The 54483-nt window shown below is 71.6% G+C and carries 55 protein-coding genes and 3 pseudogenes (2 of these 58 only partly in view); 26 read left to right on the plus strand and 32 right to left on the minus strand.

The genetic code is table 11. From position 1 onward, the window contains the following. Nucleotides 1-842 carry the 3' portion of a cutinase family protein gene (locus tag ACFO0B_RS02850; protein ID WP_378610690.1) on the plus strand. It extends 814 nt beyond the left edge of the window, so the window shows 842 of its 1656 coding nt (coding positions 815-1656); its start codon lies beyond the left edge, outside the window; it ends in the stop codon at nt 840-842. 151 nt (nt 843-993) lie between these two features. On the opposite strand, the gene ACFO0B_RS02855 is transcribed toward ACFO0B_RS02850, so the two are convergent. From ACFO0B_RS02855 to ACFO0B_RS02865, 3 genes are all read right to left on the minus strand, one after another. Further along, nucleotides 994-1938: a hypothetical protein gene (locus ACFO0B_RS02855; protein WP_378610691.1), complete on the minus strand. Its 945-nt coding sequence runs from the start codon at nt 1936-1938 to the stop codon at nt 994-996. A 116-nt stretch (nt 1939-2054) separates the two neighbouring features. Further along, nucleotides 2055-2846, minus strand: coding sequence for a thioesterase family protein (locus tag ACFO0B_RS02860; protein WP_378610692.1), 792 nt, complete (start codon nt 2844-2846; stop codon nt 2055-2057). 107 nt (nt 2847-2953) lie between these two features. Continuing rightward, the gene (locus tag ACFO0B_RS02865; protein WP_378610693.1) at nt 2954-4060 is read right to left on the minus strand and encodes a GDSL-type esterase/lipase family protein; all 1107 of its coding nucleotides are present in this window, start codon (nt 4058-4060) and stop codon (nt 2954-2956) included. Nucleotides 4061-4132: 72 nt separating this feature from the next. On the opposite strand from ACFO0B_RS02865, the gene ACFO0B_RS02870 reads away from it, so the two are divergent. The 3 genes from ACFO0B_RS02870 to ACFO0B_RS02880 all read left to right on the plus strand — a co-directional run bounded on the left by ACFO0B_RS02870 (nt 4133) and on the right by ACFO0B_RS02880 (nt 6172). Next, the gene (locus ACFO0B_RS02870; protein ID WP_378610694.1) at nt 4133-4600 is read left to right on the plus strand and encodes a MarR family winged helix-turn-helix transcriptional regulator; all 468 of its coding nucleotides are present in this window, start codon (nt 4133-4135) and stop codon (nt 4598-4600) included. Nucleotides 4601-4755: 155 nt separating this feature from the next. Beyond that, complete coding sequence (locus tag ACFO0B_RS02875) at nt 4756-5283, plus strand: hypothetical protein (protein WP_378610695.1); 528 nt, start codon at nt 4756-4758, stop codon at nt 5281-5283. A 70-nt stretch (nt 5284-5353) separates the two neighbouring features. Continuing rightward, a complete protein-coding gene (locus ACFO0B_RS02880) occupies nt 5354-6172 on the plus strand; it encodes a class I SAM-dependent methyltransferase (RefSeq protein ID WP_378610696.1) in 819 nt (272 codons plus the stop codon). On the opposite strand, the gene ACFO0B_RS02885 is transcribed toward ACFO0B_RS02880, so the two are convergent. Further along, the gene (locus ACFO0B_RS02885) at nt 6162-6665 is read right to left on the minus strand and encodes a hypothetical protein (protein WP_378610697.1); all 504 of its coding nucleotides are present in this window, start codon (nt 6663-6665) and stop codon (nt 6162-6164) included. The genes ACFO0B_RS02880 and ACFO0B_RS02885 overlap by 11 nt on opposite strands. A gap of 305 nt (nt 6666-6970) precedes the next feature. On the opposite strand from ACFO0B_RS02885, the gene ACFO0B_RS02890 reads away from it, so the two are divergent. Next, nucleotides 6971-8566, plus strand: coding sequence for a TROVE domain-containing protein (locus ACFO0B_RS02890; RefSeq protein WP_378610698.1), 1596 nt, complete (start codon nt 6971-6973; stop codon nt 8564-8566). A 113-nt stretch (nt 8567-8679) separates the two neighbouring features. On the opposite strand, the gene ACFO0B_RS02895 is transcribed toward ACFO0B_RS02890, so the two are convergent. Beyond that, complete coding sequence (locus ACFO0B_RS02895) at nt 8680-9492, minus strand: SAM-dependent methyltransferase (RefSeq protein WP_378610699.1); 813 nt, start codon at nt 9490-9492, stop codon at nt 8680-8682. A gap of 87 nt (nt 9493-9579) precedes the next feature. On the opposite strand from ACFO0B_RS02895, the gene ACFO0B_RS02900 reads away from it, so the two are divergent. Continuing rightward, the gene (locus ACFO0B_RS02900; RefSeq protein ID WP_378610700.1) at nt 9580-10134 is read left to right on the plus strand and encodes a TetR/AcrR family transcriptional regulator; all 555 of its coding nucleotides are present in this window, start codon (nt 9580-9582) and stop codon (nt 10132-10134) included. A gap of 7 nt (nt 10135-10141) precedes the next feature. On the opposite strand, the gene ACFO0B_RS02905 is transcribed toward ACFO0B_RS02900, so the two are convergent. The 3 genes from ACFO0B_RS02905 to ACFO0B_RS02915 all read right to left on the minus strand — a co-directional run bounded on the left by ACFO0B_RS02905 (nt 10142) and on the right by ACFO0B_RS02915 (nt 12774). After that, on the minus strand, nt 10142-11101 hold the full coding sequence (locus ACFO0B_RS02905; RefSeq protein WP_378610863.1) for an undecaprenyl-diphosphate phosphatase: 960 nt from the start codon (nt 11099-11101) through the stop codon (nt 10142-10144). 85 nt (nt 11102-11186) lie between these two features. Further along, the gene (locus tag ACFO0B_RS02910; RefSeq protein ID WP_378610701.1) at nt 11187-11774 is read right to left on the minus strand and encodes a DUF4126 domain-containing protein; all 588 of its coding nucleotides are present in this window, start codon (nt 11772-11774) and stop codon (nt 11187-11189) included. A 43-nt stretch (nt 11775-11817) separates the two neighbouring features. Continuing rightward, entirely contained in the window at nt 11818-12774 is a 957-nt protein-coding gene (locus tag ACFO0B_RS02915; RefSeq protein WP_378610702.1) for a DNA polymerase domain-containing protein, read from the minus strand. 187 nt (nt 12775-12961) lie between these two features. Between ACFO0B_RS02915 and ACFO0B_RS02920 the strand changes: the two genes are divergently transcribed. From ACFO0B_RS02920 to ACFO0B_RS02945, 6 genes are all read left to right on the plus strand, one after another. Further along, nucleotides 12962-13582: a YdcF family protein gene (locus ACFO0B_RS02920; RefSeq protein ID WP_378610703.1), complete on the plus strand. Its 621-nt coding sequence runs from the start codon at nt 12962-12964 to the stop codon at nt 13580-13582. Between the two features lie 194 nt (nt 13583-13776). After that, entirely contained in the window at nt 13777-13974 is a 198-nt protein-coding gene (locus tag ACFO0B_RS02925; protein WP_378610704.1) for a hypothetical protein, read from the plus strand. Nucleotides 13975-13979: 5 nt separating this feature from the next. After that, nucleotides 13980-14723 (plus strand): HAD family hydrolase, encoded by a 744-nt coding sequence (locus ACFO0B_RS02930; protein WP_378610705.1) that lies wholly within the window; start codon nt 13980-13982, stop codon nt 14721-14723. 40 nt (nt 14724-14763) lie between these two features. Then, nucleotides 14764-15348: a DUF4291 domain-containing protein gene (locus tag ACFO0B_RS02935; protein WP_378610706.1), complete on the plus strand. Its 585-nt coding sequence runs from the start codon at nt 14764-14766 to the stop codon at nt 15346-15348. Between the two features lie 84 nt (nt 15349-15432). After that, complete coding sequence (locus ACFO0B_RS02940) at nt 15433-15636, plus strand: zinc-ribbon domain-containing protein (protein ID WP_378610707.1); 204 nt, start codon at nt 15433-15435, stop codon at nt 15634-15636. A 238-nt stretch (nt 15637-15874) separates the two neighbouring features. Further along, nucleotides 15875-16426: a hypothetical protein gene (locus ACFO0B_RS02945; RefSeq protein ID WP_378610708.1), complete on the plus strand. Its 552-nt coding sequence runs from the start codon at nt 15875-15877 to the stop codon at nt 16424-16426. On the opposite strand, the gene ACFO0B_RS02950 is transcribed toward ACFO0B_RS02945, so the two are convergent. From ACFO0B_RS02950 to ACFO0B_RS02960, 3 genes are read right to left on the minus strand one after another with little or no spacing between them, the layout of a single operon-like run. Further along, nucleotides 16410-17351, minus strand: coding sequence for an AraC family transcriptional regulator (locus ACFO0B_RS02950; protein WP_378610709.1), 942 nt, complete (start codon nt 17349-17351; stop codon nt 16410-16412). The two genes, ACFO0B_RS02945 and ACFO0B_RS02950, sit on opposite strands and share 17 nt — an antisense overlap. A 55-nt stretch (nt 17352-17406) precedes the next feature. Then, entirely contained in the window at nt 17407-18234 is an 828-nt protein-coding gene (locus tag ACFO0B_RS02955) for an alpha/beta hydrolase (protein ID WP_378610710.1), read from the minus strand. Nucleotides 18235-18272: 38 nt separating this feature from the next. Beyond that, a complete protein-coding gene (locus ACFO0B_RS02960; RefSeq protein WP_378610711.1) occupies nt 18273-19271 on the minus strand; it encodes a helix-turn-helix domain-containing protein in 999 nt (332 codons plus the stop codon). Between the two features lie 382 nt (nt 19272-19653). Here ACFO0B_RS02960 and ACFO0B_RS02965 point away from each other — a divergent pair, with 382 nt between their 5' ends. Next, nucleotides 19654-20199 carry a DUF3592 domain-containing protein gene (locus ACFO0B_RS02965; RefSeq protein WP_378610712.1) on the plus strand — a complete coding sequence of 182 codons (546 nt, stop codon included), beginning with the start codon at nt 19654-19656 and terminating at the stop codon, nt 20197-20199. Between the two features lie 231 nt (nt 20200-20430). On the opposite strand, the gene ACFO0B_RS02970 is transcribed toward ACFO0B_RS02965, so the two are convergent. Then, nucleotides 20431-21540, minus strand: coding sequence for an alpha/beta hydrolase family protein (locus tag ACFO0B_RS02970; protein WP_378610713.1), 1110 nt, complete (start codon nt 21538-21540; stop codon nt 20431-20433). 448 nt (nt 21541-21988) lie between these two features. Then, on the minus strand, nt 21989-22573 hold the full coding sequence (locus ACFO0B_RS02975) for a winged helix-turn-helix transcriptional regulator (RefSeq protein ID WP_378610714.1): 585 nt from the start codon (nt 22571-22573) through the stop codon (nt 21989-21991). Nucleotides 22574-22664: 91 nt separating this feature from the next. Between ACFO0B_RS02975 and ACFO0B_RS02980 the strand changes: the two genes are divergently transcribed. Further along, the gene (locus tag ACFO0B_RS02980) at nt 22665-23876 is read left to right on the plus strand and encodes a pyridoxal phosphate-dependent aminotransferase (protein ID WP_378610715.1); all 1212 of its coding nucleotides are present in this window, start codon (nt 22665-22667) and stop codon (nt 23874-23876) included. 116 nt (nt 23877-23992) lie between these two features. Here the strand turns inward: ACFO0B_RS02980 and ACFO0B_RS02985 are convergent, their stop codons facing one another. The 3 genes from ACFO0B_RS02985 to ACFO0B_RS02995 form a co-directional block, all read right to left on the minus strand. Continuing rightward, nucleotides 23993-24259, minus strand: a complete 267-nt coding sequence (locus tag ACFO0B_RS02985; RefSeq protein WP_378610716.1) for a helix-turn-helix domain-containing protein — start codon at nt 24257-24259, stop codon at nt 23993-23995. A gap of 132 nt (nt 24260-24391) precedes the next feature. Beyond that, nucleotides 24392-24592, minus strand: coding sequence for a hypothetical protein (locus ACFO0B_RS02990; RefSeq protein WP_378610717.1), 201 nt, complete (start codon nt 24590-24592; stop codon nt 24392-24394). 9 nt (nt 24593-24601) lie between these two features. After that, entirely contained in the window at nt 24602-25549 is a 948-nt protein-coding gene (locus tag ACFO0B_RS02995; RefSeq protein WP_378610718.1) for a DMT family transporter, read from the minus strand. A 58-nt stretch (nt 25550-25607) separates the two neighbouring features. On the opposite strand from ACFO0B_RS02995, the gene pdxR reads away from it, so the two are divergent. Continuing rightward, nucleotides 25608-27062 (plus strand): MocR-like pyridoxine biosynthesis transcription factor PdxR, encoded by a 1455-nt coding sequence (gene pdxR, locus ACFO0B_RS03000; protein ID WP_378610719.1) that lies wholly within the window; start codon nt 25608-25610, stop codon nt 27060-27062. Between the two features lie 41 nt (nt 27063-27103). Here pdxR and ACFO0B_RS03005 read toward each other — a convergent pair whose 3' ends face one another. Beyond that, nucleotides 27104-27706, minus strand: a complete 603-nt coding sequence (locus tag ACFO0B_RS03005) for a TetR/AcrR family transcriptional regulator (RefSeq protein ID WP_378610720.1) — start codon at nt 27704-27706, stop codon at nt 27104-27106. 54 nt (nt 27707-27760) lie between these two features. On the opposite strand from ACFO0B_RS03005, the gene ACFO0B_RS03010 reads away from it, so the two are divergent. Further along, a complete protein-coding gene (locus ACFO0B_RS03010; protein WP_378610721.1) occupies nt 27761-29131 on the plus strand; it encodes an MFS transporter in 1371 nt (456 codons plus the stop codon). A 115-nt stretch (nt 29132-29246) separates the two neighbouring features. On the opposite strand, the gene ACFO0B_RS03015 is transcribed toward ACFO0B_RS03010, so the two are convergent. Further along, entirely contained in the window at nt 29247-29672 is a 426-nt protein-coding gene (locus ACFO0B_RS03015; RefSeq protein WP_378610722.1) for a MarR family winged helix-turn-helix transcriptional regulator, read from the minus strand. A gap of 183 nt (nt 29673-29855) precedes the next feature. On the opposite strand from ACFO0B_RS03015, the pseudogene ACFO0B_RS03020 reads away from it, so the two are divergent. Further along, a pseudogene (locus ACFO0B_RS03020) lies at nt 29856-30239 on the plus strand (thioredoxin reductase); the annotation flags it as partial. Nucleotides 30240-30302: 63 nt separating this feature from the next. On the opposite strand, the pseudogene ACFO0B_RS03025 reads toward ACFO0B_RS03020, so the two are convergent. Then, nucleotides 30303-30788 (minus strand): annotated as a pseudogene (locus tag ACFO0B_RS03025) (MFS transporter); the annotation flags it as partial. Nucleotides 30789-31117: 329 nt separating this feature from the next. Beyond that, nucleotides 31118-33355, minus strand: coding sequence for a copper-translocating P-type ATPase (locus ACFO0B_RS03030; RefSeq protein ID WP_378610723.1), 2238 nt, complete (start codon nt 33353-33355; stop codon nt 31118-31120). A gap of 122 nt (nt 33356-33477) precedes the next feature. Between ACFO0B_RS03030 and ACFO0B_RS03035 the strand changes: the two are divergent. Continuing rightward, nucleotides 33478-34002, plus strand: a pseudogene (locus tag ACFO0B_RS03035) (multicopper oxidase domain-containing protein); the annotation flags it as partial. Between the two features lie 255 nt (nt 34003-34257). On the opposite strand, the gene ACFO0B_RS03040 reads toward ACFO0B_RS03035, so the two are convergent. Beyond that, a complete protein-coding gene (locus ACFO0B_RS03040) occupies nt 34258-35688 on the minus strand; it encodes an MFS transporter (protein WP_378610724.1) in 1431 nt (476 codons plus the stop codon). 96 nt (nt 35689-35784) lie between these two features. Here ACFO0B_RS03040 and ACFO0B_RS03045 point away from each other — a divergent pair, with 96 nt between their 5' ends. Beyond that, nucleotides 35785-36366, plus strand: coding sequence for a TetR/AcrR family transcriptional regulator (locus tag ACFO0B_RS03045; protein WP_378610725.1), 582 nt, complete (start codon nt 35785-35787; stop codon nt 36364-36366). Nucleotides 36367-36455: 89 nt separating this feature from the next. On the opposite strand, the gene ACFO0B_RS03050 is transcribed toward ACFO0B_RS03045, so the two are convergent. Then, a complete protein-coding gene (locus tag ACFO0B_RS03050) occupies nt 36456-37109 on the minus strand; it encodes a DUF305 domain-containing protein (protein ID WP_378610727.1) in 654 nt (217 codons plus the stop codon). A gap of 90 nt (nt 37110-37199) precedes the next feature. Further along, complete coding sequence (locus ACFO0B_RS03055) at nt 37200-37664, minus strand: hypothetical protein (RefSeq protein ID WP_378610728.1); 465 nt, start codon at nt 37662-37664, stop codon at nt 37200-37202. A 575-nt stretch (nt 37665-38239) separates the two neighbouring features. Here ACFO0B_RS03055 and ACFO0B_RS03060 point away from each other — a divergent pair. Then, entirely contained in the window at nt 38240-38611 is a 372-nt protein-coding gene (locus ACFO0B_RS03060; protein WP_378610864.1) for a site-specific integrase, read from the plus strand. 455 nt (nt 38612-39066) lie between these two features. Next, nucleotides 39067-40008 carry a tyrosine-type recombinase/integrase gene (locus tag ACFO0B_RS03065; RefSeq protein ID WP_378610729.1) on the plus strand — a complete coding sequence of 314 codons (942 nt, stop codon included), beginning with the start codon at nt 39067-39069 and terminating at the stop codon, nt 40006-40008. 49 nt (nt 40009-40057) lie between these two features. Here the strand turns inward: ACFO0B_RS03065 and ACFO0B_RS03070 are convergent, their stop codons facing one another. After that, nucleotides 40058-40264 (minus strand): hypothetical protein, encoded by a 207-nt coding sequence (locus ACFO0B_RS03070; RefSeq protein WP_378610730.1) that lies wholly within the window; start codon nt 40262-40264, stop codon nt 40058-40060. After that, entirely contained in the window at nt 40240-40710 is a 471-nt protein-coding gene (locus tag ACFO0B_RS03075) for a class I SAM-dependent methyltransferase (protein ID WP_378610731.1), read from the minus strand. The genes ACFO0B_RS03070 and ACFO0B_RS03075 overlap by 25 nt, the downstream gene beginning before the upstream one ends. A gap of 118 nt (nt 40711-40828) precedes the next feature. On the opposite strand from ACFO0B_RS03075, the gene ACFO0B_RS03080 reads away from it, so the two are divergent. After that, nucleotides 40829-41110 (plus strand): hypothetical protein, encoded by a 282-nt coding sequence (locus ACFO0B_RS03080; RefSeq protein WP_378610732.1) that lies wholly within the window; start codon nt 40829-40831, stop codon nt 41108-41110. Beyond that, complete coding sequence (locus tag ACFO0B_RS03085) at nt 41107-41439, plus strand: ribbon-helix-helix domain-containing protein (protein ID WP_378610733.1); 333 nt, start codon at nt 41107-41109, stop codon at nt 41437-41439. Before ACFO0B_RS03080 ends, ACFO0B_RS03085 begins: the two co-directional genes overlap by 4 nt. Before the next feature lie 543 nt (nt 41440-41982). Here ACFO0B_RS03085 and ACFO0B_RS03090 read toward each other — a convergent pair. Next, nucleotides 41983-42837: a hypothetical protein gene (locus ACFO0B_RS03090; protein WP_378610734.1), complete on the minus strand. Its 855-nt coding sequence runs from the start codon at nt 42835-42837 to the stop codon at nt 41983-41985. A gap of 540 nt (nt 42838-43377) precedes the next feature. Here ACFO0B_RS03090 and ACFO0B_RS03095 point away from each other — a divergent pair. Beyond that, entirely contained in the window at nt 43378-45087 is a 1710-nt protein-coding gene (locus ACFO0B_RS03095; RefSeq protein ID WP_378610735.1) for a DUF3556 domain-containing protein, read from the plus strand. On the opposite strand, the gene ACFO0B_RS03100 is transcribed toward ACFO0B_RS03095, so the two are convergent. Further along, nucleotides 45077-45970, minus strand: a complete 894-nt coding sequence (locus ACFO0B_RS03100; protein WP_378610736.1) for an acetaldehyde dehydrogenase — start codon at nt 45968-45970, stop codon at nt 45077-45079. The genes ACFO0B_RS03095 and ACFO0B_RS03100 overlap by 11 nt on opposite strands. Nucleotides 45971-46105: 135 nt before the next feature. On the opposite strand from ACFO0B_RS03100, the gene ACFO0B_RS03105 reads away from it, so the two are divergent. Further along, nucleotides 46106-47185, plus strand: coding sequence for an AraC family transcriptional regulator (locus ACFO0B_RS03105; protein ID WP_378610737.1), 1080 nt, complete (start codon nt 46106-46108; stop codon nt 47183-47185). A 3-nt stretch (nt 47186-47188) separates the two neighbouring features. On the opposite strand, the gene ACFO0B_RS03110 is transcribed toward ACFO0B_RS03105, so the two are convergent. From ACFO0B_RS03110 to ACFO0B_RS03120, 3 genes are all read right to left on the minus strand, one after another. Continuing rightward, nucleotides 47189-48520: a hypothetical protein gene (locus ACFO0B_RS03110; protein WP_378610738.1), complete on the minus strand. Its 1332-nt coding sequence runs from the start codon at nt 48518-48520 to the stop codon at nt 47189-47191. A gap of 65 nt (nt 48521-48585) precedes the next feature. Beyond that, the gene (locus tag ACFO0B_RS03115; RefSeq protein WP_378610739.1) at nt 48586-49899 is read right to left on the minus strand and encodes a hypothetical protein; all 1314 of its coding nucleotides are present in this window, start codon (nt 49897-49899) and stop codon (nt 48586-48588) included. Next, nucleotides 49896-51167: a glycosyltransferase gene (locus ACFO0B_RS03120; protein ID WP_378610740.1), complete on the minus strand. Its 1272-nt coding sequence runs from the start codon at nt 51165-51167 to the stop codon at nt 49896-49898. Before ACFO0B_RS03120 ends, ACFO0B_RS03115 begins: the two co-directional genes overlap by 4 nt. Before the next feature lie 256 nt (nt 51168-51423). On the opposite strand from ACFO0B_RS03120, the gene ACFO0B_RS03125 reads away from it, so the two are divergent. Continuing rightward, the gene (locus ACFO0B_RS03125; RefSeq protein WP_378610741.1) at nt 51424-53583 is read left to right on the plus strand and encodes a glycosyltransferase; all 2160 of its coding nucleotides are present in this window, start codon (nt 51424-51426) and stop codon (nt 53581-53583) included. On the opposite strand, the gene ACFO0B_RS03130 is transcribed toward ACFO0B_RS03125, so the two are convergent. Both ACFO0B_RS03130 and ACFO0B_RS03135 read right to left on the minus strand, forming a co-directional pair. After that, nucleotides 53584-54309 (minus strand): ABC transporter permease, encoded by a 726-nt coding sequence (locus ACFO0B_RS03130; RefSeq protein WP_378610865.1) that lies wholly within the window; start codon nt 54307-54309, stop codon nt 53584-53586. A 92-nt stretch (nt 54310-54401) separates the two neighbouring features. Further along, nucleotides 54402-54483: the 3' portion of an ATP-binding cassette domain-containing protein gene (locus tag ACFO0B_RS03135; protein WP_378610742.1), read on the minus strand. Its footprint extends 884 nt past the window's final position; the window shows 82 of its 966 coding nt (coding positions 885-966); the start codon falls outside the window, past its right edge — the gene reads right to left on this strand; its stop codon occupies nt 54402-54404.

Below are 54483 nucleotides of genomic sequence, written 5' to 3' on the forward strand. Positions count from 1 at the left end.
CGCTGCTGCAGCTCGTGGTGAACGTGGGCAGGCAGCTCGACGTCGACCGGCTGCAGGCCGAGGGGCTGACCCCGGCCACCGGCGGCGACGTCGCGGTGGCGCTCGGCCGGATCGCGCTGGCCGCCTTCGCCGACATCCAGGCTCAGGGCCTCGGCACCTGGATGCAGAGCGACGAGACCTTCCTCGACGTGCTGCTCCGGGTCTCCGATCCGCAGTACGACCCGGCGGCCGCGCCGCAGAAGCCGGCCAAGGCCGACACCATCGCCGCGGACACGCTGTCACCGCTGGCCTACCTGCCGCAGAAGATCCTGGACGAGATCATCGGGCTGATCGCCACCAACGAGAACACCATCCCGGTGGTCATGAGCGATCCCTACCAGCTCACCCTCGGCCCGGACCACACCGGCCACCACTTCGACTACTGGGACGACGCCGACCCGAACAACGACCGGCCGCTCACCTCGGCCCAGTACGCCGCCGCCTGGCTGACCCACCTGGCCAAGCAGGCCCAGGCCGGGGAGCCGGTGGAGACCAAGGCCAAGCCGCAGCCCGAGGACTTCGCCACCGTGCAGGCCGCCGTCCAGAGCACAACGGCCAAGCCGACGGCGACGACCACCGCCAGGCCGAGCGGGACGACCACGACGCCGAGCACCACCGCGGGCAGCACGACCGCGGGGACGACCACCCCCGGAGCGGGCGCGGTGACCACGACGCCGCCCGCGCCGGTCACCACCCCGCAGGTCGCGGCGCCGCCGACCACGACGCCGCCGGCGGCGACGACGACCGGCTCCGCCGCCACCACGACCGAATCGCCGACGTCGACCACGACCGGCGCGCGCTGAGCGGAACCGAACCGGCGGCCCCGTCCTCGGACGGGGCCGCCGTCGTCGCACCGTGGTAGAAGTACCGTCCGAGCCCGACGGGGGAGGCGAGCACCCCGTGGAGCGAGTGCTCGACGGTGGCCGCGAAGGGCGAGCCGGTGCGTCTTGCGGGTCAGTTCAGCGTGAACGACGCGGTCGGGGCGGAGCCTTCACCCTCGGCGCCGAGTGCGTTGTAGGAAAGGGTGTAGGCGCCGGTGCCGGGGGAGTCGACCACGAAGACCGCGAAGTTGTCCGGTTTGTCGATGGTCTGACCGGCGGCGAGCAGTTCGTTGATCGGGCCCTTGAAGTCGGCGGGCACGGTGCGGCCGTCGGGGGTGCGCACGCTGAAGTACTGGTAGTAGATGTTGGCGCCGCCCGCGGGGATCCCGGCGCCGCCGGTGAGCGTGACGTGCAGCGAGAGGTCGGACCTGCCCCGGTCGCCGGTGCTGTAGCTGGGGTGGAGGGTGGCGCCGGTGATCGTGGCGGTGGTGTCACCCTGGGTGAGCGTGGCCGAGATCGGGAAGCTGCGCGGCTGCACGCTCTGCACCTTCTCGTCGGCCTCCAGCGGGATGATGGTCTGGTTGTCGGTGGCGGTGCCGTAGACGATGGTCAGGGTGTCGATCAGGTGCTCGGCGTCGTCCAGCGACCGCACCGGGGTGGAGGCGCTGCCCTTGCCCTTCCCGCCCGCGGCGACGGTCGGGCTGTCGAAGGTGGCGCCGCCGTCGAGTTCGCCGTTGACCAGCAGGGTCGGGGTGAGGCCGAGCATGCGGTCGGTGAGGCCGGTGTTGGCGTAGGTGAGGTCGACGGTCACCTCGGCGCCGCCGTACTGGTCCGGGACCACGGTGGCCCGGTCCACGGTGATGGTGAAGTCGTCGTACCAGCCGGTCTTGCCGATGGTGCGGACGGTCGACTGCCCCGAGCGGCCGCCCGGCGCAGGCGTGCCCGCCGCGGGAGTGGCGGCGGCCGGCGGGGAGGCCGGGGTCGCGGTGCCGACCTCGTCGTCGCAGGCGGTCAGGGAGAGCACGGCGATGGCGAGGGCCGCCGCGGTTGCGGATATCCGGACGAGGGGAGTTGGCACGGCTGCCTCCAGGGAATGCGAATCCGTCCGGCGGGGTCCGGGTCCGGGCGCGCGGCGGGTTCCGCTCGAAGATATCCCCGCGCGCGCCCGCTGTTAACCGGAGCGCGCAGGCCCGGTCAGCGCCGCGGCGCGGTGTAGTCGATCAGCTTGTCCGCGTTGGACAGCGAGGTCACCACGCAGGTGCCGAGCGGGCCGCTGCGGTCGTACAGGGTCGCGGTGCCGACGGAGACGCCGTCGGTGGCGAGCGAATCCTCCGCGCGCAGCCCGAGCTCGAAGCCGATCGGCAGCCGGGAGAGCGTCAGCGTCATGTCGGCGTTGATGTAGCCGGCGCCTGCCGAACTCCAGTGGCAGATGTGGTTGGCGGTGTCGCCGACCATGGCGGCGTGCTGGAACGGGGTCAGCTTCTCCCCGGCGACCAGCGCGGGCATGGCGTGCCAGGAGATCTTGCGGTCGGCGTTCTGGTGGTCGCCGTACTCGCGGGACCAGTCCCGCTCGCCGCTGCGGAACAGCGGGCGCCCGCCCTCCGGCGGCACGATGCCGACCGGAGGCACCGGCAGTTCGCGCCGCGGGCGCCAGAGCTGCCCCGGCGGCTCGGCGCCGGTGCTCAGGAAGACCACGGTCGAGCGGGCGCGGACCTCGCCGTCCTGCACGATGCTCGCGTCCGCGACGGTGATCCGTCTGCCCGAGCGCACCACCTCGCTCCGCACGGTGATCGGCCGGTCCCGCACCGGGCGGAACAGATCGGCGGTCATCCGGGCGGGCACGAACCCCTCCGGGCAGTACCGCTCGACCTCCCGCGCCATCAGCCCGCACACGCCGGGGCCGCCGAGGTGCCCGCCGCCCCAGCCGCTGCGCGCGATCGGCTCCGGGATCACCGCGTCACCGTCCGGTGTGAAGAAGCTGACCATCGATCCTCCTGTGCTGGGATGATCGACATTACCCAGTCTCGGACAGGCGTCCATCACCGTCCCCGCGCCGGTCGTCGCCGCAGGGCGAGGTGCGCTTCGGCACGGGTTCAGTGCACCACGGCGGGGAGGGCGGCCAGCAATTCGACGGCCATGAGGTGGGCGCCCGCATCGTTGAGGTGCATGCAGTCGCCGCTGTCGAGCTCGGGGGCGAGGTGGTCGGGGCGCGCGGGATCCTCGACGGCCCGCGCGATGTCGGCGACCGAGTCGAAGACCGTCGTGGTGCGGAGCCATTCGTTGACTTCGCGGCGGATCGGGATGCCCTCGTCCACGGTGAGGTTCGGGTACTCGCAGCCGGCGAAGGGGCCGATGGTGGCGGCATGGATCGGCAGCCCGGCGTCGTGCGCGCGGCGCGCGAGTTCGGTGTAACCGGCGATCATCGCGGCGGCGGTGGGCGGCCGCTCCCCGGTGTAGCCGCCGAGGACGAGGTCGTTGATGCCGAAGTTCACCAGCACCAGGGAGATGCCGGGGACGGCGAGCACGTCGTGCTCGAAGCGGTCGAGCGCGCTCGGCCCGACCTCGGTGCGCAGCAGGCGATTTCCGGCGATGCCGAGGTTCACCGCCCAGCCGCGGCCGAGCTCCCGGTTGAGCACGTCGACGCTGCGCAGGTGCGCGTCGGGCGTGGTGCCGACGCCCTCGAACCAGGAGTCGCCGAAGGCGGCGAGTACCGGCCGCGGCTCGGCGAAGACGTCGACGGCGTCGAGGAACACCCGGTACGGCAGCCGTTCGGCGTCCGGGAGGTCGGCGTCGGCCGTCCGGTCACCGGGCACGACCAGCGCGGTCTGCCCCGGCTGGGAGGCCGCCGTCGCGGGGCCGGTCGGCTCCGGCAGGTACAGGCTCACGACCAGGTCGGCGCCTGGCTCGACCGCGACATCGACCGCATCGCTGAAGATTTCGGCTCCGGCGGGAACGGTGACCGGCTCGGCGCCGTCGAAGAGCAGCGCGTGCTCGCCGGCCCGGGCCGCGCCGACGGTGAGCGCCGTGCGGCCGAACCGGTTGCTGATCCGCACCCGGAACCGGCTGCCGCCACCGGCGAGCCGGAGGCTCTGGCGCACCGTGGCGTCGGCGAAGGTGATCGGCTCGGCCAGCCGGATCCGCTCGTGCGGACTGATCAGGCCGCCGCGGAATCCGGCGAGCCATACTGCGGAAGTGTTCACCGCTCCAGGTGTACGCCAGTATATTACGCACGTCAACTTTCCGCATGGCAAGTATCTGATAGGTTCGGGAGCATGTCGCTGTTCGATGATCCCCGGCTCACCACCATGGGCCTGCTGTTCGAGGCGCACGACGGGCTGGTGGCGCGGCTGGAGCCGACCTGGAAGGCGGCCGGGCTCTCCGGACTCGACCTGAACGCGCTCATGCGGCTCAGCCGGTCGCCGCAGCGGCGGCTGCGGATGACCGACCTGGCGATCCAGGTCTCGCTCTCCACCAGCGGCGCCACCCGGCTCGTCGACCGGCTGGCCCGCAACGGCCTGGTCGAGCGGGTGCTCGATCCCGCCGACCGCCGCGCCGCGCACGCCGTCCTCACCGACGCCGGCGCCCGCACCCTCACCGAGGTGCTTCCGGAGTACCTGGCCGCCGTCGAGCGGTGGTTCACCGGCCTGCTCACCCCGGAGCAACTGGACGGCCTCGTGCAGGCATTGCGCATCGTCCGCGATGCCGCCAATCCGGACGCCGTCGCCGGCGTCGACCCGTGATCAGGCGCCGACCGAGGCGAGGAACATCGGCAGCGCATTACACCTTGCCGGATGGCCTTCCGTCGAGCGGTGCCGGCACGGTATCCAAGAACGGCACTGTTCGTATGCCCCGGGAATTACCGTGGTGGTAACCCGGCGCCGCTAGCGTGGCCGGCGTGGCGAAGCACGGGATCGAGTACACCCCGGACGCGCGGGACCCGCGGCGGGTCAGGCTGTACGACGGACTGCCGAGGGGAGTCTCGCGCGCCGAGGTCACCTTCCGGGCCGAGGGCGGATTCCGGGGCAGCCGGGTGGTGCCCGCCTCGGCGGCCGATTTCGCGCACCTGCGCACCGCGCCGGAGACCGGGTACGAGGGGCCGTGGAGCGAGCCGAGCCGGATCACCGTCTCCGAGGGGCAGTACTACGTGCGGCAGGCCGTGCGGCGGATCGCCGAGCGCGCGGCCGAGATCGAGCGCCGGGTGGCCCGGATCGACCTGGACTGCCCGTGGTGCGAACGGCCGCGCAGCTACCTCGGGCGGATCGGCTTCCTCACCGGCCACACCGGGTTCATGACCGATGCCCCGAGTGAGCTCGGCCAGCTGGTGGACCAGCAGCATGCCTACCGCTGCGACGACTGCGGCTCGCTGCTCCACTTCGCCGACGGCTTCCTGCCGCACCCGCTCCCCGGCCGGAAGAAGCCGTGATCAGGGCCCGCTGATTCCGATTCCGGCGGCCGGACCGGATCTTGACCGGGCCGGGTCGTAGGGTGGCGGTGTGGAGACCGGGCAACCGAGCCGGACCGCGCTGGCCGTCGCCGCGGCTCGGGCCGAGCACCAGACACTGGACGATCCGCGCATCTTCACCGACCCCTTCGCGAGCCGCATCATCGGCGACGGCGCGCCCGCCGGCGAGTTCGACGGCGGCGACCCCGAGGTGGCCCGGGTGCGCCGCCTCGTCATCGCCGCCCGCAGCCGCTTCGCCGACGACCGGGTGGCCGCCGCGATCGCCCGCGGCACCCGCCAGGTGGTGATCCTCGGCGCCGGGCTGGACACGAGCGCCTACCGCAACCCGCACCCCGAGGTCCGCTACTTCGAGGTGGACCACCCCGACACCCAGTCCTGGAAGCGAAACCGACTGCGCGAGGCCGGAATCGAGCCGCCACCGGCCCTCACCTTCGCCCCGGTCGACTTCGAACGGTCGACCCTCGCGGCCGGGCTCGCCGCCGCCGGGCTCGACCGGACGGCCGAGGCGATCTTCGTCTGGCTCGGCGTCGTCGTCTACCTCACCCGCGGCTCGATCGACGACACCATCGGCTACATCGCGGGCCAGCGCGCGGACCTCGTCTTCGACTACCCGGCGCCGCCCGCACCGGAGACCGCCACCGAGCAGCGCGCCCGCGCGGACCGGGTCGCCGCCGCGGGCGAGCCCTGGCTCAGCTACTTCACCGCCGACGAGGCGCGCACCCTGCTCCAGGGCTCCGGCTTCGCCCTGCTCGAGGATCGCGCAGCCGGAGATGTGTTGGTCGAGTACGGAACACGCACGATGCACCCGATCGGGTCCGGCATCCGCATGGTGCCTGCCGCTACCCGCTGACCAGCAGCGACACCACTACCTCCCGCTCGGCGGAGGGCAGGTAGTGCACCCGCACCGCGCACCCGACCCCGACCTCGCCGAGCGCGGCGGCGGGCAGGTACTGCTCGGTGCGGGTGTGGAAGGCGCTCCCGTCCGGCCGGATCACCAGCAGCCCGAGCAGCACCAGCGGCCTGCCCGCCCGCACCTCGCCCGGCACGGCGAACCAGCGCACCACCGCCTCCGCGGCGACCCCCGTCTCGGTGCGGTCCCGGTCGATCCGGACCTCCCGGCCGGTGCAGTGCACCGGGAGGACGACGCCCGGGCGCAGCAGCGACATCTCGCTCAGCGGTACCACCAGCAGGGTGTCGGCGTCGAAGCGGCGCCCGCCTGCCTCGACGGCGAGCGCGAGCCGCAGCTGCGGCCTGCCCCGCACGCCGACCCCGGTGTGCCGGACCGCACGGACGGTGGCGCGGCCGGGCGTCGGCGCGGGTGCGGGGCGAGCGCGAAATCTCATGGTCGGTTCTCCGGAGGCGCGGTGGCGGGGTCCGGACGACCGTAGGACCCGCCGCCACCCTACCGATCCCGGGTCGCGCCGAAAATGGTTGGCGGCCGCCGGTGCTCGTTCTCTACAGTTCGTTCCAGGCAATCCGAGGTGGGCGGGCCGGAGTTGATCGGTTACCACTTTCACTGGAGCGGTCGCAGGTTCGAGTCCTGCCGGGAGCGCGTGCTCCCGTAGCTCAGCTGGTAGAGCACTTTGTCGGTCGGCACACCACGACCGCCCACCCGGATCGCCGTGACCGCACGGGAGGAGGAACCACAATGGACGTGCTGTCGAAGATCAATCGCCGGAAGACCCCGCAGGGCGAGCGGGCGCGTCCGGACCAGGTGCCGAACTCCGCGGGCGGCTTCGTCTTCGCGGTGACGCCCGAGGTGCGGCTGCGCCGCTTCCTGACCCTCGGCACCGATGGCGGCACCTTCTACGTGCACGCTCAGGAGCTGACCGCGGACAATGCCGAGGTCGTGCTGAGCTTCGCGCGGGAGCGCACCGACGACCTGGTGCGCGAGATCGTCGCGATCTCCACCGCGGGCCGGGCGCCGAAGCAGAACCCGGCGCTCTTCGCGCTCGCCGCGGCGGCCTCGCTCGGTGACGCCGCCGGGCGGCGCACCGCGCTGGACGCGCTGCCGCTGGTGGCGCGGACGGGCACGCACCTGTTCCTGTTCGCGCGCTACATCGAGCAGTTCCGCGGCTGGGGTCGCGGCCTGCGCCGCGGCGTCGCGAACTGGTACACCGCCACGTCCGTCGACGACCTCGCGTTCCAGACGGTCAAGTACCGGCAGCGCGAGGGCTGGTCGCACCGCGACCTGCTGCGGCTGGCGCACCCGCGGACCACCGAGGACGACCGCAAGCGGCTCTTCGACTGGATCTGCGGGCGCGGGCCCGCGCTGGACGGACTGCGGATCGTCGAGGGGTTCGAGCGGGCGCGGACGGCTCCGGTCGCCGCGCTGCCCGGCCTCGTCAGCGAGTACCGGCTGTCCTGGGAGATGCTGCCCGACCACGCGCTCGGCGAGCGCGCGGTCTGGGAGGCGCTGCTGGACAACGGGATTCCGCAGACGGCGCTGCTGCGGCAGCTGCCGCGGCTGACCGGGCTCGGCCTGCTCGACCCGCTCGGTGACCGCACGGCGGCGGTGTGCGCGCAGCTCACCGACGGTGAGCGGCTGCGGCGCGGCCGGGTGCACCCGATCTCGGTGCTGGTCGCGCTGCGCACCTACGCCGCCGGGCGCGGGGTGCGCGGTGGCGGCAGCTGGCAGCCGTCGCGGCCGGTGATCGACGCGCTGGACGCCGCGTTCTACGCGGCATTCGACGGCGTCCGGCCGACCGGGAAGCGGCACCTGCTCGCGCTCGACGTCTCCGGGTCGATGGGGGCGACGATCGCGGGGCTGCCGATCACCGCGCGGGAGGCATCGGCCGCCCTCGCGATGGTCACCGCGGCCACCGAGCGGCGGCACACCATCGTCGGCTTCACGGCCGCAGGGAAGCGCTGGCAGGACGGCTCCGCGCTGCGGCCGCTGCGGATCGGACCGCGGCAGCGGCTGGACGACGTGCTCGCCGGCACGGCGAACCTGCCGTTCGGCGCGACCGACTGCTCGCTGCCCATGTTGCACGCGCTGCGCACCGGCCTCGAGGTCGACGTGTTCTCGGTGTACACCGACAACGAGACCTGGGCCGGGAAGGTGCACCCCTTCCAGGCGCTGAAGCAGTATCGGCGCGAGGTGAATCCGGCCGCGAAGCTGGTGGTGGTCGGGATGACCGCGACCGGTTTCAGCATCGCGGACCCGTCCGACGCCGGCATGCTCGACGTCGCCGGTTTCGACGCGGCGGTGCCCACGCTGCTGGCCGACTTCGCCCGCGGGTGATCGAATCCCGCTCCCTCGGCACGGGGGAGCGGGATTCGTCGTCGGTCAGTGCCGACGGTCCAGCCGATCAGCGTCAGCGGGCCGTTGTCGCCGGCGTCCATGAGGTCCGGCAGTCAGCACCGGACGGCGTGGACGGTGCCGACCTGGGGGTCCGGAACCGCGACCGCGCGGCCGAACGGCGCCGCCGCCGCGTTCCAGCCGCGGAACTCGGTATCCCAGCCGAGGTCGCGCAGCCACCGCTCGGCGTCGAAGGCGGTGTCCGGGGCACGGCCGGGGGCGCCGACGAGGTCGCGCAGCTCGCGGTAGCGGAGGGCGCCCTGGTCGGCGGTGACGCGGGCGGTCGCGAACCAGCTGCCCGGTGCGGAGAGCGCCGTCAGCGTGCGCACCACCCCCTGGTTCCACTCCTCGGTGAGGTAGCCGAGCGAGCCCTCGTCGATCCAGTGCGTGGGCAGCTCGGGGCGGAATCCGCGCTCCAGCAGCGCCGCGTCCCAGTCCGCGCGCAGATCGGCGGCCACGACCTCGCGCCGGCAGCTCGGCACCGCGTCGCCCAGCACCGGCTCCTTGAAGGCGAACGTCTCGGGTAGGTCGATCTCGAAGATCACGGCATCGCCGGGTAATCCCATCCGGTAGGCGCGGGTGTCCAGCCCGGCGCCGAGCAGCACGATCTGCCGCAAGCCGGCCGCGAGCCCGGCGCGGATCCGATCGTCCACCAGCCGCACCCCGACCGTCCGCCACGCGGCGAACTCTCCGGCCAGCGCGGTGAGCCGCGCCCACCGCTCCGCCGGGAATCCCGCCCGCGCCGCCGCCACGAAGGCCGCGGCCAGCGGATCGTCGTACAGCCGATCCGCCCGCTCGCTCTCCCGCGCGCGAATCACCGCGACCCCGATCGCGGTGATCGCCACCCCCGTCGTCGGTACCGATCCCATGCCACCCTCCTGATACTAACTTGCCGTCCGGCTAGGTATCTCGCACGGTAGGCTGCCACCTCGCCGATCGTCAAGTGAAGGAGCGCGATGGACAAGCGCCGCAGCGACACCCGCGAGCGGATCCGCACCGTCGCCATGGAGCTGTTCGGCGAGCGCGGCTACGACAAGACCTCGCTGCGCGAGATCGCCGACCGGCTCGGCGTCACCAAGGCGGCGCTCTACTACCACTTCCGCACCAAGGAAGACATCGTGGTGAGCCTCTCCGAGGATCTGCGCCGCGGGGTCGACGACATCGTGGAGTGGGCGCGGGGGGAGCCGCCCGGCCGCGAGCGCGGGGAGCAGATCGTGCTGCGCTACGGCGCGCTGCTGCACGGCCTCGGCCGCAGCATGATCCGCTTCTGGAGCGAGAACCAGCCCGCCTTCCGCGATCTCGGCATCGGCACCGGGCTGCGCTACGAGTTCCGCGAGCTCGCCGACCTGGTCGCCGGGCCGGACCCGGCGCCGCTGGCGGTCTTCCACGCGCGGCAGGCGCTGCTCACCATCAGCTGGAGCCTGTCCATGATGGGCGACCTCGAGCTGGACGACGCGCAGAGCAACGCCGCGGCCACCCGGCTCGCCCTCGATATCCTCGCGCGGCTCTGAGCCGGGCTCAGGTGGCCGCGACGACCCCGGTGGCCAGCAACCCGATGACGACGAAGCCGAGGATGATGCGGTAGCCGACGAACCAGTAGAACGAGTGGTCGGCCACGAACTTGAGCAGCCAGGCGATCGAGGCGTAGCCGACGAAGAAGGCCAGGATCGTGGCGACGAGCAGCTGGGAGCCGGAGGCGTTGAGCCCCTCGCCCGCCGGTTCGAAGGCATCCGGGAGGCTGAAGAGCCCGGAGGCGGTGACCGCGGGGATGGCGAGCAGGAAGGAGAAGCGCACGGCGGCGGCGCGCTCCAGGCCGAGGAAGAGGCCGGCGGTGGAGGTGGCGCCGGAGCGGGAGACACCGGGGACGAGCGCGAGGCACTGGGCCAGCCCCATGGCGATGCCGTCCCTGGTGCTGAGCTGTTCGAGCGGCCGTTCCTTGCGCCCGTAGTGTTCACCGGCGGCGATCACCAGCGCGAAGACGATGAGCATGATCGCCACCACCCACAGGTTCCTGGCGCCGGTGCGGATCTCGTCCTTGAAGAGGAACCCGAGCAGCCCGATCGGGATGGTGCCGATGATGACGTACCAGCCCATGCGGTAGTCGAGGTCGCGCTGCGCGTCGGCGGTGTCGGTGACCACCGGCAGCTTCATGGTCGCCGGGTCGCCCGGGTTGTAGACCGGCAGCTTCGTGGTCACCTGGTCGGTGAGCGGCACCGGCTGCTCGGCGGGCTCACGCTTCCCGCGCAGCCGCTCGCCGACCCCGGCGAACCAGGCCACGACGATCCGCGCGATGTCCTTGGCGAAGTAGACCAGCACCGCGGCCTCGGTGCCGAGCTGGGTCACGGCGGTGAACGAGGCGCCCGCGTCCTCGCCGAAGAAGACCGACGAGACGATCCGCAGATGCCCCGAGGAGGAGACCGGCAGGAACTCCGTGAGCCCCTGCACCAGCCCGAGTACCAAAGCCTGGACCCAGGTCATCGACTCGCCCACGCACCCTCCACACTCTCTCGCCCGCGATGTCCTCAGCGACGGTACAGGGCGGGCGGCGAATGGCGAATTGCCGTCAGGCGGCCGCGACCACCGCCGCGCGGCGCTGCCTGAACCGGCGGGTGACCCGCCACATGAGGTAGAGCAGCCCGGCGAGCAGAACCGGGATGAGCACCGGCAGCACCATGGCCAGCAGCGCCGTGCAGAAGGTCAGGATGTTCTCCACGATCGAGACGACCGGATTGGCCAGACCGCCGGTGCCCGCGGTGCTGGCCGCGCGCACCCCGGTCTGGGTGGCGCTGAAGGCGAGCGCGGTCGGGGCGCCGACGATGATCCCCGCGATCGCGGCCGTGCTCGGATCGGCGGTCTGGAACACCGAGCCCGCGGCGATGGCGCCCGCGATCGGCCCGGTGACATTGCCCACGACGGAGAGCAGGTTGTCCACGTAGGGGATGAGGTCGGCGAGCAGCTCGGTGCCCGCCGCGACGGCCAGCGCCAGCAGCGCGCCGGTCGAGCCGATCCAGGCGAAGGATTCGTTGAGGTCGAGGCCGAACAGGTCGAAGCGGGCGGCGACGCTGAGCATGAGCAGCGGCAGGAAGGCACGGAACCCGCAGGCGGCCGCGAGGCCGAGCCCGAGGAAGAGCGGAAGCACCCAACTACTCATGATTGCGAGTCTAGGTGCGGTTTTCGGGTGGTTGTCCGGATCGTTACCCGGCCGCCCGCTTGGCCCGCGCCCGGCGCTTGCCCTCGTGCATGGCGGCCACCCGCGCCACCGGAATGGTGCGGCCGTGCTCGATCAGCTCGGCGGGCAGCCGCTGCGGCGCAGGCATGGCCGCCGCCCACGGGTCGCGCCCGCCGAGCGCGTCGAGCGCGGTGCGCACGGTGAAGTCGGCCGGGGTGATCCGGTCCAGGTCGGACCAGTCCAGCGGGAAGGAGACCGGGGTGCCTGCCCGGAACCGCGGGCTGTAGGCGGCGACGACGGTCGCGCCGCCCGCCCTCGTCGAGTCGACGAAGACCTTGCTCTTCCGGTCCTCGACGATGAAAGCCGTGGTGGCGCGGTCCGGGTCGAGCGCCTCGGCCCGTGCCGCGAGCGCGCGGGTCGCGGCCGCGACGTCGTCGACCGGGGCGCTGTCGTCGACCGGGACGAAGACGTGCACGCCCTTGGCGCCGCTGGTCTTCACCGCGCCCGCCAGCCCGCAGTCCGCCAGCACCTGCCGCACCAGGTGCGCGACGGCGACGACGGCGGCGAAATCGCTGCCCGGCGGCGGATCCAGATCCAGGATCAGGTGGGTGGGGCGGTAGATGTCGGCGGCCAGGCCGAGCGTGGGGTGGTATTCGATGGCGCGCTGGTTGGCGAGCCAGAGCAGCGTGCGCCGGTCGTCGCAGAGCGCGTAACGCACCTCCCGGTGCGAGGACTCCGCCCACATCGGCACCGTGCGCACCCAGTCCGGGGTGTACTCGGGCACGTTCTTCTGCATGAAAGGCGCCCGGCCGCGCAGTACCCGCAGCACGGTGAGCGGGCGGTCGGCGATGCCGGGCAGGATGCGGTCGGCGACGGCGTCCAGGTAGTCGACGAGGTCACGCTTGGTGGCGGCCGCGTCCTCGCTCAGCGGCTGGTCCAGATTCGTCAGCTCGACCCCGTCGCGCTGTTCACCGGCGCTCATGCGCCCACCCTACCGTCACAACTCCTTTCGACCGGGCCGGTAGCGCGTCACAAGCCGATAGTTTCCGATTCCAATGCCCGGCGCACGCAGCTCGTGAACCCTCCAGGCAAACCGCGTTCACCGATTTCCGCGGTTCCGCCGCCGGACGATGAACGATATTCGTTCACAAGCAGTTCAGGGGAATTCCATGGCCGGTAGGCATCGCAAGCCCGCACCCCGTTCACTCCGCAGGGCAGGCGGTGCGCTGCTCGGGCTGGCCGCCGTGGTCGCCATCCCGGCCACCGCGTCAGCCGATTCCGGCTCCGCCGCGCCGGGACCGCTGCTCACCGGGCTGATCCCGGCCGGGGCGACGACGGTGGCCGCGCCGCCCGCGGTGCGCGGACCGGAGACCGCCGTGGTCGTTCTCGGCTACGGGTTACTTCCGGACGGCAGTATGCGGCCGGAATTGGTGCACCGGCTCCAGGCCGGTTATGTCCAGGCATTGCTCGCACCCGCCTCGCCGGTCGTCGTCACCGGCGGAAATCCGCAACAGGGCGTCACCGAGGCGGCGGCGATGGCGGATTGGCTCGTCGCGCACGGAATCGCGCCTGCCCGCGTGCACATCGAGTCCGCGGCCGAATCCACGCGGCAGAACGCCGAATTCACCGCGCGGATCCTGCGCGATATCGGCATCCGTGATGCCGTGGTCGTGACCTCGGCCGACCACATCGCCCGCGCCCGCTCGCTCTTCGACGACGCCGGGATCGTGGTCATCGCCGGGCTGACGCCGGATCAGCTCCCGGCGCTGGTCCGGCAGTTCGGTCCGTAGCGCGATCCGGCAGACTGCACGGACATGGCGATCGTGCACCGCACCACCTGGTCCCGTCCGAGCTGGAGCCGCTCGCGGCCTGGCTGCCGTGGTACGCCGGGCGGGGTGGGCCGCACCGGGCGGGTGGGTTCCGCTTCGGCGATCCGGCCGGCGCGGTCTCCCGCGCGCAGCTGACCGCGCTGGTCCGCGGTGCGGTGACCGCGCAGGCGGCGCAGACCAGCGACACCCCCGACCCGACGGTGCTCGTCGGACCCGCCCCCGGCGCCACCGACATCGCGCTCGTCCGCGCACCGGAGCCGTCCGACGCCGACCCGGCACCGGGCGAGATCGCCATCCCCTTGACCCTCCCGGACGGCACCCGCGTCCGCGGGATCATCGCCCGCGTAGGGTGAAAGCGGTGGCGCTGCGTGCGGTGATCTTCGACTTCGACGGTCTGATCCTGGACACCGAGACCCCCTCCTACACCTCGTGGCAGGAGACCTACACCGGTCTCGGCGCCACGCTGGACCGCACGCTCTGGACCGCCAATATCGGCACCACGGGCTGGGACGCCGCCCGGCACCTGGAGGAGCTCGTCGGGCACCCCATCGACCAGGGCGCGCTGCGCGCCGCCCGGCTCGCCAGGCACCACGAACTCATCGCGACGGAGGCCGTCCGGCCGGGCGTGCTCGCGTGGCTGGACGAGGCGAAGGCGCTCGGCCTCGCCGTCGGGCTGGCCTCCAGCTCCAGCGAACCCTGGGTCGGCCCGCACCTGGAGCGGCTCGGGCTGCGCGAGCGCTTCGCCGTGCTCGCCACCGGCGACCGGGTGCCGCGGCGCAAGCCGGACCCCGCCGTCTACCGGCTCGCCCTGGACACCCTCGACATCGACCCCGCCGACGCCATCGCCGTCGAGGACTCCGCCAACGGCATCGCCGCCGCGAAGGCGGCCGGGCTGCGCGCTGTCGCGGTGCCCAATGCCATGACCGTCGAACTCGACTTCTCCCGCGCCGATCTCGTGCTCGGCTCGCTCACCGAGGCCGGGATCGCGGAGATCGCCGAGCGGCTCGGGTTCCAGCGCGCGAACCGCTCCGGGAGCGGGCCGGTCGCCGGCTCGCCGGCGTTCGGGGCGGGCCAAGCGGAGCCGTCGCAACGGCCGCGATAATCGGTCGACCGGGCTGCGCGGACCGGGCACCATCCGAGGCATGAACCACCCGCTCCGCGAGATCAGGGCCGACTTCGACACCGAATCGCTCATCGTCTACCAGGCCTACAACCCGGAGATCGCCGCAGCGGCGGTGCGCGCGGGCCGGTTCGGCGCCGGTTTCAAGATGGAGCGGATGACCTGGATCAAGCCCTCGTTCCTGTGGATGATGTACCGCAGCGGCTGGGCAGGCAAGCCGGGGCAGGAACGGGTTCTCGCCATCAGGATCACCCGCGAGGGGTTCGAGTGGGCGCTGCGGCACAGCGCGCTGAGCCACTTCGAGCCGGGGGTGCACGCCTCTGCGCAGGAGTGGCGGGACGGGCTGGTCGCGCCGGTCCGCGTGCAGTGGGATCCCGAGCGGGATCTCCGCTCGGCGCCGCTGCCGTATCGATCGCTGCAGGTCGGGCTCGCCGGCGACGCGGTGCGGCGGTATCTGGACGAGTGGATCGTCGCCGTCACCGATATCACCGGCACCGTGCGGACGATCCGCGAAGCCCCGAACCCCGCTGAGCTGCTTCCGGTCGAGCGGAGCTACCCGGTGCCCGACGATATCGCCGTCGCGCTCGGTATGCGGGGTGCGGCGTAGCCGTGTTCAGCGCGGGTGATTCGCCGCGAGCCGCCCGTCGATCGTGTCGCCGGAAGGAGGAGGAGCCCCGCTACGCTGAGTGGGATGTTCCTCCTCTTCGGATACGGCCGCAAACAGAAGCCCGTCGGCCCGGGCGCGACCCGGACCTGCCCGCGCTGTCACAACACCACGCAGTGGACTCGGCTCCGCGAGTACACGCAGCTCACGATCTTCTTCATCCCGGTGCTGCGCTGGGGTCGCACCCAGTTCGAGTCCTGCGGGATCTGCGGCGCCGCCATCGCCGTCTGAGCCCGTCTGCACCGGGCGGACCGTCGAGGAGCCCGACCGGTACGACGGACGGTCGATGTCGTGAGCCGAAACCGGCCGACCGCCGATCCGGACTCCCGTTCCGCATGGGTACACTCCTGCACGCCGACGACCGCTCGCGGTCCGACTCGATCCACCTAGCAGGGCTAACCGCGTAGGAGGGGTTCGACGAATGAAGCTCGGAAGAACAACCGCCGCTGTTCTCATCACAGCCTCGGCCATGGCCATCACGACCGCTACCGCAGGCGCAGCGCCTGCGCCGAGCGAATCGGCCGACAGCACGACGAGTTCGGGGATCGATCACGGAATCGGCTACCGGATCGCCGTCTCGCCGGTGGGCGAGACCGTCACCGCCACCATCGAGAACGGCAGGTTCGAGCTGGCGGGCAACGGTGCGGTGCTACTGGCGACCGGCGACGGAGCGACGCTGCTCGAGGTGCCGCGGCACTACGCCGCCGACGGCCGCGAGATCACGATGACGCACGAGATCGCCGCCGACGGCCGCACCCTGACCCTCACCCCGCCCACCCCGGCGAAGCTGATCGCCCAGGAGATCGGCTCGTACGGCCGGCTGATGGAGCAGATCAACAGGAACATGCCCGGTGTCGTCGGCGGCGCCATCGTCGGCGGCCTGCTCGGCGCCTGCCTGTTCCTGATCTGGGGCGTCAGCATCCCGCTCGGCGTGCTGATCGGCGGCGCCATCGGCGGATCGATCATGGGCGGCCCCGAGTTCTCCGACGCCCTGCAGGCGTTCGTCACCGGTCAGCCGTGATCGACGGCGCCCGCCCGGTGCGCCACTCCGTCGGGCTCATGGCGTAGGCGGCGCGGAAGCGGCGGGCGAAGTGGGTGGCGTCGGTGAAGCCGTGCCGGTGCGCGACGGCGGTGACGGTGAGGTGGCGGTGCGTGCGGAGGGTCTCCCTGGCGCGGGCGAGGCGGAGCGCGATGATGTGCTCCGCGAGGCCGGTCCCGGTGCCCGCCCACACCTTGTACAGCTGGCGGACGGAGATGTTGGCCGCGGCGGCGATGGTGTCGGCGCAGAGCGCGGGGTCGTCGAGGTGCGCGGCGATGTAGGCGCGGATCCGCTGGCTCGGGTCGGTGTCGGCGGCCGGGTCGCCCGCGGCGCCGAGCAGCAGGGCGCGCACCAGTTCCACGGTGCCGGTGTGCAGTTCGGGCAGCAGCTCGGGGGCGGTGGCGGCGACGGTGCCGAGCTGCAGCAGATACGTGCGCACCACCCCGGCGAGCGCGTCGCCCGACCGGAGCCTGCGCACCGCCCGGTGCGGGACGTCCCGCGGCAGCGCCAACCGCGCCACGTCGACCTGGAGCAGCAGCACCGTGCCGGAATCGGCCCTGCGGAAATCGAGCGGCGCGGTCTCGTCGATCACGGCAAGGGTCGGCTCGTCCGGCTCCGGCGTGACGACGTGGTGGTGCGTGAGGCTCCACTCGCCGGGCGAGAACACCGCGACCGCGAGCCCGGCGGCGCCGGTGCGCGGCCGGGCGCGCACGGCGATTCCGGTGCTCTCCAACCGGGCGAGCGCGGCGCCGTCGCCGAGGCTCCAGCGGTGCAGCCGCAGCCGCGCCGCGCTGCGGTGCAGCGGGGAGAGCGTGACGGTCGGGGGCAGCCCGGCCCGGCGCAGCGCCGCGCGCAGCGCGGCCGGGTCGAGGGGCCGCGCCGGGGAGACGTCGAGGAGTAGTGCCATGTCGCGCTCCGCTCACCGTGATCGCGGAGTACGAACTCTACCCCCGCGGCACGGCTCAGTCGGCCGCCTGCGCGGGGCGCGCCGCCTGCGCGAGCGCCCACTCCAGTGCGTGGTCGGCGACCTCCTGCCAGCCGGGCTCGGCGCAGGTCCAGTGCGAGCGGCCGGGGAACTCGTGGTAATCGGTCACCGCCGCCGACTTGTGGTAGAGCTTCGCGTTCGACCTGTTCACCGCGGGCGGCATGATGTGGTCCTCGCCACCGGCGATGAAGAGCAGCGGCGCGCGGTCGGCGCGCGCGTAGTCGACCCAGGTCTCGTGGTGGCCGGGGCGGAAGTTCTCGAAGACGCCGTAGGTCCACACCCAGTTGCCCGGCGCCGGGATGTGGTAGCGCTCCCAGGCCGCGCGCGAGGCCGCCTCGTCGATGGTGTTGGTGAAGGCGTAGTGGAACTCCTCCGCGGTGAAACCGACCGCCCTGTGCCGGTTGCCGAGGTTCTTGAGCACCGGGAACAACGCCTTGGCCTGTGAGGGCGGCGTCACCCGGACCCCCTCGGTGGGTGCGGAGTCGATCGCCACCGCCGCGGCGCCGAGCCCGCGGTCGACCAGCAGCTGGGTCAGCGTGCCGCCGAAGGAGTGGCCCATGATGATCGGCGCCGCGGGCAGCGCCTCGATCACCGCGGCCAGATGGTCGACGGTGTCGCGGACGGTGAGTTCGGCGATCAGCGCCGGATTCGCGCGCAGCGCCTCCACCTCGATCTCGAACCCCGGATAGCCGGGGGTGACGACGGTGAAGCCCTTGGCTCCGTAGTACTCCACCCAGTGTTCCCAGCTGCGCGGCGTCATCCACAGGCCGTGCACGAGGACGATGGTGTCGGGGCTGTTGCTCATGGCGGTTCTCCGATTCGCAGGGGTCGACCGCGCACACGCTAAGCCGGGCCGAGCGGCCCGGGCTGGCTCGCAGCGCACGATTCTGTCCCCAGCGCGCCGGTCCGCGCGACCCGGCGCACCTCGCGCGGCGAGAGCCCGAACGCCGCCCGGAAGCGGCGGCTGAAGTGCGCGTGGTTGACGAATCCCCAGCGCCGGGCGACGGCGGCGACCGGCACCTCCGGGTGGCGGAGCAGTTCCTCGCGAGCCTTGATCAGCCGCTCCTCGATGATCCACTGTTCCAGGCTGAACCCGGCCTCCGCGCAGAGCTGGAACAACCTGCGCACCGAGATGTCGTGCGCCCGCGCGATCCGGGCCGGGGTGAGGTCCGGGTCGCCGAGGTGCCCGCGGACGTAGCCGCGGATGCGTGGCAGCAGCACCTCCGCCATCATCCCCCGCGCGTACCCCATGTCGTAGGCGGAGGCGAGCAGGGTGCGCACCAGGTCGGTCGCGGTGCTCCCCAGCGCGGCAGCGGACGGGTCGGCGGAGAGCTCGTCCGCACGCCGGGTCAACTCGCCGATATGGGCGGTCACCAGCGTGTACAGCGGGCTCGCCGCCAGCCGGGTCGCGGCATCGCGCACCACCTCGTGCGGCAGGCCGAGTGCCTCGATCGGCACCTGAAGGCAGCGGGAGCTGCCGTAGGTCGGCTGCCCGTAGTCGTAGGGCGAGTTCAGGTCGGTGAGGAACAGCTCGCCCGGGCGCAGGACCTGCTGGTTCCCGTACTGCCCGAACAATCCGTTACTGGCCTCCTGCACGGTGATCGACAGCATCTCGGCGGGCCCGGTGCGCACCTGCCGCGGCGACCGCAGCAGCCGGAACCCGGTCATCTCCGCCCGGAAGATGCACGCCTGGCCGTACATCCAGACCTGCATCAGCGAGTCCACCGCGTCCGGGTCGGGCAGCACCACCCAGGACGGCACCGACTGCTCCTGCATCGCGACCCGCGTCGCATCCGCCCGGTCCGCCTGCGCGTAGTCGCTCGATCGGAATACGACCGCCATCGCATCCTCCTCACCTGTTCCCAACCGTTCGGTTCTCGAATTTAGAGGGTGCCGGATGGGGCGGTGCTGCGTGTGCGGTGTGAGCACAGAGCGTGCAGTCTCGTCCTGGTTCCCGAGTCGGCCCCGCTCGAGGAGAACCGTCACCGGACTCACGCTGTCCGTCGAACAGACGATGCCGACGTCGCCCCGGGTTCCGCTCGACGGAATCGGAGAACGGCTCGATCGGAAACTTCCCGGATCAGGAGGATGTCTTCTGGTACGCGCTGCGCGTGGCGGAGGGCAGCGGTCTCCTGACCGCGCTCGCCGACGATCCGTGGTTCTGTTCAGGCGATCGCCGTCCGCAGGGCCTGTGACCGTCACTTTCGATCCATATTCTCCTGTCGTGCAGGGTTTTTGGGACTATGCAGGTTTGGCGATGACGGTCCTCTTCGGGGTGGCGCAGGTCTTCATCGGGTTCGGCATCCTCTGGGAGACCGTCGAGCGCGCGGTGCTGTGGCTGCGCGGACACCGGGCGCACGCTGTCATCGCCGCGGTCGGCGAGGAACGCGACGGCGACAGCCATCGCGTCTACCGGCCTACCGTGGAATTCGCCACGTCGACCGGCGAACTGCGGCGCGCCGCCCTGGCCGACACGGTGACCGTCTCTCCCGCCATCGGTGCGCGGCTCACCGTGGTCTACCGGCCGAACGAACCCGAGTACGTGGATGCCATCGGCGTCGCCAAGGGCATCGGAAGTCTGCTTCTCGCCCCGATTCTGGTGGTCGTGGGAGCGTGGATCGCCGCCCTGTCCATCGCGTACCTGCTCGGCCTCGACGGCGTGCGCCTGTGGGCGGAACAGGCCCTCGGTGACACCTTCGATTGGCTCGAAAGGACCCTCGGCGGCCCGCTGGGATGGGTCCGAGACGTCCTGGTGGACTGGTACGGCTGACAGGCGATGCCGCGAGATCGCCCGGCCGCGCTGGCTCCGTCAGCGGCTGACGCCAGCGGCACAGACCGCGGCCGGTCAGCGTGCCGACGCCGATCGCCCTGTCAGCTCTGGAGTCGTGCAGGCATCAGCGGCGAGGTCGAGCGGGCCGAGTGGATGACGAGGGGGTGATCGGTCCGTCGAGGCGGATATGGGGCTGCCCTCCGCCCGCGGGTGACCGCTCCGGCCTGTTCGCTACGGGTAGGGCACGACCTCGGGCCGGGCCAGGCCGGTGATCGTGGTGGCGAGGTCGCCGCGGCCGAAGACCGCGTCGAACCAGGTCCGCAGGTAGGTGCGCTGCAGCTCGATCGAGCGGTCCGCGTCGATGCCGCCGACCGCCTTCTGCCGAACCGCACCGGCCAGAAGCCCGGCCTCGGCGAGCCGGGCCAGGATCAGCTGCTGGTCGCAGAAGGACATGTGCTCGCTGCCCAGCACCCGCAGCGGCAGTTCGATCCCGGTGTCGGCGTGCCAGTACGGCTCCCATCCGGGCCGGCCGAACCAGGGCGAGAACTCCCCGGCCAGCATCAGCAGCGGCTGGGCGATCCCTGTCTCGGCGGCCGGGCCGAGTACCGGGCCGTCCAGGTTCACCCCGGCGCGGATCCGCGGGTCGGCCTGCAGGGCCCCGATCGTGGTCGACCCGCCGAGTGAGTGCCCGAACATCGCCACCCGTGACAGGTCCAGGTTCCGCGCGAGCCCGGCCGGTAGTGCCGCACCGTCGTGCTGCCCGGCCGCCGCGGCGGAGAGCTGGTCGAGGACGAAGCGGGTGTCGGCCACCCGGGTCTCGGCGGTGCGCCCATCGGGGAACCGGATGGAGAAAGCCTCGTGGGTGTGGTTGAGCGCGACAACGGCGTAGCCGTGGCTGGCCAGGTCCTCGGCCTGCGCCGTGCTCCAGCCGGTGGCATCGCCCATGCCGGGCGAGTTCAGCAGAACCGGGATACCACCACTGTGCCGGGCGGGTGCGTCGGTGTGGCTGTGGCTGGGGGCGAGGTTCCAGGTGCCTGCCGGGACGCCGAGCTCGGTGAGGAAGTCGTCCTGTTCGGCGCGCCCGCCCTGCGGCATCCACGGCGCACGCTCACCGGTGGCCTCGGTAGCGGGGTACCAGATCTGGGCCAGCACCTCGCGGGGATCGCCGGTCCAGGGATCGGTGCGGCTCGCGTCGGTCAGGTGCCACTCGGTGACCCCGGCCGGGGACGGACCGGTCGGGGCGGGCAGCGCGATGCTCACCACCGGCTCGGGCGGCGGTGCCGCGACCGAAGTCCCGGTGGTGCTGGCGAGCAGAGCTGTCGCAGCCGCCGCAATTGTCATTGCCTGTCGTAAACCATTGCCTGCCAACGCTTCCCCCCTGACTCCGTTGTATCGGTGGCCGGAGCCTACAGAACACCACCGGGGTTGTCGGAAGACCACCGCCGCTGGAACGAGTCGCGAGCGGCACCGCCTCGAGCGGTGTCGAGTGATTCTGGCGCCGACTACCCGGCGTTGTCCGCCCCCGCTGTTTTCCTCGCCAGCAGCGGTATGCAGGTGCAATCCGTTCTCGTGCTGCACCGCGATCACGCCTGCGCCGCGCTGGCGTTGTGCCTGTCGGTCACGCGCTGCTGTCGTCGATGACAGTGAGTGCGGCAACAGTCGAACCTTCTTCCATCACCTCGGTGCTACCGACCGTCGCCGGAATCCGTGCCACTATCGGCGCGGACGCGATCGTTCTGCTGCCCAGCGGGCTGCTCCTGCCGTGGCGGGTACGGCGGGGAGGCTCGATTCAGGGGGAGGTGCCCGTGGGGTGTGGCCAGGGGAGTTCCTGGTCGCCGCGGGCTACGGCGGCGGCGGTCGTCAGGTCGAGGTGCAATTCGGTGTCCGGATCGGGTGCGGGGCCGTCGTGGTGCCGGACTCCGGATTCGTCGACGACGATGTGGAACACGGTATCGCCGACGAACACCGTCGCGCTGCCGTGCCCGAGCCGCTGCGCGACCGCGCGGCCGAGGGGGAGTGCGAACCAGTGCGCGCGCACGGCGTCGGTCGTGGTGCGCTCACCGAGCAGTCCGGTGCCCCAGATCGAGAGCGCGTCGAGTACCGGGCGTAGTGCGAGCCCGGTGTCGGTGAGCTGGTAGGCGGCCGCGTTGGCGCGCGGCCCGAGCCGCTCGCGCGTGACGATGCCGTCGCGTTCGAGTTCCTTGAGCCGGGAGGCCAGCACGTCGGTGCTGATGCCGGGCAGGTCGGCGAACAGGTCGCTGTAGCGGCGCGGCCCGCCGCACAATTCGCGGACCAGCAGCAGGCTCCAGCGGTCGCCGACGACATCGAGGGCGCGGCTGGCCGCGCAGTAATGGTCGTAGCTTCGTCGGGGCATATCCCCACGATAGCGCTTACTTGGAAAATCCAAGCAGTACTTGGAAAGACCAAGTAGAGTCTGCGGCGTCGAACCGTCGAGGGGGCAGTGCATGCAGATCAAGCAGTCCAGCAAGCTGGCCGGGGTGTCCTACGAGATCCGGGGCCCGGTCGCCGCGGAGGCCGCGCGGCTGGAGGCCGAGGGGCATCACGTGATCAAGCTGAACACCGGCAATCCGCTGCTGTTCGGCTTCGAGGCGCCGGCGGAGATCCTGCAGGACATCGTGCGCTCGCTTCCGGCGTCGAGCGGGTACTCCTCGTCCAAGGGGCTGGTTCCGGCCCGGCGCGCGGTGGTGCAGTACTACCAGACCCTCGGTGTCCAGGACCTGGATCTCGAGGATGTCTTCCTCGGCAACGGCGTCTCCGAACTGGTCATGATGGCGATGACCGCCCTGCTGGAGAACGGCGACGAAGTCCTGATTCCCGCACCGGATTTTCCGCTCTGGACCGCGGCTACCACGCTCAACGGCGGCCGAGCCGTGCACTACCTGTGCGACGAGCAGGCCGACTGGTATCCCGACCTGGCCGATATCGCCGCGAAGATCACCGACCGCACGCGCGCCATCGTCATCATCAACCCGAACAACCCGACCGGCGCGGTGTACCCGCCCGAAGTCCTGCGCCAGGTCCTGGAATTGGCCCGCAGGCACAACCTGCTGGTCTTCTCCGACGAGATCTACGACAAGATCCGCTACGACGGGCTGCCGCACACCGCCACCGCATCGCTCGCCCCGGACCTGCTGTGCCTGACCTTCTCCGGGTTGTCGAAGTCCTACCGATGCGCCGGATTCCGCTCCGGCTGGATGGCGGTCTCCGGCCCGACCCAGCACGCCACCAGCTACCTGGAGGGCTTGGCGATGCTTGCCGGGTTGCGGTTGTGCGCCAATGTGCCCGCCCAGCAGGCGATCCAGGCCGCGCTCGGCGGCTACCAGAGCATCACCGACCTCACCCTCCCGGGCGGGCGGCTGCACGAGCAGCGCGACCGGGCCTGGGAAGCGCTGGAGTCGATCCCCGGGATCTCCTGCGTCAAACCGCGCGGCGCGATCTACGCGTTCCCGCGCATCGACCTGCAGCGCTACCCGATCCACGACGACGAACGCTTCGTACTCGACCTGCTGCTGCAGGAGAAACTGCACATCGTGCAGGGCACCGGCTTCAACTGGCCGCGTCCCGACCACTTCCGCATCCTGACCCTGCCCCACGCCGACGACCTCGAAGCCATCATCGAACGCATCGGGCGCTTCCTCGCCACCTACCGCCAATAGCGGCAGGTTTCCCTCGGTGCTGCCGGGCATCGGAGTCCGGACATCGGCCGCGCCGCGGATGGCGAGACCGGAAGGCAACTCCTGTGAGACCTTCGGGCGCGAGTGATTGCCGGGCGTCACCGAGTTCTCCGTCTGCGCGGCGATGCGATGGTCACGGGTCGGACCGGGGTGCCGTCCGCGATCAGCGCCGTTCCTCCGGGGGAAGCGGGCCCGAGATCGTCGATCACCCGGGCCGCCGCCGACTTCGAGATCCCGAATACGGCCGAGAGCCGGCGCATCGTGAGATTCGTGCGCCAGTAGCAGGCCACCGGCAGCACCCGATCCTCGAAAACGAGCGTCCGGGGCCGGCCCCGCAACGGTCGATCGGCCCCTTCGCGCCACAACGCGGTGATCGAGCGGGCGAACTTCCGCGGACGCAGACCACTCGACAGCGCCGCCCATCACCGGATCAGACGCCGAGATCACCGCCGTCGCAGCAGACTATTCCTGCCGCACAACGGCTTACGGGACAGCCGCTAGTCGATTCCCTCGGCGTTCAGCCTCCCGACCCACCGCACCGCGCGCTCGACCGCGGCGCGCGACTCGTCGGTGTGGTCGAGGACGTCGAAGCTGTGCTGCCCGTTCGGCACGTCGATCACCTCGATCGTGCCCTCCCGGCGCCGCGGATGCTCGGGCAGGGTCAGCACGAAGGGCTGGAGGTACGGTGGAACCGCCACGGCTCCAGACTATCCGACACCCGCGCACCCGGTTTCGCGCTGCGGGAGGTTCTCGGTCGGCCTTTCCCGGGCGACGCCCTGGCGAGTTCGGCCCGGTGACCGGGCGTGCAGCCCCACCGCGAGTCCGAGGACGATCAACGCGGTTCCCGCCCACACCGGGAAACCCGGGACCGTTCCCAGCACCGCGACGCTTGTCAGCGCCGCGGTGACCGGTGCGACGCCGGTGAGCAACCCGGCCGGACCCGCGCCGAGCGTGCGCACGCAGGAGTACCAGAGTACGAACGCCACGGCCGTCACCCCGACCGCCAGATAGCCGATGGCGAGAAGCTCGGCGCGGCCGAGAGCGAGGGCGGCGCCGGGCCCTTCGGCCCGGATTCCGAGCACCGCGAAGATCGCGGCGCCGATCCAGGTGGTGTGTACCGAGACACCCTCGGGACCATGTCTTTTCAGCACCGGCACGGCCAACAGGGTGAAGCCCGCTTCGCTGGCGAAGACGGTGAGCGCCCACAGCAGTCCGACGGCGTCACTGCGGCCGAATCCCTCGACTACGGCGGCGCCCGCGCTGACCACCGCCGCGGCGGCGAGCACCCTGGTGCGCGGCGCCCGGCCCTCCAGGACCGGGCCGAGCGCGGCCAGGGCGATCGGGACGCACGCCACCGCGACGGCGAGCACGGCCGGTTCGGCGTGCCGCGAGCCCCGCACCAGCGCGATATTGAACGCGACGAGTCCGGTGAGCGCGACACCGATCAGCCACCACCATTCGGCCCCGCGCGGCCGGTGCAGCGCGCGACCGCTAGTGCGGGCCCAGCCGACCAGCAGTGCGCAGGCGACGGCGTAGCGCAGGGCCTGCGCGGTGTGGAAGGGCGCGTCGGCCAGCGTGCCGGAGACCACGACACAGCCCCCGACGAAGGCCATCCCGACCGAACCCGCGACGATCGCGCGGCTTGTGCTCAGCATGCGGCCATGGTCGCGCTAGGTTTGGTCCGGAAACCAGTACCAAGAAGGCGAATGATCAATGGACCAAGTCGGACGGGCTGCTCGTGGCGCGGACTTCCTGCTGCTCGATCGCGGTGCCGCGCCCGCCCGCGGGCTCAGCGACTGGCTGGTCACCGCGGTGCGCGCGGCGATCGCGGACGGCAGGCTGGTGCCGGGCGGCCGATTACCGGCGACCCGGGCACTCGCGACCGATCTCGCGGTGTCGCGAGGGGTGGTGGTGGAGGCCTATCGCCGGCTCACCGACGAGGGGCTGATCGGCGGGCGCGGGGGCGGGGGGACGGTGGTGCTCGGACAGCCACCACCACCGTGCAGCCGGGCCGCGGGTGCGGAGCCGACGCCGGCGCGGCTGCCGCGGCCTCGATGGTCGATCGCCGACGGGGTCGATCTCTCGCCGGGCGTGCCCGATCTCGCGGCGTTCCCCCGGGCGCTGTGGTTGCGCACCGAGCGCGCCGTACTCGGTGATACGGCGCCGGAGGAGCTGGGGTACGGCGATCCGCGCGGGCACCCGAGACTGCGGGCCGCGCTCGCGCCGTGGCTCGCGCGCACCCGGGGGCTGCGGGCACACCCGGACGAGATCATCGTGGTGGCGGGCGTGGCCCAGGCGATGGCGCTGCTCGCCCAGCAGCTGCGCCGCCGCGGTGTCGAGGCGATCGCCGTGGAAGATCCCGGCTCGCGCGGTGCGGTGGACGAACTCGCGTACTGGGGGTTGCGGCCGGTCCCGGTCCCGGTCGACGAGCACGGCATCCGGGTGGACAGCCTGGCGGCGACCGGAGCGCGGGCCGCGTTCCTCACCCCCGCGCACCAGTTTCCGACCGGGGTCGTGCTCGGCCCGCACCGTCGGCGCGAACTGCTCGCCTGGGCGAGGCAGGCCGAACTCGTCGTCGAGGACGACTACGACGCGGAGTACCGCTACGACCGCGCGCCGGTGCCCGCGCTGCACGCCGCCGCCCCTGACCACATCGCCTACGCGGGAAGCACATCCAAGAGCCTGGCTCCGGCTCTGCGACTCGGCTGGGTGGTCCCGCCCGCACACCGCTACGACGAGCTGGTGGCCGCCAAGCACGCGAGTGATCTCGGTAGCCCGACCGTGCCGCAACTGGTGCTTGCCCGGCTGCTGGAGAGCGGGGCGTACGACCGCCACATCCGGCTGGTCCGCGCCCGGTACCGGGCGCGGCGCGACGCGTTCCTCGAGGTGCTGAGTGCCGCGCTGCCCCGGGCGACGGTGCGGGGGGTGGCGGCCGGGCTGCACCTGCTGGTGACGATGCCGGACTCCGCAGCCGACGATGTCGCCCTGGCCGAGGCGCTGCGGGACGTCGGCGTGCTGGTCCAGCCGCTGTCCTGGCACCGGCAACTGCCCGGCCCGCCCGGCCTGGTCATCGGCTACGCGGCCCATCCGCCGGACCGATTGCGGGCCGCGGCCGCCACCATCGCCGAGGTGGCCACCTCGGTCGCTTCGCCCCGAGCACCTGCCTGATCACCCCGGGCTGGGCTACCGGACGGAAGTGCGCGCGGTCGTCAGCCTGCGTGGTTGTGGATGAGCCGTTCGACGGCGGCGCTGGTGCGGTCTTCGTCGTCGGTGATGAGGCGGTCGAAGAGCAGGCCGCGGAATGTCGCGGCGAGGACGGTGGCTTCGATGCGGGCGTGTTCGGGTGCGGACCCGCACCGCTGGATGGCGTGGGTGAGCGCGTCGGTCAGAGTGTCGAACATGGTGGTGACGTAGGCGGTGAACCGGCCGGGGCCGGTGCAGGCTATTCCCATTGCCTGCAGCAGGATTCGCACGGATTGCACGTCTTCGCCGCTGGTCATGGACTGCCACAGTGTCCGCAGGCTCGATTGCAGGGCCGGTCGGCTGTCGACGTTGTCGAAGATGAGGTGGAATGCGGGTTTCTGATCGGCGAGGGCTTGGGCGAGGAGGTTGTCCTTGGTGCCGAAGTAGTGGATCAGCATGCGGTCGCTGGTTCCGAGCGCGGCGGCCAGGGGGCGGAGTGAGAGGTCGGCGAGGCCGTTGTCGCTGATGTAGGTGCGGATGTCGCGCAGGAGTGTTTCGCGCTTCGCTTGGTCGATCGGCCTCGGCACCCCTTGACTGTAGCAGTCGCTTCGGGTACGAATCTCTCCCATGAGCGTAGTGATCGCTACAGAAACTGGATTCGGTCGGCGGCCTCCGCTGCCGCGTTGGTTGCTACTGGCGGGGCTGGTGGGGGCAATTTTCTCGTCGTGCTCGACGTGTCGGTCCTCAATGTCGCCCTGGTCGACATTCGCGATGATCTCGACGCATCGGCAGCGGTGATGCCGTGGGTCGTGGACGCCTACACGGTTGTCTTCGCGGGAATGTTGCTGGTGGCCGGCTCCCTGGCCGACCGATTCGGGCCGCGGCGGGTCTACCTCGCCTCCCTGGTGTTGTTCGCGATCTTCTCGGTGGTGTGTGCCGCAGCGGGTTCAGCGTCGATTCTGGTCGGGGGCCGAGCACTGCAGGGCGCGGCTGCCGCCGGGTTGGTTCCGGCTTCGCTGGCTCTGCTGGCGTCTCATTTCCCCGATCCGGCCCGGCGGGCGCGTGTCGTCGGAATATGGGCGGCGATGAGCAGCGTCGGCTTCGCCATGGGCCCGGTCGCCGGCGGCGCGATCGTCGGATTGTCCGGGTGGCGACCGATCTTTCTGCTCAATCCCGTCATCGTCGTCGCCGTCGTGTTGCTGGGTGCGGGTCTGAATCGCGCGCACCCGCGGACCTCCCGCCCCTTCGACCTCCCCGGACTGATCTTGTCCGTGTGCTGCCTGGGGTCGGTGACCTTCGCGATCATCCACTCCGGAACCGCTGGCTGGACGGCCGAAGGGTCGATTCTGTCCATCGGTATCGCGGCGGTGTCACTCGTGTTGCTTGTCGTGGTGGAGCGCAGGGCCGAGGCTCCGGTGCTGCCTGCGCGGCTGATCACCGCACCGGGCGTGGCGGCGGATATGGTCGCGGTGATCGCGGCGGCATTCGCCTTCTACGGGTCGCTGTTCGGCTTGACGATCTGGATGGTCGAGCAGCAGCAGATGTCGCCGCTGCACACGGGTTTGGCCTTCCTGCCGATGACGCTGCCGATGTGTGTGCTTCCCTTTCTGACCGGTCGTTCGATCACGCGGTACGGCACCCGGCCGATAATCCTCGGGGGTCTGGCGATCAGCTCGGTCGGCGCCGTGGGGTTGATGATCGCCGAGCTTCAACCGTCGTCGGTGATCGCGGTGGCGTGCGGGGCGTTGCTCGCTGTCGGCGGTACCCTGACCATCCCGGCCAGCACCATCGACATCTCGCTCGTCTCACCGGAAGCTGTCGCGGCGACGGCGCAAGGCGCCCATGGTGCGGCCCGCCAGACGGGGGTCGTTCTCGGGATCGCGGCGATGGCCACGGCGGGAAGCCTCGGCGGCATCGGCGGTTCATCCGCGGTAGCGCTGGGGATCGGCGTTGTCGCCGTAGTGTTCCTGTGGAGCAGAGCTGCCGACGGCAGCGCTCGGCCAGTCGGCCGGGTCGGCCCGGAGCAATCGAAGGATCGGGCCGCAGCCGGCTGATCACAGTTTCGGGCCCCCTTCGCTTTTCCGCCGCGATCCCGCGAGCTGTGGGGCCTGATGGTCGCGTCACGGCTCGCGGCATGTTCGGCTCGACGTGGTCGGCGGTGCGTGTCGGTCATCTGTTCTCGCGGGCGATTTCCAGGGTGCGGGCGAGGCGGTCGAGTTCGGTGATCATGCTGGTCCGGTCGGAGCCGAGGCCGGCCAGCGCCTGGGTGTGGAGGCGCAATTCGCGTGGGAACAGATCGTCGACGAGTTCGATGCCGTCGGGGGTGAGGGTGAGCAGGGCGGAGCGTCGATCGCGCGGGTGTGGCGTGCGGGCGAGCAGACCTCGGCTCTCGAGTTTGCTCAAGGTCTTGCTGATCCCGGCTCGGGACATGCCGAGGTGTTCGGCCAGGCGGATCGCGGTCATCGGCGTGTCGTTGTAGCGCAGCGGCACGAGTAGTTCCACCTCCGCGGCGGTCAGGGCGGCGGTGGTGTAGAGGTGTTCGACGGCGCGATCGAGTTCGAGGGCGATGTGTTTGATACGGCTGACGATCTGCATGGCCGAGGTGTCGAGGCCGGGGTTGTTCTCGGACCACCTGCGGTGGGTGAGTTCGCGTAGTGCCGGTTCGGCCATCAGCCCTCTTTTGTCAACTAGCGAACAATCCGATACGTTCCAAGCCTAATTCATCGCACCTCGACCGCGCGCTCGGCAGGGGGTGCGGCGACAGGCGGGGGATCGAGCATGGAATACGACGTGGTCGTGGTCGGTGGCGGGGCAGCGGGGTCGAGTGCGGCGTGGTGCTGGCGCGTGCGCGGCGCCGAGTGGTGGTGGTCGATGCGGGCAAGCCTCGCAACCCGCCGGGCGGCGCACACGCACGGATTCCTGTCCCGCGACGGCATGCCTCCGGGAGAGTTGCTCGCGACAGGCCGCGGCGAGGCCATCGGCTACGGCGCCGAGTTCGTCGACAGTCGAGTGATGAGCCTGACCGGATCCGATGGACGGTTCACCGCGCGATCGGCCGCCGGCGATACGCTGACTGCACGAGCAGTGCCCGTAGCCACCGGATTACGAGACGAGCTGCCCGCGATTCCGGAGGTGGCCGAGCAGTGGGGAACACAGGTGCTGCACTGCCCCTACTGCCACGGTTACGAGGTGCGTGATCGCCCGATCGCGGTGCTGGGAGGAGAGAATCGGCGTTCTCGTTGCGGCGGCCAGCAGCGGAGACAGCACCGCTTCCAGGTCGTAGGCCAGCCGGGACAGCGACAATGCTCGGGTGTAATTGCCTTCGCCGGGCAATACCGAGGGGATAATCGACTGGAACGCCGGGGTGAAAGCCGCCGAGGCGGCCTGCAACACGAAGATCAGCACATAGATCTGCCACACCTGATCTACCAGCGGCAGCCCCAGCGCGATCACAGCACGCACGAGATCCGCGGTCACCAGCACCGCGCGGCGCGGCAGGCGCTCGGTCACCGCGGCGATCACCGGCGCCACCGCGACGTAGGCGACCATCTTGATCGCCAGGGCCGTGCCCAGCACCGCCCCCGCATCCGCACCGGCCAGGTCGTAGGCCAGCAATCCCAGCGCGACGGTCAGCAGCCCGGTACCCGCCAACGCCACCACATGAGCGGTGAACAACCGCCGGAATACCCGATGGCCCAGAACACCCAGCACGACTACACGACCTTCATCTCGAAGCACCGAAAAAACCGGGATTAACCTATAAGTGCGCAACCATGCACATGTATGTGGGCAGTTCAGAGGCCAGGCGACGCCCGAGCTCGTGTCGAGCGGTCGAGGCCTCCAGCTAGGTCACGGACCTGGTCGCGGATGGCTCGTGCCCCGGCGCCGCCCGTGCCGGCGAGTCACCGAATTCCTTTGGTGGCGGGGCGATGGGCAGCCGCGGCGAATGTCGCCATCCCGTGGCGATCACCACGGGGATTGGCCGGAACCGGCCGGCCCGGAACCGGCCCGCCGCGTGTGGTGTGCGGACCGGGCGTCGTTCAGCGGTTGCGGTCGGCGATGGCGGCGAGAGTGTCGGGTCGCAGGTCGAGGCGGCGCAGGAGCTGGGCGTTGACGGCGACTACGACGGTGGAGGCGGACATGAGCAGTGCGCCGATCTCCATGGGCAGGGTGATGTTCCAGCGGGCGAGGACTCCGGCGGCGAGCGGGACGGCGACGATGTTGTAGCCGGCGGCCCAGGTGAGGTTCTGAATCATCTTGCGGTACGTGGCCTTGGACAGGTCGATGATCGACAGGACCGCGCGGGGGTCGTCGCCGGCCAGGACGACTCCGGCGGAGGCGATGGCGACGTCGGTGCCCGCGCCGATGGCGATGCCGACGTCGGCGCGCGCGAGAGCGGGGGCGTCGTTGACGCCGTCGCCGACCATGGCGACGCGGCGTCCGGCGTCCTGGAGGGCTTGAACTCTTGCCCCCTTGTCGCGGGGCAGGACTTCGGCGAAGACCTCGTCGATGCCGAGGCGGGCGGCGACGGAGCGGGCGACGGGTTCGGCGTCGCCGGTGATCATGGCGACGTGAATGCCCCGTTGGTGCAGGGCGGTGATGGCTCGGGCGGATTCGGGGCGGATCTCGTCGGCGAGGGCGAGCGCACCGACCACGGCGCCGTCGCGCAGCACATGCAGGACGGTGGAGCCCTGCTCGGCCCAGGCGGCGGTGTCGGGTAGCGGGTGCAGGCCGTGGTCGGCGAGCATGCCGGGCCCGCCGACGGAGACGGTGGCACCGTGGGCGGTGGCGGTGACGCCGATGCCGTTGCGGGCGGTGAACCCGGTGGCGGGGGCGACGGTGAGCCCGCGGTGGGTGGCGGCGGTGACGATGGCGCGCCCGAGGGGGTGTTCGCTGTCGGCTTCCGCGGCGGCGGCCAGGGCGATCACGTCGTCGGCGGTGGCCGCGGTGGTGGCGGTGGCGTCGAGCAGGGCCGGTTCGCCGCGGGTGAGGGTGCCGGTCTTGTCGAACAGGACCGCGTCGACGGTGCGCGTGGCCTCCAGGGCGCGGCGGTCGGTGATCAAGACGCCGGCCTTGGCGGCGCGTTCGGTGGCGATGGAGACCACCAGCGGGATGGCCAGGCCAAGGGCGTGCGGGCAGGCGATGACGAGCACGGTGATGGTGCGGGTGATCGCGGATTCGGGCTGGCCCAGGATCAGCCAGGCCGCGGCGGTGAACACGGCGGTGCCCGAGGCGAACCAGAACAGCAGGGCCGCGGCACGGTCGGCGAGGACCTGAGCGCGCGAGGTGGAGTTCTGAGCCTCGGCGACCAAGCGCTGTATCCCGGCCAGGGCCGTGTCGGCACCAACGGCGGTGATCCGCACGCGCAGCGCCGAATCGGTGGTGACGGTGCCTGCCACGACCTTGTCGCCCGGTGCGCGGCGCACGGGCTTGGATTCGCCGGTGATCATGGATTCGTCGACGTCGGCGGTACCGGTCTCCACGGTGCCATCGGCCGGGACGCGGGCGCCGGGGCGGACCACGACCAGGTCTCCGGCGCGCAGTTCGGTGGTGGGCACAGTGGTGGTGCCGGTGTCGTCGAGGCGTTCGGCTTCGTCGGGCAGCAGCGCGGCCAGTGATTCCAGGGCGCTCGAGGCTTGCCCGAGCGAGCGCATCTCGATCCAGTGCCCGAGCAACATGATCACGATCAGCAGCGCCAGCTCCCACCAGAAGTCCAGATCATGGGCCAGGATCCCGATGGTCGCGCCCCAGGAGGCGGTGAAGGCGACGGTGATCGCCAGCGCGATCAGCAGCATCATCCCGGGCCGGCGGGCGCGGATCTCGGCGACGGCGCCGGTGAGGAAGGGGCGCCCGCCCCAGAAGTACATGATCGTGCCGCCGAGCGGGGACACCCATGACAGGTTTCCGGGCACGGTGTAGCCGAGCAGGTCGGCGAACATCATCGACGCCGCGACCACTGGGATCGCCAGGACCGCCATCACCCAGAACAGCCGCCGGAACACCGCCGGATCGTGGCCCACATGCCCGCCACCTCCGCTATGCCCGCTATGCCCGCTATGCCCGGCGTGGGCGTCATCGCCGGTGTGAGTGGCGTGCGGGCCATGGCCGGCGTGCTCGTGCTCGTGCTCGGGGTGGCCGCCGTGCGCGGAGGCCGCGCGGTCGTGGCGGATGGCGGCGGGGGTGGTCGCGACGGTGGCATCGCCGTGCCCGGGCTGGGAGTGCTGGTGGCCGGCGGCGTGGTGATCGTGGTCGCCGGCGGTGGTGTGGTCGCTGGACATACCCGGACCATATACCCCCATGGGGTACCTGTAAAGGGTGTGTCGGCGGGGGGTGCTGTCGGAGTGTGTGCACGGCAATGTCCGGCTGCCGGTACCCCGTGGAAGTGGCTGGGCTGCCGGTCATGTCCGGTTCTAGTGGGGCGGGGTGGTCGCGGCGCGGGGTGCTGGGCGCCGGGGCGGGTGCGGCGGTCGCGGCGGTGGCGGGGTGCTCGCGCGGTCCGGGGCCGAGTTCGGCGGTGGCGGTGGATTCGGAGGCGGTGCGGGCGGCCGAGGCGCGTCGGCGCGCGGCTTCGGCGCCGGTGCGCGAGTTCGGGTTGCGGGCCGAGCAGACGGTGGTGGATCTGGGCGGGGTGCAGGTGCCGACCTGGACCTACGGAGGCCGTTTGCCCGGCGCGGAGATCCGGTTGCGCCGCGGGGAAGTGGCGGCGGTGCGGGTGGACAACGCGCTGCCGGTCCCGACGACGGTGCATTGGCACGGGCTGGCGTTGCGTGCGGGCATGGACGGGGTGCCGGGGCTGACTCAGGCCCCGATCGGGGCGGGGACGGGGTTCGGTTACGAGTTCACCGTGGCCGACGCGGGCACCTACTGGCTGCATCCCCACGTCGGAGTGCAGCTGGACCGGGGGCTCTACGCGCCGCTGATCGTGGAGGACCCCGCCGACGGCGCCGCCTACGACGTCGAGGCGGTGGTGGTGCTCGACGACTGGCTCGACGGGGTCGAGGGCCGGGATCCCGATGGTGAGCCGGCGCGGTTGCGGGCGGCGGGGCTGTACGACATGAGCGCACATCCGGGTCAGGGCGGCGGGCACGGCGGTCACAGTGGCGCGAAGGACGCGCCGCTGGGCGATCACGGTGGCGATGCGGAGGCCGGGCCCCGCAGGCTCCCGATGGTCGCGGTTGGTTCAGTCCGCCGTACCGCCGCGGCGCAGGGCCACCGCTGTTACTGCCACGGCCGCGATCGCGGCCGCGCCGGCAGCGGCGGCGAAGCCGCGGGTGTAGCCGGTGGTGAGGGTTCCGGTGAGGCTGGCGGCGGCGACGCTGGAGGTGACTGCGGCACCCAGGGACGCGCCGAACTCGTGGAAAGTGCTCACGATGCCCGAGGCGATCCCGGACTCGTGCGCGGCGACCTGCCCGAGTGCGGTAGCCGAGGCGACGACGAACAACGCCCCGGTGCCCGCACCGGCCAGCGCGACCCCGAGCACCACCGGCACCGGGTACAGCCACACCGCCGGGATCAATAGTCCGGTAGCGGCCACCGCGAGCCCGATCACGGCCAGCCGCACCGGCCCCGCCCCCGCCAGCACGCGCCCGGTCAGCGTCGCTCCGGCCATGGTGGCCACGGCGACCGGCAGGAAGAGCAGCCCGGCACGCAGGGCGCTGTATCCGAGATGGTGCTGGAAGTAGAAGGTGCCCAAGAAGAACACCGCGATCATCAACGCGGTGGCCATCAGGATCAGGAACGTGCCGATGGCCACCGGGCGGCGGATCAGCAACCGCACGTCCATCAGCGGCGCCACCGTGCGGCGCTGCCAGGCCACGAACGCCACATACCCCAGCGCGGCGGCCCCGACAAGCCCCGCGGTCACCGCGTCGGCCCATCCGCGGTGACCGGCGCCGACCAGCGCGTAGATCAAGCTCGCCGAGGACGCGGTGACCAGTACCGCACCGAGGATGTCCAGCCGCGGGCGCGGTCCGGGCGTGGTGGTGGTGGGCAGCCAGAAGGCCAGCACGCCTGCCACGATCAAGCCGATGGGAACGTTGACGTAGAACACCCACGGCCAGCCCGGCCCGGCGGTCAGCACCCCGCCCAGCAGCACCCCGATCGCGGCACCCGCTCCGCCCAGCGCCGACCACACCCCCAGGGCCTTGTTGCGCTCCTCGCCCGCGAACAACGTCACCACGAGCGACAACGCCGCCGGAGACAGCAACGCCGCTCCTACGCCCTGGCCGATGCGCCCGCCCAACAGCGTGAACGCCGAATCGCCCGCGCCCGCGCTGAGCGAGGCGAGGCTGAAGATCATCAGTCCGGCCAGCACCACCGGTTTGGCGCCCACCAGATCGGCGATCCGCCCGCCCAGCAGCATCAGCCCGCCGAAGGTCAAGGTGTAGGCCGCCACCGTCCAGGTCAGCGCCTCCCGCCCCAGCCCGAGATCCTCGCCGATGTGCGGCAGGGCCAGCGCGACCACCGTGACGTCGAGAATCAGCATCAGCTGACCCAGCCCCAGCAAGCCCAGAATCGGCCACCGCCGCGGGTGAGCACCGCTACCGGATTCCCGAGCTTTCGTCTCTGCGGCGCCCGGCGGCGAGGCGGGGTCGAATTCGTGGTGGGTCATCGCGTCCTCTGATCGAAGCAACTCGTACGGTCATGTACGAGTTAAAGCAACGTCAACGATAACCCGTACATGCCCGTCCGAGATAGAGTCGGGGTCATGACCACCGCCCGCCCCCGGCGCCGCGCCGACGCCCAGCGCAGCATCGCCGCCATCGTGGCCGCGGCCCGCGCACAGCTCGCCGCGAATCCCGATGCCAGCGTCGAGGACATCGCCCGCGCCGCCGGGGTGGGCCGCCAAACTCTCTACGGCCACTTCCGCACCCGCGCCGAACTCCTCGACGCCACCCTCGCCGATGCCCTGGCCGAAGGGGAGAAGACGCTGTCGGGGCTCGACCTCGACGGAGACGCCGACGAGGCGCTGACCATGCTGCTCGGCTCGAGCTGGGCGCTGGTGGCCGAATCGGCCGCCCTGCTCACCGCCGCCCAGCCGGTCCTGAGCGCGGAACGAATCCGCGAGCTGCACACCGCCCCGGCCCAGCGGCTCACCGCGCTGGTGCACCGCGGCCGCGACCAAGGCGTGATCCGCACCGACATGCCCGTGCAGTGGCAGGTCAACCTCGTGCACTACGTGCTGCACGGCGCGGCAGTCGAGCTGCGCGCCGGACGGCTGCACGCCGAACAAATCCCCGCCGTGGTCACCGCGACGATCCGCTCGGCCCTGCGCCCCGACCCCGCCTGAACCCGGAGACCCCGAGAAGCACCGACAGTGGCCCCGCTCCGGCCGTCACGGCCGGGGCGGGGCCACCGCGTCGATCACCCCGAGGCCACTCAGCCCTGCAGCAACCCCTGCATCTCGGTGATCTCGGCCTGCTGGGCGTCGACGATCTGCTGAGCCAGCGCCTTGGCATCAGGGTTGGAACCCTGCGCCAGCTCGGTGCGCGCCATCTCGACCGCCCCCTGGTGGTGAGCGATCATCCCGGTCAGCCACATCCGGTCGAACTCCGTACCGCTGGCAGCCTGCATCTGCGACATTTGCTCGTCGGTCATCATCCCCGGCATCGACCCCGAGCCCATCTCCGGCATCGGGGTACCACCGTGATCCATCCCCCCGCCAGCGGTAGTCGGTACGGGCGCTCCCCACGCCCGCAACCACGCGGTCATCGTGGCGATCTCGGGATCCTGGGCCGCCTGGATCCGCGATGCCAGATTCAGCACCGCCGCGTTGGTCGAGCGCGAGGACGCCAGCGCCGCCATCTCCACCGCCTGACGGTGGTGCGGAATCATCTCCGTCGCGAAGGCGATGTCGGCGTCGTTGCGCGCCTGGCTCTGCGCGCTTGTGGTGCTGGGGCCCGCCGAAGCGGTCGTGGTGGCACCGGTGTGGCCGTCGTGACCGGCCGCATCATCGGTGCTGCTACAACCGGTCAGAATCGCGGCCGAGGCCAGGGCCACCGCGAGCGCCGAAACGACAGTCTTGGAAGACATGAGCTACTCCTGTGAGTGCGAAAAGGGTGAAACGGACAGGACGGAACTCACCGCGACCCGGGAAACGTCACCGGGCCCGGCGGGCGTCGATCACTGCCGCAACACACACAGAACAGCCAGCCTGCGCGCCACCGGCAACGGCGGCGGCCGCGCGAACGCCCCCGGCCGCAGCCCCCCGCCCATCCGCGGCACCGCCGCAGGCCCGCGCCAGGCCAGCGCAAGCACGATCAGCGTCACACCGGCCAGCGCAGTCATTATTGCCAGACACAGGTGCAACAGGTCATGACCACCGTGCCCCTCACCAGCGGGCCCCGCGCCCGGACTCGGCGTCTGACCCGCAGCCACCTGCCCGCAACAGCCATCGCCGTGACCAGCCGCCATCGATGGGGAGTCCGACGCGGGCATCGCGTGGTGGTCGTCGTGACCGGCGACCACCGTGGGCATCGAATGGCTGGTCGCCTGTACCAGCGTCGGGGTGTGATGCATGCCGAGCACGGCCACCGCCAGGGTGGCCCACAGCATCGAGCGCAGCAGCGCTCCGGCCGTCTCGGACATCACGACTCCAACCTAGCTCAGGCCGAGGTGCCCGCCTCGCTTCTGCAGCGGGCGCTCCGCGGTGCCTCGGCTCAGCGGCGGCCACCGCTGGCCCGTCTGCTCAGCGGCCCCGCCAACGAACTCGGCGAACCGCACGCCCCCGCATGATCCACCACCACGTCGACAATCCCGCCGCCCGAACACGCACCACGGCGCCAATCCGAAGTACGGACACCCCTGCACCGCTGCACCACACCTGTCGTGATCTGCTACGCTCCGATTCAAAGGCATTGAGCTGCTGCAACTCTCAAAGAATAGCGCCTGGCGCGCGGGCGACCCCCCGGAGAACCGATGTCGGCGCCGGTGCGCGAGTAGAGCCGCCAGCGCCCGCCCCGGCACACCGCCAGACCGCGTCATGTTGACTGAACTAGCAGCCGATCTCGTGCAGTCTGCGCGTGACGGTCAACGTGGGAGTCGAACGTGAGTGTGCCCGTTGCCGGGTTGCCGGGTTGCCGGTGATCGGTTCGGTGGAAGCGATGGCGGGTCCGCCGGGGTTCCAGGTGCGGTTCCCGGACGAGCCGCATGACGCCTGTGGGATGTGGTTGCGTGAGTTGGCCGCGTGCGATTTCAGCCCGAGTTCTCTGCGCAGCTACGGGTTCGATCTGCTGCGGTGGCTGCGCTTCCTCCATGTCCACGAGGTGGCATGGCAGCGCGCGGAGCGCGGGCATGTCCGCGGCCTGGTCGAGCATCTGCGTACCGCGCCGAACCCGCAGCGCTTGCGCCGCTCACCGGAAGCGGCACCGCTGGACTCGGTCAACCCGATTCGCGGGACCTGCTCGTGGATTACCTCGACGAGATCGCGCCCAGCGTGGACTACTCGAGCCTCAACCAGATCGCCCACCACCTGGCCCGGCTGTTCTGGTGGACGGTTCTGCAGGTCAACCCCGCCCAGAACGACCTGCGGCTGAGCCCCGCCGTCGTCGCCTCGTGGCGCGAACAGCTGGCGGTGACCATCCGGGGCAAGGCCCGCGGGGACTTCACCGGTGTGCTGTTCACCGTGCGCGCGCGTTCTACCGCGACATCGGCCAATGGGCGCTGGAAGAGCCGGCCCGCTGGGCGCACTGGGCCGTCCCCTCACCGGTGCGCGACAGCGACATCCGCGCCATCACCAAGACCCGCATGCAGCAACGCACCCGGATGCTCACCGGCCTGCTCCCGGCCCCGACCGACACCGCGGCCGCGCGCCGGCAGTGGGCGCAGCGCCTGCTGCGTGCTGCCGCGACATCAGCCCACGGCGAGGAATTCACCGTCGACAACGTCGTGTACCGGCGCCACGACCCGCCGCTGAACTCCACCGTCGAGCAACGTGCACGGATCTGGGCCGCCGGGCCGGCCGAGCTGTGCATCAAACGCGGGCTGATCGATGTGCCAACTCGAAGCCGACTGCTTCTGGGCCTGGGCGCTCATCGAGACCCTGCGCCTGACCGGTGCGCGAATCGAGGAAGTTCTGGAACTGGCCCAGCTCTCGATCCGCCACTACACCCCGGCCACGACCGGCACTCTGGTGCCGCTGCTGCACATCGCCCCGTCCAAGACCGACATCGAGCGACTCATCCCGATGAGCCCGGAACTCGTCGAGGTCCTGGTCGCGGTCCAGCGCCGCGCCAAAGCCGGGCGCGGCGCGATCCCGTTGTCGGTGCGCCACGACCGCCACGAACGCGTCCACGGGGTAGTGAGGCCGCACCTGTTCGCCCGCCCCGTCGGCGCACGCCAGGAAGTGCTGTCAGCCCACTATGTCCGCAAGATCCTCAACGCCGCCGCACTCGCCGCGGGAATCTCCGACAGCGGGACACCGGTCGCGTTCACCCCGCACGACTTCCGGCGCCTGTTCACCACCGACGCCGTCGGCGCCGGGCTGCCACTGCACATCGTCGCCTCGCTGCTGGGCCACCTCGACCTCGATACCACCCGCGGCTACACCGCCGTCTTCCCTGACGCCGTCATCACCCACCAACAGCAGTTCATCACCCACCGGCGCACCCTGCGCGCATCGGCCGAACACTGCGACGCCACCAGCGCGGAATGGGCCGAGTTCGAACAGCACTTCCTGCTGCGCCGTGTCGAGCTCGGCGACTGCTTCCGCCCCTACGGCACCCCGTGCATCCACGAACACGCCTGCGTGCGCTGCCCGTTCCTGCGCCTGGACCCCACACAAGCGCCACGCCTGGACGACATGGCCGCCAACGCCCGCGACCGCCTCGACCACGCCCGCGACAAACAATGGCTCGGCGAGATCGACGCCCTGCAACAAACCCTGCGCCACATCGCCACCAAACGCCGCCACCTCGAAACAACACCCCACTGAGCTGCGGGTTCGGGCCCGACTGCGGGCCGGTCCGGTGATGCGGTGGCGGTCAGTCGTTATGCAGGACGAAGAACAAGAAGCACAGGAATCGCATACCGGTGTCCTCGTCATACCCCTCGGGGAACAGCTCACGGACAGTGGGCAACGCCGGGGGCTCGCTGATGACGCCGATGCGGAAACCCGCTGCGGTGAAGGCCTCGGTCATCGCGTGCAGTGGGCGGTCCCAGAAGCTCAGCCGGGCGGTCTGCCCGCCCATGGTCCATTCCTCGATGCGGTTGCGGGCGTGGAAGTAGTGGTGTCGTGCCCAGCCAGATGCTGGCCGAAGAAGTTGGCGAAGGGATGCTCAACCGAGATCAGCAGCCGTCCGCCAGGAGCCAGCACGCGCCGTATCTCGCTCAGGACCGAGCCCCAGTCGCGCAGGTAGTGCAGAACCAATGACGCCACGACGTCGTCGAACTCGTCGTCAGCAAACGGCAGCGGCTCGGCGAGATCGGCGACGTACAACTCGGCCTCGGTCCCGAGGCGCTGTCGAGCCAGGTCCAGCATGCGGGGGCTGGCGTCGACACCCGTCACCCGCGCACCACGGGCCCGCAACGCTGCCGACAGCGAGCCCGCGCCGCACCCGGCGTCCAGAATCCGGCGCCCGCCCACCTTGCCGGCAAGATCGAGCAAGGCGGGCAAATTGTAGTGGGCATTGTGCATGTGTCGGATGAGGTGGGCGGACCCGTGGAAGTGTGGGGAATCCGACAGAGCTCTGCGGGCTGCCGGTGGCAGGTAGGGCTGCCGAAACAGCGGTATTACGCGGTATTATCCTTATAGAGTGCACTTCGAGTGGTGGCCCGGGGCCTACGCCCTTCTTGCCGATGCCGACGTCGAGCCCTGGGAGGCCATCGAGGTCCTGTACTCCGCTCGGCGGCGGCCGCGGCCTGCCAGGACCGCCGAGGGGTTGCCGGTGCTCACCGTGTGGGGACGCACCGACAGCGATCGGCCACTGGTCGTCGTTCTCCGCCAGCTGGCGGAGGGGCAGTGGCAGATCATCCGGGCCGTCGAGATGACGCCCGCCTACATCAGAGTTTTCGAGGAATGGGAGGCTCAGCAATGAGTTCCTACAGCGACGATATCTTCACAGGTGACCCCGACGCGGTGCTCGGCTCGCTGACCTTCGAAGACGGTGCCTCCACCCCGGCGCTGCCTCCGACAGCGCAGGAGGCCGAGCGGGGCATGGTGACCCGCTCGCTGAAGATGCCCCCCGCGATGGACGCCGCGATCAAGAGCGCCTCCGCCGACCGGGGCATCACCCCGTCGGCTCTGATCCGCGAACTCATCGCCGCGGGCCTGGCCCAGGGAGCCAACCCCGGCCGGCTGGTGCCGATCGACGCGGTGATCGAGGCCGTAACGAACCTGCCTGTCCAGAACCTGAAGTCCGCCTGAACGAGCACACGAAAACGTGCACGACAGACCGACGCTGCGGCTTGACCGCGGACTGTGGCAGCGCCGCGGCAATCCGGGTACAGCGCCCGGCGGTGTTCTGCTGGAATGGATCTCGTGCAAGGGTGGTGGCGCGCCGAGGGTCAGGCGACCGAGCCCGCGGTGCCGGGGCATGACCGTAGAATGATCCACGCGGGGACGGATCCGTGCCGCGGGGAAGCGGGGGAGGCCGAGATCATGTCCGAGCAGGTCGTGCGGGTCCTGATGCCCGATCATCCCGACCTGGCGGGCCAGCTCGGGCGCGCCGCCTGCTTCGGCGCGATGCTGCGCTGCGCCAACGACGCCGACGCCGCCGCTCCCGGCATCGAGCCCTGGCGGTTACCGCCTCAGCTCATCGCTCCGGAGCTGGAGCGGGCGTTGGATGCGATCGTGGTCCCGGACCGGTACCTGGAGGTCGGCTCCGATGCGCCCGCCGAGGTCACGCTGACCCACGACGGGCGCGTCCGGATCGGGCAGCACGGTGTCGATGTCAGCGACTTGTGCGCATCAGCGCGGGGTCGGCCGGGGAAAGGTGAAAGTACTGCCAGGTTTGGGGCACCACGAAGGTCGGGGTTCGTGCAGGCAGGTCGGTACCTGCTGGCGCTCGAGCATGGCCTCGCCAAATCCCTCGGCGACGCTCACGAGGAAGAACAGCACCGCTGCTACAGCGAGAGCCACCGACCCGTAGACCAGGACACTGGCCCAGAATTTCACCTGGTAGACCAGTGCTTGAGTGCGTCTCAACAACTCCTGTGGTGCACCGAGTTCGCCAGGGGTTGTCCCGACGGTCCGGGCGAACACATTCGACGCGCCTTGTCCCACTTGACGGGGATAGGCGAGCAGCCGATTCGCGCTCGCACCCACCCCGCCGACGGAATGCGCCACCCCGTTGAGGGTGACCAGGACGACGCGCACGAGCGGTCCCAGCGCCACAGCCCCACCGAAAAGCACGGCGAACAGCATCTGGCCGGTCATGTTCCCGGCCGCGGCGATGTGCCGGATGAAGAAGCCCGCGACCGTGCCCGCCAGAGCCGTCCACACGAACACCGCGGATTGGGTGAATGCCCCGGTCAACACCAGGCTCTTCACTTCCCCGCGTAGCGCGGTGTTGACCGTGCTCAAGGTCTTGCCGACCGTATCGGCTGACTGCAACTCGGGAACCAGGTCGTGCAGGGGCCGACCCACCAAGTCCCCGTCCGGCACCTCGGTATGCAGCCAGTGCGCCACGTCCTGGGCGGATGCGGCGATCATGGCCCACAGGATGGCGCGCTCGACCTCGGAATCGGACAGATCATGGCGTCCGGTGGCCAGCGCTTGCCGATACCGGTTGGCGGCTGATCGCACCTCGGTCCGGTTCACCATGGTTTGCTCCGCTCATCCGTCGAGTCGACTCACCGCTCATCGGGCGCCTCGGCACCGGGAGGGACCGAGCTCTGACCCTGCCGCGTACCCACCCGACCGAGATCGCAACGTCAAGACTGAGTACCGCCGCGCATGACCTTCGCGCACGAGTACCGGGCTACTCGATCGAGAGCTGCGACGAGCAAGTCAGCTCGCTCCACCGGCGCTGCCGGGCCGGAACCGCCGCAGCGCTGATTTTGCGCCGGAGGGCCTGGCCCGGGAAGAGCTGTCGAGGCATCACCGAAAGGACCGGCGCACCCATCCTTACGGTGCCCCGCACCGGTGCCACCCTGCGCGCTGGTTGACCGCCGAGACCACCCGGCCCTGCAGCCCCACCGAGACTGCTTCCCGCGCCGGGGCCGGGAGGGTTCCCAGCCGAGATCGGCGAGGGTGCGGGCCAGTGCCACATCCCGGTGATCCATCAACCGATTGACAGAAAACTGCAACACGTGTCACCGTGTCCGGGGCCACTCGGCCCGACGCGTGACGCGGAGGTACCCCATGGGTTTTCGTACGCCCGACCTGCCGGTCGTCGACCTGGAGAGCTGGCGCGCGGGGACCAGGGCTGAGCGCATCCGGCCCATGGCGCGGCACTGGGCCGAGGTGGGGTTCGGAACGCCGGTGCTGCTGCACCTGTTCTACGTCGGGAAGATCCTGGCGTACCTGCTCGCGCTGTATCTGATCGCGCTGTCGACGGCGGGAATCGACGGCCCGATCGCACAGTGGTGGACCGAGCCGATCGTGTTCCAGAAGGTGGTGCTGTTCACGCTGCTGTTCGAGGTGGTCGGGCTCGGCTGCGGGTTCGGGCCGCTGAACAATCGGTACAACCCGCCGATGGGGTCGATCCTGTACTGGCTGCGGCCGCGCACGATCCGGCTGCCGCCGTGGCCGAAGGCGATCCCGTTGACGAAGGGCACCGCGCGGACACCGCTGGACGTCGCGCTGTACGCGGCGCTGCTGATCGCGCTGGTGATCGCGCTGGCAGCCGATGGGACGCGGGCGAACCCGGGGTACGGCGTCGGACTGCTTCCGGTGTGGCAGATCGCGCTGATCCTGGGCCTGCTCGCGGTGCTCGGGCTGCGCGACAAGGTGATCTTCCTGGCGGCGCGCGGCGAGGTGTACGGAACTCTCACCGTCGCCTTCCTCTTCAGCGGCGCCGAGCTGATCGTGGCCGCGAAGCTGGTGTTCGTGGTGATCTGGATGGGTGCGGCCACCTCGAAGCTGAACAAGCACTTCCCGTTCGTGGTGGCGACCATGATGTCGAACAGCCCGATGGTCAGGTCCAAGCGGCTCAAGCGGTCGTTCTTCGAGGACTTCCCGGACGACCTGCGCCCCGGCAGGCGGGCGCGGTTCTTCGCGCACGGCGGGACGGCGGTGGAGCTGCTGGTGCCGGTGGTGCTGTTCTGCGCGACCGGAAGCTGGCTCACCGCGGTGGCGGCCGCGATCATGGTGACCTTCCACCTGGTGATTCTCACGGCGATCCCGATGGGGGTGCCGCTGGAGTGGAACGTGTTCATGATCATCGGGATCGTGATGCTGTTCGTCGGCAACGCCGGGGTCGGGCTCGGCGATCTCGAGCACCCGGCGGTACTGCTGCTCCCCGCGGTGAGCGCGGCGGTGGTGATCACGGGGAATCTGTTCCCGCGTCGCATCTCGTTCCTGCCCGGCATGCGGTACTACGCCGGGAACTGGGATACGACGGTGTGGTGCATCAAGCCGTCGGGGTCGGCGAAGATCGGTGAGCACGTGGTCGCCATCGCCTCGATGCCGCAGGCGCAGTTGGAGAAGTTCTACGGCGAGGGGAGGGCGGAGATCCTGCAGTACCTCGGCTACGCCTTCCGTGCCATGAACACGCACGGCCGCGCGCTCTTCACCCTGGTGCACCGGGCCATGCCGGAGGGGCGCGAGGGCGAGTACGTGATCACCGACGGCGAGCGGATCTGCAGCACCGCGCTCGGCTGGAACTTCGGCGACGGGCACATGCACAGCGAGCAGCTCATCGCCGCGCTGCAGGAGCGCTGCGGCTTCGAACCGGGCGAGGTCAGGGTGGTGCTGCTGGACGCGCAGCCGATCCAGCGGCAGACCCAGGCGTATCGGCTGGTCGACGCCGCCACCGGTGAGTTCGAGCGCGGCGAGGTCAGCGTGGCCGACATGGTGACGCGCCAGCCCTGGCAGGACGACGTTCCCGTCACCGTGACGTTCAGCAGCTGACGGCGGCCCGCTCCGCGATCCGGACGGCCGCCGCGGTCATGAGGTCGAGCCCGCCCGCGTGCACGGGCAGGTGCGCGCCCGCGCCGGTGAGCTCCAGCCCGACGGTCACCTCGTCGGTGCCCTCCCCGCCCGGCTCGATCCGGACCTCGTCGGCCACCCGGAAGCCGGGGGAGTAGGCGGCGACCCGGCTCGCCGCCTCCCGCACCGCGGCGGCGACGGCGCCGCGGCCGCGGCGGTCGAGCTCGCCGACAGCGGCACGCAGCGTGGCGACGGTGGCGCGGGGCGGGTCGGTGCGGTCCAGGCTGAGCGAGGCGCGGGCGCGCAGCGCGCCGCCGACGGTGGTCAGCGCGTGCGCGGTGGTGTCGGTGAGCGCGGCTATCCGATCCCTGGTCATGGCCTTCGCCGGGGTTCCGGCCACCACGGCGGCGGCCGCGGCCTCCAGCACCGGGGTGACGGTGGCGATGGCGGCGACGAGCGGGACGGTGGCCTGGGCGCTGCCGGTGAGGACGTTGATGTTCCTGGCGCAGACGTGCGCGTCCAGATTCACCCCTGGCACCACGTGCGCGCCGAGCGCGGACTGGGTGAGGTGCACGATCCGCTTGCCGTGCTCGGCCAGCGCGGTGACGTTGGCGCGGTGCGCCCCGGCGGTGGTGGCGTCGAAGACCAGCGCGATATCGGCGAAGTGCGGCATGGCGAGCAGCCCGGCCAGCCCGCGTGCGGAGGTGGGGACGCCCAGTTCGGCGGCCTGCACGAGTCCGGGGGAGTCGGGGTCGATGCCGATCAGCGCGGCCATCTCCAGGGTCGGGGCCCCGCGCAGCACCTTCATCATCAGATCCGTCCCGACGGGGCCGGAGCCGATGACGGCGACCTTGATCGGCTGCATGGGGTTTGTTCCTCCGGGACGCCTCGAACGTAAGGTGAACCTAAGCTGCTCCGGCGCCGGGCGGAAGGATACTGCCGGACAGGGAATTGATGAAACCGGCCATTCGGTTGCGGGAAAGTCGCTAGGGTGCGATTCATGCCGACCGGAGGACCGCGGCCGTACCGGGCGACCGAGGACATCGCACCCGAGATCCCGCGCGCCGGGCTCGGGATCGCCATTATCGTCGAGTTCGCACTGGAGCGCGGGCTTTCTCCCGCCGCGGTGCTCGACGGCACCGGCGTGCGCACCCCGGAGCTGCTCGGCCCTGATTCGGTGGTCTCGGCGAAGCAGGAGCTCACGGCGCTGCGCAACCTGGCGGCCGGGCTGGACAACCCGCCCGCGCTCGGCCTCGCGCTCGGCCGCTACTACGGAGTGAGCACGCTCGGGGTGTACGGCTACGCCTGCCTGACGGGTGCGACGGTGGGCGCGGCGCTGCGGGTCGCGGTGGAGTTCTGGGAGCTCAGCTACGCCTTCGGCGGGGCCAGGATCGAGGAGGATGCCGAGCTGCTGCGGGTGCACTACCTGGACCACGGCCTTCCCGAGGATCTGCGCCCGCTCGTCATCGAGCGCGACCTGCTCGCCGGCTTCTCGGTGATCGCGGAGATGGCGGGCGCCGCCGAGCTGCCGAGCGAGGTGCGGCTCTCCTATCCTCAACCAGCGCACGCCGCCGCGCTGCAGCGGCTCATGGGCCGCCCGCTCCGCTTCGACCAGCCGGGCAGCTCGGTCGACTTCCCGGTCTCGGTGCTCGACCGGCCGCTGCCGCACGCCGATGCCGAGACGCACGCCCGCTGCGTGGAGCAGTGCCGCGCGCTGCTGGCCCGGCGTCGCGACCCGTACGCGGCCGTGCTGGCGCGCGAGCTCCGATCCCGGTTGAGCGGGCCCGGCGGCGGCGCGCCCGCGTTCGAGGATCTGGCGGCGCGGGCCGGCGTCAGCCCGCGCACACTGCGCCGCAGGCTGGCCGCGGCGGGGACCAGCTTCCGGATGCTGCTGGATCAGGCCAGGCACGCCACGGCCGACCGGCTGCTCGCCGAGACAACGGACTCGGTGGAGGAGATCGCGGTGCGGCTCGGCTACGCGGAGGCGGCCAGCTTCATCCACGCCTACAAGCGGTGGACCGGCACCACCCCGGCGCGGCGCCGGGCGGAGTTCGCCGCCCGGCGGCACCGGCTGCGCTGAGCCTCACCAGTGGGTGCCTGCCAGCCCCCAGGAGTCGAGCTCGGTGGCGATCGCCTTGCGCAGCTGCTCGGCGTCGCCGAAGTGGTCCGGGTCGATGCCGAAGAAGGTGAGCGTGATCTTGTCGTCGTACTCGACTGCCCACGCGGCGATGGCCGGGCCCTGCCTGCGCCGCTCGGCGGCGGACTGCCCCTGCATGATGGCGCGGATGGCGAAGGACTCGGCGCGCTGCCCGCCGATCTCGAGTGCGCTGTCCGGCGCGGCGCCGAGGTTGGAGACGGTGGTGTCCGGGCCGGGGACCGCGCGCATGAGCTTGCGGATGACCGCCTTGGGCAGCAGCCGGACCACCGGCTGCAGGTTCTCGGTGAGCGTGTCGTCGCGGGTGCGGTACTCGATGAAGGCCTGCTTGCTCAGCGCGCGGATCTCGGCGAGCCCGGCGTCGGGGCCGATCTCGCCCGGCACCCGGATCCAGACGCCGCCGGAGGCGTTGGCGCGGTCGTCGCCGTCCTCCCGGTTGCTCACGGCGATGCAGACCTTGAGCAGCCCGTCGGAGGCGATCGGGTAGCCGGAACGGCGGACGAGGCCGCCGAGCAGCGCGGTGAACAGGGTGGCTCCGGTGCCGCCCGCCGCGGTCGCTGCCGCGGTCCAGGCGTGCCGGTCGACGTCGACGATGGCGAGGGTGGAGCCGGACTCGCCGGTTCCCGAGCGCGGCGCGGCCTTCGCGGCGGCGGGCTTCGCCCCGGGCTCGGCGGCCCTGCGCTGCCGCCACAGCTCGGTGCCGATCACCCGCGCGGACGACGCGGCCTCGGCGAGCGCGGTGCGCGAATCCTTCAGGTCGGCGCGGACTCTCGGCCAGCCGCGCACCTGGTCCTCGGTGGGCAGGCCGCTCATGGAGGTGCCCGCGTGCGCGGCGGCGAAGGCCTTGTAGAGGCCCTGGCCATCGGTCACCATGTGCGAGATCAGCAGGGAGAGCACGAATTTCCCGGACACGGTGTGGGTGCCGACCAGCTGCCAGCCGCGCCCGGCGGCGGGGTCGAGGTCGGCGGTGCGCAGGGTGCGGTCGGCCCAGGCGCCGATCTCGCCGTCCGGCACCGGCTCCGGTTCGATGCGCAGCACCGGCGGGTGCGGCGAGCGCACCCAGCGGTGCCTGGCGAAGGGAACCACCGCGGGAACCACCTTGCGGCTCAGTAGCCCGGCGGCCAGCTGATCCCCGAATCGGGCCAGCGCGGCGGGATCGGGCTCGGCGGGGAAGATCCAGGCGTACTGGATCGGCGCGGCCATCCCGAAAAGCCGTTCGGCGAGGAGGTATGACTCGTCTGCTCCGGCAACACGGTCCATTCCCGCAGGGTAGTGGCTCTGCGGCGGGAGCGCATCTCGGCCGGTCGAGCCCGGATCGGGGCGCTTCACCACAGCACGCGGGGCACGCCCCAGCGGTCGAGTTCGGCCCCGAGCAGGGTGCGCAGGGTGCTGCCTGGGAAGTGTTGCTCGTCGAATGCCGCGACCGAGAAGGTGATCGAGCCGCCGATCCGGAGCAGCCAGGACTGCACCCCGTCGCCGAAGCGGTAGGGCAGCGCCGGGTCGACGCCCTGGGCGGTGCCGCGGAAGGCGACGGCGCTGGCGGTCACGTCGCCGACCCGGGCCAGCTCGGCGGGGAAGTCGCCCAGGTTCGAGGCGACGGCGTCCGGCATGCCGGAGCCGGAGCTCACCGCTCTGACGACGGCCTTCGTGGGCAGCAGCCCGAGCAGCGGGGTGAGATGCACCAGGGGCGTGCGGTTTCCGGCGGCGAGCCGGGTGAAGGCATCCTTGCACGCGCGGCGCAGCGCGGTGAGGTCGTCACCGGGCGCGGGGTCGCCTGCCAGCGGCACCGAGACGCCCGCGGTGGCGTTGCCACCCTCGTCGCCGTCGGTGCGGGTGCTCACCGGAATGCCGAGTTTGAGCATGCCGGTGTAGCCCGCGGCGCGCAGCGCTCCGGCGAGTACCGCGACGAAGAGCGTGTTCGGGGTACCGCCGTGCGCGCGGGCGGCCTTCTCCCACGCCTCGGCGGCCACCGTGACGGTGGTCCAGGCGGGACGGGCCAGCGGGGCTCGCTCGTGCGCGGGTGTCCTGGTGCGGGTGATCTCCGGTGCGGCGGAGCGGGTCCGGGTGGCGGCGGCGGCCGCGCGGGCGACGCCGCGACCGGCGGCGCCGAGCACGCCGATGCCGTCGACGGTGTCGGCGAGCCCGCGTGGCTCCGGTCGGCGGGCGAGCGGGTCGGCGGCAGTTCCGGCCAGCGCGTCGAGCGCGGCGGTGACCATGGTGCGGCCGTCGGCGACCAGGTGCAGGGTGGTCAGCGAGAGCGCGTAGCCGCCGTCGTCGAGCCGGGTGCCGCGCAGCCGCCAGGTTGGGCCGCGCTCGGGATCGAGCGGGGCGCTGTCGAGTTCGGCTCCGGCCCAGGTCTCGACGGTGCCTGCGGGGATGGCGCCGGGGTCGGTGTGCAGTACGGCCGGGTGCGGTTCGTGCTGCCAGCGCGGCCGCGCCAGCGGGGTGCGCGGGACGGTGATGCGGCGGGAGAGCACGCCGTCGGCGAGCCCCTGAGCGAAGTCGCGAAGCGCTCGATCGGCGGGCGGGCGCGGGAAGCGCCAGACCAGCTGCAGCACCACCGACCAGCCGAATGCCTCGCGGACGAACCAGTAGGTGCTGTCCTCCGGTTGCATCCGGGCCGCGCGGAGCGTCCTCATGCGTCCGCCCCCGCTGTCGTACGGTGCAGGCTGGCCTCGAGGGCGTCCGCGCAGCGGGTGCGCGCCTCGTCGGGGCCGAGCAGCCGGGCCCCGAGCGCCCTGGCGCCCGCCGCGGTCTCCGCGGCGAGGACGGTGCGCAGCTTGTCGATCAGGATCTCGGTGGTGAGCCCCTTGGCCCTGGTCGAGGCGCCCGCGCCGAACCGTTCGCACACCGACCCCCAGAACGGCTGGTCCGAGCCGATCCAGGCGATCAGGCTCGGCACGCCCGCGCGCAGCGCGGCCGCCGTTGTCCCGGCCCCGCCGTGGTGCAGCACGGCTCGGCAACGCGGAAAGATCAGTTCGTGGTCGACGCTGCCGATCGCGCGAACCGTCTCGGTCTCGGGCACCGGGAGGTCGTGCCAGCCGCCGCTGATCAGCGCCCTGACCCCGAAGTGCGCGCAGGCGGCGGTGACCGCGGCGACCGTGGCCGCCGGGTCGGCGATCGGCATGCTGCCGAAGCCGACGTAGAGCGGCGGGTCGCCGCGCTCGATCCAGGCAAGCAGCTCGGGGCCGGTGTCGGCGCCGATCCGGGCGCGCTGCTCGGCGGCCAGGTCGAGGAAGCCGGTGAACGGGCGGTGCGTGCCCGCCCATTCCCGGACCAGCTCGGGGCAGAGCGCGGGGTCGTAGACCTGGATCTCCGCGGTCGCGCGCGGGGAGCGCGGCGCGCGGCCGGGTGCGCCGAGGGAGCGGCGCAGGGCGTTCTGCCGGTTGCGGGTCAGCGCCCACATGGCGGTCTCGGCGGCCCACCAGCCCGCGGCCTTCGCGGGGCCGGGCAGGGCGGGGGAGACCCCGGGGACCGGGAAGGTGCTGCGGTTGGGTCGGATGGGGGCGTGCTGGAGCAGGACGCCGGGCACGCCGCGGGCGGCGGCGTAGGCCAGCCCGATCTGCTCGGTGACGAAGCCGGTGACGATGGCGTCCGCGCCGTCGGCGAGGGTGCCCATGTCCCTGACCCCCTGCGCCCAGCCCAGGTCGCGCACCTCGGCGAGGGCGCGCAGCCGCTGCCGCGGCCCGCCGCCGCGCAGCGCGGCCTGCACCGGCTCGGACTTCATGTGCGCCCTGGTGTCGTAGCCGAAGGGGCGCGCGTCCAGCCCGGCCGCGGCGGCGAACTCGACGAGGTTGGGCGGGACCCCGAGCACCACGTCGTGCCCGCGCCGCTGCAGCTCCGCACCGGCCACCACGGCGGGCTGGACGTCGCCCCGGGTCCCGTTGAATGCGAGCAGAAACTTCACCGGATCTCCCTGCTGTCGGATCGACCGCACTGTAGGTGGTATTCGTTGCGGACGCTCGGGTTGGTTGGGCGGATGTGATCGGCGCCATGCGGGCCGCCGAGGACCTCGGAAACCGGAGATTCGCGCTGCCTCCCGGCCGGTATGGGTCGCTGTGAGAAGGAGCACCGGGATCCGTTCCCGCCGCGCTGCGCTGTCGGGCCCGTGGTTAGGCTGACGGTTCTTCCGTCCCGGTTCCGAGGTGCCAGGAGGGCCTTCGATGACTTTCGTGCTCGCGTTCTCCGGGAGCCGGGGCGATGTGCAGCCCGCGGTGGCGCTCGGCGTCGCGCTGGCGGGCGCGGGCCACGCGGTGCGGCTCGCGGTCCCGCCCAACCTGGTCGAGTTCGGCCGCGGCGCCGGGCTGGACACGCACCCCTACGGCGCCGACACCGGCGAGCTGCTCGGCTCGGAACTGGTGCGGCGGCAACTCAAATCGGCGAATCCGCGCACCCGGCTGCGGGCGATCGCTGAGCTCACGCTGCGCGACGGCAGGCGGACGCAGCGCGAGCTGGCCGAGCTCGCCACGGGCGCCGATGTGCTGATCGGCGGCAGTGCCGGGCAGGAGCGGGCGCTGAACGTCGCCACCGCGCTCGGCATCCCATACCTACCGGTCCACTACTGCCCGCTGCGCCGCAACGGCGTGGTCTCGCTGCTGCCCGTTGACGGGCTGCCACCGGCGGTACACCGAGCCGGCTGGGCCGCGTTGGAACAGCTGCTGTGGCTGGGCATTCGTGGCGCCGAGCTGACGCTGGCGGCGGATCTCGGGCTGCCCCCGCCGGTCGGCCCCGCGGCGAGCCGGATCGCCGGTGTCCCGGAGATCCAGGCCTACGACCCGCTGCTCTTCCCCGGGCTCGCCGAGGAGTGGGGCCCGGCCCGGCCGCTCACCGGCTTCCTCGGCCTCGCTCCCGAGACCCGCGCGCTCGTCGACCCCGCCACCGACGACGACGGCCTCGACGCCTGGCTCGCCGCAGGCCCCCCGCCGCTCTACGTCGGCTTCGGCAGCATGACCGTCGCCGACCCGGCGGAACTGGCCGGCACGCTGGCCAGGGTCACCGCCGAGCTCGGACTGCGCGTGCTGGTGGCCGCCGGCTGGGGCGGGCTCGACGGCACCGGGTTCGCGGCGCACGGCGACCGGATCCGGGTGGTGCGCAGCGTCGACCACGCCGTCGTGCTTCCCCGCTGCGTCGCGCTGGTGCACCACGGCGGCGCCGGGACGGTCGCCGCCGGGCTGCGCGCCGGACGTCCGGCGCTGATCTGCTGGCACGGCGCCGACCAGCCGCTCTGGGGCCGCAGGCTGCGCGCGCTCGGGGCCGGGACGGCCATCCCGGTCGCCGGGCTGACGCCGGAGCGGCTACAGTCCGCGCTCGTCGATGTGCTGCGCCCGGAGCGGGCGGCGGCCGCGGCGCGCGCGGCGGCGGCGCTGATCCCGCCCGCCGCGGCTGCGGAGCGGGCGGTGCGGATCGCCGAACGGGTGGCCGAGGTGGCCACCCGCCGATCGAGAGGGGATGCGGTGCAGGCGGGCACGCTGTCGGTGGTCGTACCGGCGTACAACGAGGAGGAGGTGATCGGCGAGTGTCTCGACCGGCTCACCGCCCAGCTCGGGGCGATCACCGAGATCGTGGTGGTCGACAACAACTCGACCGACAAGACCGCCGACATCGTGCGCGGCTACGCGGAGCGCTTCCCGCAGGTCGTGCTGGTGCGCGAGGAGCGGCAGGGGCTGGTGCACGCGCGTAACCGCGGGCTGGACGCCGCGCACGGCGCGCTGCGCGCCCGGATCGACGCCGACACCAGGATCCCGGAGCACTGGGCCGCCACCGTGGTCGAGTTCTTCGCCGCGGACACCGCCGGGCACTGGGCCGCGGCCTGCGGGCGCGGCGAGGCGTACGGCCTGCCCTACGGCGACCGGGTCGGCCGGGCCAAGAAGCGGCTGCGCGAACGCGATCCGGACGGCGTGAAGCAGGTGCCGGTGCTCTACGGCTCGAACATGATCCTGCGCGCCGAGACCTGGGCTGCCATCCGGGGCTCGGTCGCCATGCGCCGCGACGTCTTCGAGGACGTCGACATGGGGCTCTGCGTCACCGAGATCGGCGGCCGCAACGCCTTCCTGAACAACCTGACCGTCGGCGTCGCGGCGCGCCGGATGGAGACCGGGATCCCGGCCTTCGTCCGGTACATGGCCTGCCTGCCGCGCACCCTGCTGCTGCACCGGCGCTGGGGGCTCGCGGCCGGTGCGGTGCTCGTCTACGTGCCGTCCATCGTGGTCCTGCACGCGGCGCGGCTGCTGCTCATCCGCGCCTACGATCGCCGCACCGGCACCTACGGGCTGCGGAACATGCTGCGCCGTGCCGAGAAACACGCTGACCGGCCCGCCCCCTGATCAGGCCTTGCGCATGTAGACGCGCACGGTGAGCGGGGCCATCACCGCGAGCACCAGCACGGCGCCGAGCAGCGAGGTCGCGATCTCGCTGCTCGCCCGCCCGGTGTCGGCCAGCGTGCGCACCGCCGAGACCAGGTGCGAGACCGGGTTCACGTGCGCGAAGGCCTGCATCCAGCCGGGCATGGTGTCCACCGGGACCAGCGCGTTGGAGACGAAGGTCAGCGGCATCAGCACCAGCATCGAGACCCCCTGCACCGTCGACGGCTTGTCCATCAGGACACCCATCAGCGCGAAGATCCAGCTCAGCGCGAAGGCCACCACCATCACCAGCAGGCAGGCGACCAGCAGCCCGGCCAGGCTGGCCGGGCGGTACCCCATCAGCAGCCCGACCGAGACCGTCATCGCCGTGGCCACCGCGTAGCGCACCATGTCGGCGAGCAGCGAGCCGGCCAGCGGCGCGATCCGCGCGATGGGCAGCGAGCGGAACCGGTCGAAGACGCCCTTGTTCATGTCCTCGCGCAGCTTCACCCCGGTGCCGACCGAGGCCGCTATCGTGACCTGCACCAGCACGCCGGGGATCAGCGTCGGCAGGTAGCCGGTCACCGTTCCGGCGATGGCACCGCCGAAGATGCTGGAGAACATGACCGTGAAGACCACGGGCAGTGCGATGACGTCGAAGAGCTCCTGCGGATTGTGCCGGATCTTGAGCAGCCCGCGGCGCGCCATGACCAGTGCGTGGTCGATGGAGGCGCGCAGCGAGATGCGGTTGGAGACGACGGGCCGGAGCCGGACGCTCGCCGGTGCGAGCGGTGCCGCGGTCACACCGGCTCCGCGACGGCCGGGCGCCTGCTGCCGGTGATGGCGAAGAAGACTTCGTCCAGACTCGGCTTGGCCAGCGCC

The organism is Nocardia jiangsuensis, assembly GCF_042650385.1.
Classification (GTDB): Bacteria; Actinomycetota; Actinomycetes; order Mycobacteriales; family Mycobacteriaceae; genus Nocardia; species Nocardia jiangsuensis.

Coding starts and splice junctions, on each gene's coding strand:
- ACFO0B_RS02860 (WP_378610692.1), bottom strand. CDS start 2,846: ATGGTCAGCTTCTTCACACCGGACGGTGACGCGGTGATCCCGGAGCCG.
- ACFO0B_RS02870 (WP_378610694.1), top strand. CDS start 4,133: ATGTCGCTGTTCGATGATCCCCGGCTCACCACCATGGGCCTGCTGTTC.
- ACFO0B_RS02885 (WP_378610697.1), bottom strand. CDS start 6,665: ATGAGATTTCGCGCTCGCCCCGCACCCGCGCCGACGCCCGGCCGCGCC.
- ACFO0B_RS02890 (WP_378610698.1), top strand. CDS start 6,971: ATGGACGTGCTGTCGAAGATCAATCGCCGGAAGACCCCGCAGGGCGAG.
- ACFO0B_RS02895 (WP_378610699.1), bottom strand. CDS start 9,492: ATGGGATCGGTACCGACGACGGGGGTGGCGATCACCGCGATCGGGGTC.
- ACFO0B_RS02900 (WP_378610700.1), top strand. CDS start 9,580: ATGGACAAGCGCCGCAGCGACACCCGCGAGCGGATCCGCACCGTCGCC.
- ACFO0B_RS02905 (WP_378610863.1), bottom strand. CDS start 11,101: ATGACCTGGGTCCAGGCTTTGGTACTCGGGCTGGTGCAGGGGCTCACG.
- ACFO0B_RS02910 (WP_378610701.1), bottom strand. CDS start 11,774: ATGAGTAGTTGGGTGCTTCCGCTCTTCCTCGGGCTCGGCCTCGCGGCC.
- ACFO0B_RS02915 (WP_378610702.1), bottom strand. CDS start 12,774: ATGAGCGCCGGTGAACAGCGCGACGGGGTCGAGCTGACGAATCTGGAC.
- ACFO0B_RS02920 (WP_378610703.1), top strand. CDS start 12,962: ATGGCCGGTAGGCATCGCAAGCCCGCACCCCGTTCACTCCGCAGGGCA.
- ACFO0B_RS02935 (WP_378610706.1), top strand. CDS start 14,764: ATGAACCACCCGCTCCGCGAGATCAGGGCCGACTTCGACACCGAATCG.
- ACFO0B_RS02940 (WP_378610707.1), top strand. CDS start 15,433: ATGTTCCTCCTCTTCGGATACGGCCGCAAACAGAAGCCCGTCGGCCCG.
- ACFO0B_RS02945 (WP_378610708.1), top strand. CDS start 15,875: ATGGCCATCACGACCGCTACCGCAGGCGCAGCGCCTGCGCCGAGCGAA.
- ACFO0B_RS02950 (WP_378610709.1), bottom strand. CDS start 17,351: ATGGCACTACTCCTCGACGTCTCCCCGGCGCGGCCCCTCGACCCGGCC.
- ACFO0B_RS02955 (WP_378610710.1), bottom strand. CDS start 18,234: ATGAGCAACAGCCCCGACACCATCGTCCTCGTGCACGGCCTGTGGATG.
- ACFO0B_RS02960 (WP_378610711.1), bottom strand. CDS start 19,271: ATGGCGGTCGTATTCCGATCGAGCGACTACGCGCAGGCGGACCGGGCG.
- ACFO0B_RS02970 (WP_378610713.1), bottom strand. CDS start 21,540: ATGACAATTGCGGCGGCTGCGACAGCTCTGCTCGCCAGCACCACCGGG.
- ACFO0B_RS02975 (WP_378610714.1), bottom strand. CDS start 22,573: ATGCCCCGACGAAGCTACGACCATTACTGCGCGGCCAGCCGCGCCCTC.
- ACFO0B_RS02980 (WP_378610715.1), top strand. CDS start 22,665: ATGCAGATCAAGCAGTCCAGCAAGCTGGCCGGGGTGTCCTACGAGATC.
- ACFO0B_RS02995 (WP_378610718.1), bottom strand. CDS start 25,549: ATGCTGAGCACAAGCCGCGCGATCGTCGCGGGTTCGGTCGGGATGGCC.
- pdxR (WP_378610719.1), top strand. CDS start 25,608: ATGGACCAAGTCGGACGGGCTGCTCGTGGCGCGGACTTCCTGCTGCTC.
- ACFO0B_RS03005 (WP_378610720.1), bottom strand. CDS start 27,706: ATGGGAGAGATTCGTACCCGAAGCGACTGCTACAGTCAAGGGGTGCCG.
- ACFO0B_RS03015 (WP_378610722.1), bottom strand. CDS start 29,672: ATGCAGATCGTCAGCCGTATCAAACACATCGCCCTCGAACTCGATCGC.
- ACFO0B_RS03030 (WP_378610723.1), bottom strand. CDS start 33,355: ATGTCCAGCGACCACACCACCGCCGGCGACCACGATCACCACGCCGCC.
- ACFO0B_RS03040 (WP_378610724.1), bottom strand. CDS start 35,688: ATGACCCACCACGAATTCGACCCCGCCTCGCCGCCGGGCGCCGCAGAG.
- ACFO0B_RS03045 (WP_378610725.1), top strand. CDS start 35,785: ATGACCACCGCCCGCCCCCGGCGCCGCGCCGACGCCCAGCGCAGCATC.
- ACFO0B_RS03050 (WP_378610727.1), bottom strand. CDS start 37,109: ATGTCTTCCAAGACTGTCGTTTCGGCGCTCGCGGTGGCCCTGGCCTCG.
- ACFO0B_RS03055 (WP_378610728.1), bottom strand. CDS start 37,664: ATGTCCGAGACGGCCGGAGCGCTGCTGCGCTCGATGCTGTGGGCCACC.
- ACFO0B_RS03060 (WP_378610864.1), top strand. CDS start 38,240: ATGTGGTTGCGTGAGTTGGCCGCGTGCGATTTCAGCCCGAGTTCTCTG.
- ACFO0B_RS03065 (WP_378610729.1), top strand. CDS start 39,067: ATGTGCCAACTCGAAGCCGACTGCTTCTGGGCCTGGGCGCTCATCGAG.
- ACFO0B_RS03070 (WP_378610730.1), bottom strand. CDS start 40,264: ATGGGCGGGCAGACCGCCCGGCTGAGCTTCTGGGACCGCCCACTGCAC.
- ACFO0B_RS03075 (WP_378610731.1), bottom strand. CDS start 40,710: ATGCACAATGCCCACTACAATTTGCCCGCCTTGCTCGATCTTGCCGGC.
- ACFO0B_RS03085 (WP_378610733.1), top strand. CDS start 41,107: ATGAGTTCCTACAGCGACGATATCTTCACAGGTGACCCCGACGCGGTG.
- ACFO0B_RS03090 (WP_378610734.1), bottom strand. CDS start 42,837: ATGGTGAACCGGACCGAGGTGCGATCAGCCGCCAACCGGTATCGGCAA.
- ACFO0B_RS03095 (WP_378610735.1), top strand. CDS start 43,378: ATGGGTTTTCGTACGCCCGACCTGCCGGTCGTCGACCTGGAGAGCTGG.
- ACFO0B_RS03100 (WP_378610736.1), bottom strand. CDS start 45,970: ATGCAGCCGATCAAGGTCGCCGTCATCGGCTCCGGCCCCGTCGGGACG.
- ACFO0B_RS03105 (WP_378610737.1), top strand. CDS start 46,106: ATGCCGACCGGAGGACCGCGGCCGTACCGGGCGACCGAGGACATCGCA.
- ACFO0B_RS03110 (WP_378610738.1), bottom strand. CDS start 48,520: ATGGACCGTGTTGCCGGAGCAGACGAGTCATACCTCCTCGCCGAACGG.
- ACFO0B_RS03115 (WP_378610739.1), bottom strand. CDS start 49,899: ATGAGGACGCTCCGCGCGGCCCGGATGCAACCGGAGGACAGCACCTAC.
- ACFO0B_RS03125 (WP_378610741.1), top strand. CDS start 51,424: ATGACTTTCGTGCTCGCGTTCTCCGGGAGCCGGGGCGATGTGCAGCCC.
- ACFO0B_RS03130 (WP_378610865.1), bottom strand. CDS start 54,309: ATGGCGCGCCGCGGGCTGCTCAAGATCCGGCACAATCCGCAGGAGCTC.